This window comes from Streptomyces sp. NPDC051940, assembly GCF_040680895.1.
Classification (GTDB): domain Bacteria; phylum Actinomycetota; class Actinomycetes; order Streptomycetales; family Streptomycetaceae; genus Streptomyces.
This window is the reverse complement of the sequence record NZ_JBFAXR010000054.1, coordinates 1-54,296: the sequence shown is the minus strand read 5'-3', so window position 1 is coordinate 54,296 and position 54,296 is coordinate 1. Positions and strand designations below refer to the sequence as shown.

The window sequence follows — 54,296 nt, the reverse complement described above, 5'->3', positions numbered from 1 at the left end:
TACGCCGACGAGAGCGCGGCGGCCGAGGCGGCGCCCGGGCTGCTGCCGTACTCCCCGCTCACCGTCGAGGGGATGGCCGCCGACCTCGTACGCGGCGGCACCGCAGGCTGCGGGCAGTCGTGCCGCTGGGCGATGGGGGTGCCCCCTGCTCGAACGGAGCGAAGCGGAGCTGAGAGCTTGGGGGAGGGTGGGCGCAGCCGAACCGCAGCCTTCGGCTGGGTACGGGACCACAGGCGACGGCCGCCGCAGGCGTCGGACGGTGACCCGGCAGCCCTCGCGCCCGAGGCGGCACCGCAGGCTGCGGGCAGTCGTGCCGCTGGGCGGCACGGGTGGGCGCAGCCGAACCGCAGCCATCGGCTGGGAACGCAACCACAAGCGGCGCCCGCCGCAGGCGTCGGACGGTGACCCGGCAGCGCCCCGGCGCAGCCGGACCGCAGCCTTCGGACGGGAACGCAACCACAAGCGGTGCCCGCCGCAGGCGGACCGCATGGCGTCCCCTGAACGGCCCCCGCAGGGGAGGCGGATCTGGCCGCCCCGCAACCCCCGCCGGAGGCGACCGCCGAGCGCCCGCCGGGCAACACCAGGCCCGGAGGCCTGACCTGGTGTTATGAGCTGACGACTACTCACCTGGGGCGGCGGAAACCCACCGCCGCCCCCACGCATGGGGAGGCCGTTCGAGGGAAGGCGACACCCCGACACGTACGGAATTTGGCGGAGACACCCTCGCTGCCGAGCGCGCTCGGCAAGACTACGATGGTCCCCACCGCACGAGTCCCGCCGCCACACAACCGCCGGGGGGCCGCTGAGCCGCCCTGCCCCGTCCCCCCTCGCACACGCTCGGAAGGCTAGACGTATCCCATGAGCAACATGTCGTTCATCGGCCGTGACATGGCAGTCGACCTCGGGACGGCCAACACGCTGGTGTACGTCAGAGGCCGGGGGATCGTGCTCAACGAGCCGTCGGTGGTGGCGATCAACACCAACACCGGCGGCATTCTGGCCGTGGGCGCCGAGGCGAAGAAGATGATCGGCCGGACCCCCGGCAACATCGTCGCCGTACGCCCGCTGAAGGACGGCGTCATCGCCGACTTCGAGATCACCGAGCGCATGCTGCGCTACTTCATCCTGAAGATCCACAAGCGGCGCTACCTCGCCCGCCCCCGTGTGGTCGTCTGCGTCCCCTCCGGCATCACCGGCGTTGAACGCCGCGCCGTCATCGAGGCGTCGACGCAGGCCGGCGCCCGCCAGGTGCACATCATCGAGGAGCCCATGGCCGCGGCGATCGGCTCGGGCCTGCCCGTCCACGAGGCGACCGGCAACATGGTCGTCGACATCGGCGGCGGCACGACCGAGGTCGCCGTGATCTCGCTCGGCGGAATCGTCACGGCACAGTCCATCCGGGTCGCCGGCGACGAGCTCGACAACGCGATCATCCAGCACATCAAGAAGGAGTACAGCCTCCTGCTGGGCGAGCGCACCGCCGAGAACATCAAGATCACCATCGGTTCGGCGTACGAGACGGACAAGGAGGAGCACACCGAGATCCGCGGCCGCGATCTCGTCAGCGGTCTGCCGAAGACCGTCGTGATCTCCTCCGCCGAGGTCCGCAAGGCCATGGAGGAGCCCGTCAACGCGATCGTGGACGCCGTGAAGACCACCCTCGACAAGTGCCCGCCGGAGCTGTCAGGCGACATCATGGACCGCGGCATCGTCCTCACCGGCGGCGGCGCGATGCTGCGCGGCCTGGACGAGCGGCTGCGGCACGAGACCGGCATGCCCATCCACATCGCGGAGGACCCCCTGGACTCCGTGGCGCTCGGCTCCGGCAAGTGCGTCGAGGAGTTCGAGGCGCTGCAGCAGGTGCTGGACGCCCAGCCGCGTCGTTAGGCAGGCCGGGGGTACCGGGGCTCAGGCGGGAACAAGGGACGGACTGAGGACGGCTCGTGAGGGACACACGGGAGAGCCGGCTGCTGCTGCTACTGCTGGTCACCATCGCGTTCGTACTGATCACGGTGGACATCAGGGGTGGGGAGCAGTCGCCGCTCGACAACGCGAAGCGCGGCGCCGCCGCGGCCTTCGGGCCGGTCGAGAACGGGGTGGCGACGGTGGTCGACCCGGTCGGCAACGCCATAGAGGCGGTGCGGGACTCGGGCGACCGGCACAGCAGGATCAGCGAACTGGAGCGGGAGAACGCCGAGCTGCGCCAGCGCCTCGGCAGCGACGACCGCAACCGCGCCCGCGCCGCCGAGCTGGACAAGCTGCTGAAGACGGCCGGCGCCGGCCAGTACGGCATCAAGGGCGCCCAGGTCATCGCCATAGGAGCGGCCCAGGGCCTGAACTGGACGGTGACCATCGACGCCGGTTCGCGCGACGGCATCAGGCGCGACATGACCGTCCTCAACGGCGACGGCCTGGTCGGGCGGGTCACCACCGTCGGACCGACGACCGCGACCGTACTGCTGGCCAACGACCCCGACTTCACCGTCGGCACCCGGCTGGAGAAGACCAGCGAGCTGGGCTTCGCCACCGGCCAGGGCGACCGCCCGCTGCAGGTGCAGCTGCTCAACGGCAAGGCCAAGGTGAAGAAGGGCGACCGGATGGTCACCTTCGGCTCCGAGGCGGGCCGGCCGTTCGTGGCCGGCGTGCCGATCGGCAAGGTGGTCCGCGTCGAGGCCAACCGCGGCGATCTGACCCGTACGGTCTACGTCGAGCCGTTCGCGTCCTTCACCCGGCTCGACATCGTCGGTGTCGTCGTCGAACCCCCGCGCAAGGACCCGCGCGACACGGTGCTGCCGCCCAAGCCCCAGCCCACCCCGATCCCCACGGTGACCGTCACGGTCACGCCGAAGCCCGAGGGCCAGGAGGGCGTCGAGGGCCAGGTGGCCGAGGGCGACCAGGCGGCCGGCACCGATCCGAACGCCGCGGGCGCGGACCCGAACGCGGTTGCCAACCCCGACGAAGCAGCGGCCCAGCAAGACGACGGGAACTGACCATGCGCCTGAACCGAGTGCTGCTGTCCAGCGCCCTGATCGTCGTCGCCCTGGTCGTCCAGGTCAGCGTGCTGGCCCGGCTCCATCTGCCGGGCGCCGTCCCGGACCTGATGCTGCTGGTCGTACTCGGCCTGGCCCTGGTCTACGGGCATGTGGGCGGCGCCCTCGTCGGTTTCGGCGCGGGGCTGCTCGCCGATATCGCGCCGCCCGCCGACCACGCCGTCGGCCGGTACGCCATGGTGCTCGCCGTCATCGGCTACTTCGCCGGCCTCATCAAGCCCGAGAAGGGCCAGGTCAAGTCCGCCACCGGCCCGCTGTTCGTGGTGGCCGGGGCCGCGGTCAGCTCCACGGTGCTGTACGCGGGCGTCGGCGCCCTGGTCAGCGACGGCGCCGCGCGCGGCGTGGGCCTGGGCAGCCTCATCTTCACGGCGACGCTGTACGACCTGCTGCTCGCCCCGTTCACCATCCCGCTGGTGATGGCCCTGGCCCGGCGCGGCGAACGCGAGGTCACCGGGGAGAGCGCCGACCCGGCGGTCGGCACGGCGTCCCGGGAGGCGGCGTACCGCTGGCTGGCCTCGGGCAGCGCCTCGCGCGGCGGACTGCTGCGCACCCGCCGCGGCAGCGGCCTCATCGGCCGCCAGCGCTCCGGCCTGCTGAGCGGCAGACGCTCGTCGTCGAACGTCAAGGTGGGCCGGATCAAGGGGGTCAAACGGCTGTGAGGCCGACGGACACGAACAACCCCGGGGGAGGGGCCCGCCGATGACCAACATTCCCGCCACCGGCCGCAGCCAGCGCGTGACCATCCGCCTGATGGCCATCCAGGTCCTCGTGCTGTCGCTGCTCCTCACCCTCGGCGGCCGCCTGTGGTACCTGCAGATCCGCAACGGCGAGGAGTACGAGGACCAGGCCAACGGCAACCACGTGCAGCAGGTCATCGAGCCCGCCGTACGCGGCGCGATCCTCGACGCCCGCGGCGTACCCCTGGCCGACAACGAGACCCGTCTCGTCGTCTCCGCCTCCCGTACCGCGCTGATGAAGATGGACGACGACGGCGCGGCCGTCCTCACCCGGCTCGCGGGCGTGCTCGGCATGGATCCGAAGGAGGTGCGGAACCGCGTCCGGCTCTGCGACTCCGAGACGCCCAAGCCCTGCTGGAACGGCTCCCCGTACCAGCCCATCCCGATCACCGACGAGGCCACCGCCCGCCAGGCGCTGCAGATCCGCGAGCGCCAGGAGGACTTCCCCGGCATCTCCGCCGAGCCCACCGCCGTACGCCGCTACGCCGCCCCCGGCGGGGCGACGACCTCGCAGGTCCTCGGCTATCTCTCGCCCGTCACGGACGAGGAGATCCAGCAGGCCGAGGACAGCAAGAGCCCCTTCCTGCGCACCGACCAGATCGGCCGCTCCGGCATCGAGCGGACGTACGACAAGGAGCTGCGCGGCCAGGCCGGCGTGCGCCGGTACCAGGTCGACAAGCTCGGGCGGGTGATAGGAGAGGCCGAGGGGCAGCCCGGCATCTCCGGCTCCACCCTCGTCACCAGCATCGACTCCCGGGTCCAGGCCATCGCCGAGCGCGAGCTGCAGAAGGCCATGGTGGAGGCCCGCAAGCAGTGGGACCGCAACACCGAGCGGCAGTACGAGGCCGACGCCGGCGCCATCGTCGTGATGGAGGCCAAGACCGGCCGGGTCGTGGCCATGGCCTCCAACCCGGACTACGACCCGAACGTCTGGGTCGGCGGCATCAACGAGAAGCAGTACAAGAAGCTCACCGGCAAGAGCGCCAACTACCCGCTGCTCAACCGGGCCATCCAGGGCCAGGCGGCGCCCGGCTCCATCTTCAAGGTCATCCCGACCGCCGCCGCGGTGAACGCCGGCTACTCCTTCAAGGGCCCGTACAACTGCTCCAGCTCGTACGCCATCGGCGGCCAGGTCTTCAAGAACTTCGAGTCGCAGAGCCACGGCGGCATCTCCCTCGGCCAGGCCCTGGAGGTCTCCTGCGACACCGTCTTCTACCGGCTCGCGCACGAGCAGTGGCTGCGGGACGGCGGCAACAACCCGAAGAAGAACGCCAAGGACTGGTTCTACAAGACCGCCCACCAGTTCGGCCTCGGCGAGGAGACCGGCATCGACCTCCCCAACGAGGTCTCCGGCCGCGTCCCCGACCGCCAGTGGAAGCGGGACTTCTGGCGCGCCAACAAGGACGCCTGGTGCAAGTACGGCAAGAAGGACGGCGACTACGTCCAGCGGCTCAGCTACGAGAACTGCCTCGAGGGCATGAAGATGCGCGCCGGTGACTCCGTCAACTTCTCCATCGGACAGGGCGACACCCTCGTCACGCCGATCCAGATGGCCGTCATCTACGGGGCGATCGCCAACGGCGGCACCCTGTACGACCCGCTCATCGGCAAGGCCGTCATCAGCCCCGACGGCAAGACGGTCACGCCGATCAAGCCGAAGTCGCACGGCAAGCTGCCCATCGACAAGAAGACGTTCAAGGAGATGGACGAGGCCCTCGCCGGCGTCGCCACCCGCGGTACGGCCGCCTGGCGGTTCGTGGGCTGGCCGCAGGACAAGATCCCGATGCACGCGAAGACCGGTACGGCCGAGGTCTACGGCAAGCAGACGACGTCCTGGTTCGCGACGTACACCAAGGACTACACGATCGTCATGACGATCTCCCAGGGCGGCACCGGCTCCGGCGCCTCCGCGCCCGCGGTGCGCGCGGTGTACAACGCGCTGTACGGCGTGGCCGAGGACGGCACCATCAACCCGAAGAAGGCGCTGCTGGCCAAGCCCCAGAAGGCACTGCCGAAGATCTCCGCGGACGGGACGGTGCTCGGCCCATGACGGTCTCCTCCTCCTCGGACTCCTTCTACGTACGCCGCTACCGGCCCGAACAGGGCACGTGGTCGCGGCTGACGGCGCCCGACTCGCTGGTGCGGCGGATGGACTGGACGCTGATGTCCGCCGCGCTGGCGCTGGTGGTGATCGGCTCGGCGCTGGTGTGGTCGGCGACGCGCAACCGTGAGGAACTCGTCGGGGACGACCCGTACGCCTTCGTCACCAAGCACATCCTGGTCACCCTCGTCGGGATCGCGCTGATGGCCGCCACGATGTGGCTCGGCCACCGCACCCTGCGCGGCGCGGTCCCGGTCCTGTACGCCGTGTCGCTGGTGCTCGCGCTGATGGTGCTCACCCCGCTCGGCGCGACCATCAACGGCCAGCGGGCGTGGCTGCACCTCGGCGGGGGCTTCAGCCTGCAGCCCGCGGAGTTCTGCAAGATCACCGTCATCCTGGGGATGGCGATGATCCTCTCCGCCCGGGTGGACGCGGGCGACCGCCCGCACCCCGACCACCGCACGGTGCTGCAGGCGCTGCTGCTGGCGGCCGTGCCGATCGGCATCATCATGCTGATGCCGGACCTCGGCTCGGTCATGGTCATCACGGTCATCATCCTCGGCGTGCTGATGGCCTCCGGCGCCTCCAACCGCTGGGTGCTCGGCCTCATCGGCGCGGGCGTCGGCGGCGCGGTCCTCGTCGTCTCCCTCGGCATGCTCGACGAGTACCAGGTCAACCGCTTCGCGGCCTTCGCCAACCCGGCCCTCGACCCGGCGGGCGTCGGCTACAACACCAACCAGGCCCGCATCGCCATCGGCGGCGGCGGCCTCCTCGGCACGGGCCTCGGCCAGGGCAGCCAGACGACGGGCCAGTTCGTCCCCGAACAGCAGACGGACTTCATCTTCACGGTCGCGGGCGAGGAACTCGGCTTCGTGGGCGCGGGCCTCATCCTGGTCCTGCTGGGCCTGATCCTGTGGCGCGCGTGCCGGATCGCGCTCGACGCGAGCGACCTCTACGGCACGGTCGTGGCCGCGGGCATCGTCGCGTGGCTGGCCTTCCAGGCCTTCGAGAACATCGGCATGACCCTGGGCATCATGCCGGTGGCGGGCCTGCCCCTCCCGTTCGTGTCGTACGGCGGCTCCTCGATGTTCGCGGTGTGGATCGCGGTGGGCCTGCTGCAGTCGATCACGGTGCAACGGCCGATGTCGGCGTAACACCGCCACATCAGCGGTGGCGGCGTGTCGCGTCCTGCCGGGCGGCACCCGTGCCGGGCGACCGCGGCGCGGTCAGGTCGAGCAGGAGCATCGCGTCGTGGTCGGGGGTCCCGGGTTCGGCGGTGTAGACGCCGATGCGCTGGCCGGGGGTGCCCTCCACCTGCAGTGACTGCGAGGTGAGGGTGATCGGGCCGACCTGCGGGTGCTGGAACGTCTTCTGTGCGGGCTTGCGCCCGGTCACTTCGTAGCGCTCCCAGAGCCCGGCGAAGTCGGGGCTCTTGAGCAGCAGTTCGCCGACCAGGCCGGTGAGGTCGGGGGCGTCCGGGGCGGTTCCGGCGGTGGCGCGCAGGCGGGCGACGCAGGCGGTGATCTGCCGGTCCCAGTCGGTGAACAGATCCCGGGCCGCGGGGTGGAGGAAGAGGTAGCGGGCGAGGTTGCGGTGCTTGGCGGGCCAGTCGTCCAGCCCGGCGTAGAGGGCGAGACCGCCGGGGTTCCACGCCAGCATGTCCATGCTGCGGCTGATGACGTAGGCCGGGTTCGGGCGCAGTGACTCCAGCAGCAGCTTCAGATGGGGGCGCACCACCCGGCTCGGGGCGGGCGGCGGTTCCGGGGTGTAGCGGGCGGCGCGGGCGGCGAGCTCGCGCAGGTGCTGGTGCTCCTGGTCGTCCATGTGCAGGGCGCGGGCGAGCGCGTCGAGGACGGAGGGGCTGGGGCGGGTCTCCTTGCCGCGCTCCAGGCGCACGTAGTAGTCGATGCTGATGCCGGCGAGGGTGGCCAGCTCCTCGCGGCGCAGCCCAGGGGTGCGGCGGAGGCCGGTGCCGACGGCGAGGCCGACGCGGTCGGGGCTGGTCTGGGTACGGCGGGCGCGCAGGTAGCGGCCCAGCTCGGCGCCCTCGCTGTGCGCGCTGTCGGATGCCATGCATCCAGTCTCACCCGCCGGTGCCCTGGCGTGCAGGTGGGAGGGGAGCCCTGTCACTACCCCCGAAGAGCCCGCCCTGCCACAGGGCTGCGATCTGGGCGAAGGTGGGGGAGAAGGGCGTCGGTACCCGGGCCGCCACAGGCACGACCCGGCTGGTCGGGCGAGCGTGGGAGTACCGGGTGACGCCATGGACCGGAGAGGGCGAAATGCGCTACATCAAGCTGCGTGACCTGGAGGTTTCCCGGATCGGCCTGGGTGCGATGGGTATGTCCCACGGCTACACCGGTTCCGGCACCGACGACGCGGAGTCGATCAGGACGGTGCACCGGGCGCTGGAGCTCGGTGTCACGCTCGTCGACACCGCCGAGATCTACGGCCCGTACACCAACGAGGAGCTGCTCGGGCAGGCGCTGAAGGGCCGCCGGGACAAGGTGGTGCTGGCCACGAAGTTCGGCCTGGTCTCGCACGGCGGTGCCGGTGCCTGGAATCCGGACTCCGGCCGGGCCAACATCCGCACGGCCGTCGAGGGCTCCCTGAAGCGGCTGGACACCGACCACATCGACCTGTACTACCAGCACCGGGTGGATCCGAACACGCCCATCGAGGAGACCGCCGGCGCCGTCGGCGAGCTGATCGCCGAGGGCAAGGTCCGCGCCTTCGGCCTCTCGGAGGCCGGCCCGGACACGATCCGCCGTGCGCACGCCGTCCAGCCGGTCACCGCGGTGCAGTCGGAGTACTCGCTGTGGACGCGCGGCATCGAGGACCGCGTCCTGCCGGTGCTGCGCGAGCTGAACATCGGCCTGGTGCCGTTCTCCCCGCTCGGACGCGGCTTCCTGACGGGGACCGTCCGCTCCACCGACCAGTTCGACGACTCCGACTTCCGGCGTGGCAATCCGCGCTTCACCGGTGAGAACTTCCGGCGCAATCTGGAGATCGCCGACGAGGTGCAGGCCCTGGCCGCCGAGGTCGGCGCCACTCCCGCGCAGGTGGCGCTGGCCTGGCTGCTCGCCCAGGGCGACGACATCGCCCCGATCCCCGGCACCAAGCGGGTCACCCGGGTGGAGGAGAACACCACCGCCGACGCCCTCACGCTGACGAGCGAGCAGCTCGACCGGCTCTCCAGCCTGCCGCCCGCCGCAGGCGACACCCACACCGAAGCCCAGGCGCAGATGCTCGAACGCTGATCGCCGTCCGGCCCCACCCCCGTTTGGAGCAGTGACCCCCATGCGTGCAGCAGTGATGTACGGAGCCGGAGACGTCCGCGTCGAAGCCCGGCCCGACCCGAAGATCGTGCAGCCCACCGACGCCGTCGTCCGGACGCTCGCCTCCTGCGTGTGCGGCAGCGACCTGTGGCCCTACGGGGCGATGCCCGCCACTGACACCGGCCGCCCCATGGGACACGAGTTCCTCGGGGTCGTCGAGGAGACCGGTGCGGACGTGACCGGCCTGACGGCGGGCGACCTGGTCGTCGCCCCGTTCACCTACAGCGACAACAGCTGCGACTACTGCGCCAAGGGCCTGCACATCTCGTGCCGCAACGGCGGCCGGTACGGCTTTGACGGCGTCGACGGCGGTCAGGGCGAGGCGGTACGCGTCCCCTGTGCGGACGGCACCCTGGTGAAGCTGCCGGTGGCCGCCGACTCCGCGCTGCTGCCCTCCCTGCTGGCCCTGTCGGACGTGATGACCACCGGTCACCACGGTGCTGTCACCGCCGGCGTCGGCCGCGGGGACGCGGTCCTGGTCGTCGGAGACGGCGCGGTCGGCCTGTGCGCGGTGATCGCGGCAAAGCGGCTGGGCGCCGAGCGGATCGCCCTCGCGGGCCGCCACGAAGCACGTACCGACCTGGGCCGTGAATTCGGCGCCACCGACATCGTCGCCGAGCGCGGGGAAGAGGGCATCGCCCGCATTCGGGAACTGACCGGCGGCGTGGACAAGGTGATCGAGGCTGTCGGCACCCGCCAGGCCCTCGACACCGCGCTGGGCGCGGTCCTGGACGGCGGCACCATCAGCCGCCTGGGCGTCCCGCAGTACGAGCAGGTGCCGATCGGCCCGGCCGAGTTCATGCGCAACATCACTCTGACCGGCGGCGCCAGCCCCGCCCGTGCCTACATCGAGCAGCTGCTGCCCGACGTCCTCGGCGGCACGATCGCCCCGGGCCGCGTCTTCGATCAGACGTTCACCCTCGACCAGACGCCGGACGCCTACCGGGCCATGGCCGACCGCCGGGTCCTCAAGGCCCTCATCCGCCCCTGACACCGACCCGCACACGAAGACACGAAGGACACCCGCTCATGCAGTTCACCACCCTCAACAACGGCGTCGCGATGCCGCTGCTCGGCTTCGGCGTCTACCAGATCCCCGCCGAGGACACCGAACGCGCCGTGTCCGACGCGCTCGCAGCCGGCTACCGCCTGCTGGACACCGCCGCCGCCTACGGCAACGAGGAGGCCGTGGGCCGCGCGATCAAGTCCAGCGGTATCGCCCGCGAGGACCTGTTCGTCACCACCAAGCTGTGGGTTCAGGACGCCCCGGCCGAGGACAACACCAGGCGGGCCTTCGAGACCTCGCTCAACAAGCTGGGCCTGGACCACCTCGACCTGTACCTGATGCACCAGCCCTTCGGAGACGTCTACGGTCAGTGGCGCGCCATGGAGGCGCTGAACCGCGAGGGCGGGACCAGGGCGATCGGCGTCGCCAACTTCTATCCCGACCGGCTGATCGACCTGATCGTCAACAACGAGATCACCCCGGCGGTCAACCAGATCGAGACCCACCCCTTCTTCCAGCGCGCCGGCTACCAGGACCTGATGCACGCGCACGGCGTGCGGATCCAGTCCTGGGGCGGCTTCGCCGAAGGCAGGAACGGCCTGTTCACCCATCCGGTGCTGGCTGAGATCGGCGAGGAGTGCGACAGGTCGGTCGCGCAGATCGTGCTGCGCTGGCTGACCCAGCGCGGCGTCATCGCGATCCCCAAGTCGGTGCGGCCCGAGCGCATGGCGGAGAACATCGACGTCTTCGGCTTTGAGCTCACCGACGAGCAGATGGCCCGGATCGCCACCCTCGACACCGGTGGCTCGCTGTTCTTCGACCACCACGACCCCGAGGTCGTCTCCTGGCTCGCCAAGCGACGCCTCGACGTGTGAGTCCTCCGATGAACCAGCAGGAACCCGCCACCGCCAGGCGCCGAACCCTCCTGCGTGCCACGCTGCTGACAGGCATCACCGCCATGAGCACACCGCACCTCACCAGCTGCTCGCCCGGGAAGGACGAAGAGAACCCTCAGGAGCGCCAGACCTCATCGAGTGCGAAGACGCCCGGGAAGCCGCGCGGCAAGGTGCTGCTCGCCTACTTCTCGCGCGCCGGGGAGAACTACCACTACGGCGGGCGCACCACCCTGAAAGTCGGCAACACCGAGATCGTGGCGCGAAAGATCCGCGACCTCATCGACTGCGACCTCCACCGCATCACACCCGCCGACCCCTACCCGGCCGGCTACGACGCGACCGTGAGGCGCAACGTCCGCGAACAGGACGCCGACGCCCGTCCCGCCATCGAAGGTTCCCTGCCCGACCTGGACGGCTACGACACCGTGCTGCTGGGCAGCCCCATCTGGAACGTCCGCGCGCCCATGATCATGACGACCTTCACCGAACAGCTCGACTTCACCGGCAAGACCGTGGTCCCCTTCACCACCCACGCCATGAGCGGCCTCGGCACCACCGCACGCGACTACGCAGCCTCCTGCCGCGGCGCCGTCTTCGCCGAAGGACTGGCGGTTCAGGGCGAAGAGGCCGGCCAAGCCGACAGGGACATCAGCACCTGGCTGCGGCGGACCGGTCTCACGCGGCCCGGCGCGACCCCTCGCCGGCGCTGAGTGTTCAGACGGCCGGAGGCGGTGCCGTCGTACGCCGGGTGATGAGCGTCGGTGAGAGCTTGACGTGGGTGGAGGCCCGCTCGGGGTCCGCGATACGGCTGAGCAGGAGCCGGGCCGCTTCGGCGCCGATCTGCCGGCCCGCCTGGTCGACGCTGGTGAGCGAGATGGGCCGCAATGCGGCGATGGTGGTGTTGTCGTAGCCGGCGACGGAGATGTCGCCGGGAACGGAGAGTCCCGCCTCGTCGAGTGCCTCGAGTACGCCGAGGGCGACGACGTCCGCGCCGGCGAAGACGGCGGTGGGGCGCCGCGGCCCGGCCAGCAGCTGCCGCGCGCCGAGAAGGCCGCCTTCCTGGGTGTACGTGGTGGACGCGATGGTGATCTCGTCGCCGAGACCGTGGGCCCGCATCGCCCGCCGGTAGCCCCGTGCGCGTATCGCGTTGGGCATGTCGGCCAGCCTGGTCGGGTCGGTCTCGGCGTGTTCGATGTGGGCGATACGGCGGTGCCCGAGGCCGACGAGGTGGTCGACGACCAGCGCGGCGCCGTGGGTGTCGTCGTCGGAGACCGTGTCGTAGACGGCCGAGTTCCCGTGCGGACCGACGACGACCGTCGGCACGGTACGGGCGATCTGTTCGAGGCGGGGCCGGGCGGAGACCGGCGCGACCAGGATCATGCCGTCCATGCCGCGGTCGACCATCGCCTCGGTGACCCGCGCCTCCGCGGGTTCGTCGTTGCAGCCGCCGGGGCCGAGCAGCACCTGGTAGTCGGTGTCGTGCAGGGCTTCGGTCAGCCCGTCGAGGATGTCGGGGAAGAACGGATTGCGGATGTCCGGGAGCATCACGCCGATCGTGTACGTCCGGCCCCGCATGCCGCGGGCACCCGCGGACGGCCGGTAGCCCAGTTCCGCGATCGAGCGCTGGACCTTCTCGCGCGTGGCCGCGCTGGTGCCGTAGGCGTGGCGCAGCACCTTGGACACCGTGGTGGTGGAGACCTGGGCGTGGGCCGCGACATCCACGATGGTGACGCGCCGCGCCTGGGTGTGCGGCTGCATACGCGCTCCTCCGTCTCTGGCGGCCGTACCCCGCTGATCTGGGAAACGTTATCGAACGTGACAGGTCACTGTCTCGTCTCGCGTAAGCAGGAATCTTGCGGCCGACATATTGACGCCCCACAAGCTCACTTCTAGAGTCTGGCGCACTCGATGGGGAACGTTACCCATAATTCTGAAACGTTTCATCCGAGAGGTGTGTCCGTGACCATGACCCGGAGCGACCGACACGCGGCCCCGGCCGCCGTCGCCGCTCGTCGAACCGACCGGAGGAGCGGCGACCGCCGCGGCCGGATCACGCCCTCCTGGTGGTTCGCCGCGCCCGCCCTGCTGCTCTTCGCGTTCGTCGTGCTGGTGCCCAGCGGGCGCGGCGTGTACTACGCGTTCACCGACTGGGACGGCCTGGACCCCTCGTACTCGATGGTCGGCCTGGACAACTTCACCGCCATGCTCAGCGACGACGACGCCGTCCAAGCCCTCGGGAACACGCTGCTGATCGCCGTGGCGATCACCGTGGTCCAGAACGGGGTGGGGCTGCTGCTCGCGCTCGGGGTGAACAGCGCGATCAGGTCGCGCAACGTGCTGCGGGTGCTGCTGTTCGCGCCCGCCGTGGTCACCCCGGTCGTGACCGCGTACCTGTGGCGCAACCTGCTGGGTCCCGACGGAGCGGTCAACAGCCTGCTGGGCCTGGTCGGCCCCGACTCCTGGAAGCAGGACTGGCTGGGCGATCCGGACCTCGCCCTGTGGTGCGTGGTGGGCGTGATCGTGTGGCAGTTCGCCGGCTACTCGATGGTCATCTTCCTCGCCGGGCTGCAGTCGATACCGAAGGAGATCCACGAGGCGGCGGACATCGACGGTGCCGGACCGGTCCGCCGCTTCTGGTCGGTGACACGGCCCCTGCTGGCGCCGGCGCTCACCATCAACCTGATGCTGTCGGTCATCGGCGGGCTCAAGCTCTTCGACCAGGTGTACGCGCTCACCGGCGGCGGCCCCGGGCATGCCACCGACACCCTCTCGACCCTGATCTACAAGGACGCCTTCACACTCGGCGAGTTCGGCTACAGCATCGCGCTCGCCGTGGTGCTCACGATCATCGTGGCGGTCGCCTCCACCGGGCAGTACCTCGGGCTCGCCCGTCACGAGAGGAGCGCGTCGTGACCCGCTACCGTCCGCGCACACTCGCCCTGGAACTCGTCATGGCCGCCGTCGCGCTGGCCGTCGCCTTCCCGTTGTACGTCCTGGTCAACCTGGCCGTACGACCGCCGTCGGACACCTCCTCGCCGATCCGTCCGACCGCGTCCCCCACCCTGGAGAACTTCACGGCGGCCTGGCGGCAGGGCGGACTGGGCGGGGCGCTGGCCAACAGCGTGCTGGTGACCGTGTGCAGTGTCGTGGTCGTGCTGGCCGTCTCCTCGTTCGCCGCGTATCCGCTCGCGCGGGTGACCGCCCGGTGGTCGCGCTCCGTGTTCCTGCTGATCATGCTGGGGCTGGTGCTGCCGTTCCAGCTCGGGGCCCTGCCGCTGTACCAGACGATGCGGGATCTCGGACTGCTCGGCAGCCCATGGGCGCTGGTGCTGTTCTACAGCGGTCTGCAGGTGCCGTTCACCACCTTCCTGTACACCGGTTTCCTGCGCACCCTGCCCCGGGACTTCGAGGACGCCGCGCTCATCGACGGCTGCACGCCCGCACAGGGCTTCCGCCATGTGGTGCTGCCGATGCTGCGGCCTGTCACCGTCACCGCGCTGGTCCTCAACACCGTCGCGGTGTGGAACGACTTCTTCACCCCGCTGCTCTACCTCAGCGGCAGCGCGCAGCAGACCATGCCCGTCGCGATCGCGGGCTTCGTCGGCCAGTACGTCACCGACTGGCCCCTGGTCTTCGCCGCCCTGGTGATCAGCATCGTGCCGGTCCTGGCCGTCTACTTCGCCCTCCAACGCAGCATCATCAGCGGCTTCGCCGGGGGCCTGAAGGGCTGAGAGACCGGTATCCGCCACTGCCCAGCCCGCACCTCCACCTGCCGGGCACCCATCCGAACCGGCGGTGAACGCCGCCCTTCTCCACGCGGGAGAGACCATGAGAGAACGCAGACCGTCCGCCCTGGCCGCGGCCACGACCGCCGGCGCCCTGCTGGCCGTACTCGCCGCGTGCAGCGGCGGCACCAACGCCGGCAGCGATGCCGGAGGCGGTACGAAGACGCTGACGCTGGCCTCGTTCGACCAGGGCTCGCTGGAGGATGTCGTCAAGGCGTTCGAGAAGGACAACCCCGGCGTCAAGGTGCGCTACACGCTCAGCGGCGCCGACCAGTACCAGCAGCAGATCCGCACCAAGCTGGCCTCCGGCACCGCGCCCGACGTGATGTCGGTGTGGCCGGGCAACGGCAACCCCGGCGCCACCCATGTCCTGGCCGAGCCGGGCTACCTGATGGACCTGTCCGACCGCCCGTGGGCCGCGAAGTACCCGCCGGCCCTCAAGAGCCTCGCCCAGTACGAGGGCAAGACGTACAACGCCATCTTCGGGCAGAACGGCATCGGCGCGGTCTACAACCAGGACGCCCTGGACAGGTCCGGCCTGACCGCGCCCGGTACCTGGAGCGAGCTGCTGGCCTTCTGCAAGGACGCCGCCGCCAAGGGCACTCCGGCCTTCGCCCTGGGCAACCAGGACAACTGGGTGACCCAGATCGCCCTGTACGCGCTGGTCGCCACCACGGTCTACGGGCCCGACCGGGACTTCGACCAGAAGATGCAGGCCGGTCAGGCCACCTTCAGCGATTCGGCGTGGACCACCGCCATGGCCAAGTACCAGCAGATGGAGGAGACCGGCTGCTTCCAGAAGAACCCGCTCGGCACCAGCTACGAGGCCAGCCAGGACCTCGCCGCCGGCGGCAAGACCCTCGGCATCATCCAGGGCAACTGGGTGATCGCCCTGCTCAAGGGCAAGAACCCGGCCGGGAGGTTCACCCTCGGGGTGCTGCCCGCCACGGACGACCCGGCCTCGTTCCTGATGCCCGCCGCGGCGGGCGGCGGCTACGGGGTCAACGCCAAGACCAAGAACAAGGAACTGGCGCTGAAGTTCGTCGACTTCGTGATGTCGCCGAAGGGCATGAACCTCTTCGTCACCAAGCAGGGCAGCCTGCCCGCGCTCCCGGACACCGGCTTCACGGTCGACCCGTCGCTGACCGAACTGTCCACGTTCATCGGGGACGACCGGACGGTTCCGTTCATGGACCAGCTGTGGCCGAACCCCAAGGTGCAGCAGACCATGCTCAGCGGCCTCCAGGAGATCTTCAGCGGACAGTCGACCGCGGACCAGGTGCTCGCCGCCATGGACAAGGACTACCGGGCCGGATCCTGACCGACCCCGTCAACAGCCCGCACCCGCAGCACGACCGACGCCAAGGAGTCACGCATGCCCGTGCCCAACGATCCGCCCGCGGCCCTGAGCCGCAGACACGTCATCGGCATCTTCGTCGCCGGAGCAGCCGGGGGCACGCTGCCCGTCTGGGCGGCCGGACCGGCGACCGCATCGGTACCACCAGCCGAGGTCACGGACCTCGCCGTCAACGGCCGCGGTGACGAGCCGCTCGGTGTCGACGACCCCACCCCCCGCCTCAGCTGGCGCGTCACCGGCGCCGCGGCCGGCTGGCGGCAGACCGCCTACCAGGTACGTGCCGCACACGGCGTTCAGGACCTGGCCCGCGGCCGCTACCTGTGGAACTCCGGCAAGGTCGCCTCGGAAGCGCAGACCGACATCCCCTGGGGCGGCACGGCGCTGGGCTCCCGTGCGGAGGTGGTGTGGCAGGTCAGGGTCTGGGACACGGACGGCGGTGTCACGGACTGGAGCCGTCCGGCCCGGTGGGAGATGGGGCTGCTGCAGCGCGCCGACTGGGGCACAGCCCGCTGGATCGAACACCCCGGCCGCACCCTCGCCGACCCGTTGCCCGTCTTCGCCCGCGCGTTCACCGTCGACGCGCGGCCCGGGGCGCAGGTCGACAAGGCGCGCCTGTATCTGTCGGGCGTCGGCCTGCACCACGCCACCCTCAACGGTCAGGAGGTGACCGACGAGGTGCTCGCCCCCGGCAACTCCAACTACCAGCTCTCCACGGAGTACCGCGCCTACGACGTCACCCGTCTGATCCGCGACGGCGCCAACACCCTGGGGGTCGAGCTGGGGCACGGCACCGCCCTGGTCACCCGATCCGTCACCAACCCGGCGACCGGCCGCACCGCCCCGTACAGCTGGTGGCAGAGCCAGTTCAAGGGGAGCGGGACACTCGTCCGGACCGCCGTCGCCGGGGACACTGCCGTCAACGTGAGCAGCGTGACCGGATACCACGTCGCGGGCACGATCAACATCGACACCGGCGACGGCGGGGCCCGGCTGGAGTCCCGGACGATCACCGCGATCGGCACCGAGGGACCGGACGGCACCGGGATCGCCTTCGAACCCGCACTGGCCGCCGCCCATCCGGCCGACGCCGCGGTCACGGGCTCCGGGAACTCCCTCGCGAGCACCGATCCGAGCGCCGGAGCGGCGGTGACGCCGCGGCTGATCGCCCGCCTCGAGCTCACCAGGGCGGACGGCTCGGTCCAGACCGTCGTGAGCGACCCGTCCTGGCGCACCGCCACGGGACCGTCGACGACCGCCAACTGGTACTCGGGCAGCGACTACGACGCCCGCCGCGAGCAGCCCGGCTGGCACGCACCCGGCGCTGATCTCGGGGCCTCGGCGACCCGGCGCGACGGCTCGCCCACCGGGTGGGTGCCCGCCGGTGTCGCGCCGCCGCCCAACCTGACGACCGAGCTGGTGTGGCGCGCGGCCGAACCGGTGCGGGTGATGGACCGGATCCGGCCGGTCAGCGTGACGCAACCGCAGCCGGGAGTGTGGGTGTTCGACTTCGGCCAGGCGTTCTCGGGCTGGCCGGAGCTGGCCATCGACGGCACCGTGCCGGCCGGCACGGTGATCAGGATGCTGCCCGCCGAGTCCCTGGCCGCCGACGGCACGGTCGACCAGGCGTCCATCCGGGGCGGCGGGGCCGGCCGCGGCACCGACATCTTCGCCTCCTACACCACCCACGGCGACCGCCGCGGTGAGCGCTGGCACCCGCGGTTCCACTACTTCGGCATGCAGTGGGTCCAGGTCACCGGCCTGCCCGCGGACTACCGGCCGACCGAGCAGACGCTCACCGGCCTGCAGCTGCACGCGGACACACCGGTGGCCGGGCGGATACGGACATCGAACGAGCGGATCAACCGCATCCACCGGATGTCCCGTTACTCGATCATGAGCAACACGATGTCGACGTTCACCGACTGCCCCGGCCGCGAGAAGCTCGCGTACCCCGCGGACTACCTGCAGCCCTTCGGCTCACTGCACCGCAACTTCGGCTACGCCGCCTACCTGCGCACCATGCAGCGCCATCTTGTGGAGGGACAGTCCAGGGCGGGCGACAACATCGGCAATGTCGCCCTGAAAGCGCCCGTCTACGACTGGGGCTACACCGGCCGCTTCGGCGACGAGATCAACTGGGGCAACGGCATCATCCTCGTACCGTGGTTCCTGTACGAGACCTACGGCGACACCCGGACGATGGCCCGCCATTACCCGCAGATGCAGGCGTTCCTGCAGTACATCAGGACGCGGAAGGCCGGCACCGGCGCCGACGCCCATATCGTCGACGCCGCGCTGGCCGACTGGATCGCCGCCGACCCCACCTCGGGCCGCATCACCGGCACCTGGGGCTACCACCAGATCGCCGACCGGATGGCGCGCATGGCCGCCCTGCTGGGGAACGACGCCGACGCCCGCGAGTACGGCGACCTCGCGACCGCCGTCAAGGCGGCGTTCAACGCCGCCTTCTACAACACCTCGCTGGGCCGCTACACCAGCCAGGGCGACGCGGGCACCGCAGGGGCCACCCAGGCCGCGCAGGCGCTCGCGCTCGACGAGGGACTGGTACCGGAGGGCGAGCGCGGGCGGGTACTGGACGCGCTGGTCGAACTCGTCCGCGGCTACCAGCCCTTCGGCGGCGGCCCGCACCTCAGCGGCGGCACCATCGGCCTCGCCCCGATCGTGCGGGCCCTCACCGACGGCGGCCGCGACGATGTGCTGTGGGACGTCCTGCAGGAGGACACCCGGCCGAGCTACGGCTTCTTCCTGGCGTCGACCACCGCCAACCCGCAGGGCCTGACCACCATCCCCGAACACTGGAACTTCACCCAGTCGAAGAACCACATGATCCTGCTGCAGATCGAGGAGTGGTTCCACAGCGGCCTGGCCGGCATCCGACAGGCGCCCGGCTCGGCCGGCTACCGCGACCTGGTGATCGACCCCCGGCCCGTCGGCGACCTCACCCACGCCGAAGGGGCCTATCGCACCCCGTACGGCACGGTCGCCAGCCAGTGGACGCTGGACGACGGCGTCTTCCGTCTGACGGTGGAGATACCGCCCAACACCACCGCCCAGATCCGCGTCCCGACCGCAGGCGGCACACCTCCCGCGCCCCCAGCAGGCGCCGTGTTCCAGCACCTGGACGGCGACCGCGCCGTCTACCGCGCGGGTTCGGGGAGGTACGCCTTCACCAGCCGCCCGGGCCGGGCCGGGTCGTAGGGCCCGGGCGACGAGTTCCGGTGTGCCCGGGGGCGACGCCGACGAGGTTGCCGCGCTCGAGCGTGGGGCGGTACTCCACGCTCATGCCGACGAGTGCGGCGACCTCGCCACGGCACAGGCCGTGGACGCGACGCCGGGGGCCGGACCCCGCCGCTCGCCATGTCGTGCCCGACGAATGATCCGGGTGGGACAGGCGGAGCCGGATGACCCGCCCGGAATGGCCGCCAGGCAAGAGGGCGCAGGGCCAACACCAGCCCGGCCGGCGTTTGAGGCCGAGCGCCGTCCAGGCGCGAAACGCGGGCGCAGCCCGCGAAGGGGGCCCGGGGGCGAAGCCCCCGCAGCGCAACGCAAGCCGCATGGGTGCCGACGTACACCGTCAGCCGACTGCGCCGCCAAAGCCGACGTACACCGTCAGCCGACTGCGCCGCCAGAGCCGACGCGCAGCGTCAGCCGTACGCGCGCCAGAAGAGGACGCCGACCCCCGAGAGCACCCCCACCGCCACGCCCGCCAGGGCAAACGCGAACGAGTTGCGCTTCAACCCCGGGACGAACGCGTCCACCGACAACCGCCCAGGCCCCGCAAGGGCAACGCCCACCGCCCCCGCGGCAAGCAGCAGCTCGAGCTCGATCCCCCCACCCGCCTCGAACCACGGCCCCCGCCACCCGAACCCCCAGCTCAACGCCGACGCGTTGATCATCACCCCGAGGACCGCCGCCCCCGCCAGCGGCGTGAGCACCCCGAGCACCAGCCCGACGCCCCCGGCGACCTCCGCACACGACAGCACCCAGGCCATGATCTTCGCCTGCGGATACCCCGCCGCGGCGACCAGCTGCTCCGTACCGTCCCGCCCCGGCCCGGACCACCAGCCGAACAGCTTCTGCGCCCCGTGCATCGCGACGGCGACACCGACCGCGAGCCGCGCGACCAGCAGCGCCGCATCCGCCCGCAGCGAGCCGTCCGGGCCCGCGGCGGTCTCGTCGGGGGTGGTCGTCAGGGAGGGCAGTGTCTCGGCTTCGGCAGACATGTGTTCACTCCAAGGTTGGCGTGCCCGCGACACTATTGGATGGGAACCAGGGGAGCGCAACCCTCTCGCCCCCTGCCCATCGGGCTCCTGCCCAGCTAGATTCGGTTCATGGCGGACATCGTGCGGGAGATCGAGCAGAAGTACGAGGCAGCCGACGACCAGAAGCTCCCCGGCCTCCGCAAGGTGCCGGGTGTGGCGACCGTGGTGGACAAGGGCTCCGTCGCCCTGGACGCCACCTACTACGACACCGAGGACCGCCGGCTGGCCGCCGACGGCATCACCCTGCGCCGCCGCACCGGCGGCAGCGACGCGGGCTGGCACCTGAAGTTCCCCGTGTCCCCCGGCGTACGCGACGAGATCCACGCCCCCCTGACCGACGACCTGCCCCGCCGCCTCACCGCGCTGCTGCGCTCCCGCATCCGCGACGCCGCGCTGCTGCCCCAGGTCCGCATCGCCTCCGACCGCGCCGCCCACCAGCTCCTCGACGCGGACGGCACCCTCCTCGCCGAGGTCAGCGTCGACCACGTGTCCGCCCACCGCCTCGGCTCCTCCGGCGGCGCGGAGGCCGCCTGGACGGAGGTCGAGGCCGAGCTCGGCGCCGACCAGGACCCGGCCGTCCTCAAGGCCATCGGCAAACGCCTGCGCAAGGCGGGCCTCACCCCGGCCCGTACCGCGTCCAAACTGGCCCGCGCCCTGACGGAGACCGCCCCGCCCGGCGGCGAGACCACCTGGCAGCCGCATCGGGCCGTCGGCGAGCACGGCACCGCGGGCGCCGCCGTGCTGGAGTACGTCACCACCCAGGCCGACGCGCTCGTCACCCTCGACCCCGCGGTACGCCGCGACCTGCCCGACTCCGTGCACCAGATGCGCGTAGCCACCCGCCGGATGCGCAGCGCGTTCAAGTCGTACCGGAAAGTCCTCGACCGCGCCGTCACCGACCCGATCGGCGCCGAACTCAAGTGGCTCGCCGCCGAACTCGGCATCGACCGCGACCGCGAGGTCCTCACCGACCGCATCCGCGCCGCCGTCGAGGAGCTGCCCCGGCCCCTGGTCGCCGGCCCGGTCCGCGGCCGCATCCGCACCTGGTCCAGCGCCCGCCGGCAGGGCTCGCGCCGGCACATCATCGCCGTACTCGACTCCCGGCGGTATCTGGAACTCCTCGCCGCGGTCGACGGCCTCCTCGCCGGCCCGCCGCTGCGCAAGGCCGCCGCCAGACCCGCCCCGGACGTGCTGACGAAGGCGATCCTCGACGACTTCGGCCGCGTCGCCGCCCTCATCGAGACCGCCCTCGCCGAACCCCCCGGCCCCGAACGCAGCACCGCCATGCACGAGGCCCGCAAATGCGCCAAGCGCGCCCGGTACGCCGCCGAACTGGCCCGCCCGGTCCTCGGCAAGGCCGCCAAGAACTTCGCCGGCGACATGACCACCCTGCAGGAACTCCTCGGCGACCACCAGGACAGCGTCGTCGTCCGCGAGGCCCTGCGCGACATCGCCGCCCAGGCGGCGGCAGCGGGCGAGAGCGCCTTCACGTACGGCGTCCTCTACGGCCGCGAGGAGGCCCGCGCCGCCGACCGCGAACGCGAGCTGCCGGGGCTGTGGGCCGAGGTGGGCACGCCCGAGGTGCGCCGGGGCTGAGCCCCTCCCGGCGGCCGTGATCGCCGGGAACAGCACGCTGACCTGCGTAAAGGGGGAGGACGACGCCGGTCGGGTTATTCTGGGTGGTCACCTTCACGTACCCACGAGGAAACCCCCATGCCTGTCGAAAGCGTCTTCCCGCAGCTGGAGGCCCTTCTCCCGCATGTGCAGAAGCCGATCCAGTACGTCGGCGGCGAGCTGAACTCGACCGTCAAGCCGTGGGACGAATGTGACGTGCGCTGGGCGCTCATGTACCCCGACGCGTACGAGGTCGGCCTGCCCAACCAGGGCGTCATGATCCTGTACGAGGTCCTCAACGAGCGCGCGGGCGTCCTCGCCGAGCGCACCTACAGCGTGTGGCCGGACCTCGAGGAGCTGATGCGCAAGCACGACGTGCCGCAGTTCACCGTGGACAGCCACCGCCCCGTGAAGGCGTTCGACGTCTTCGGCCTCAGCTTCTCCACCGAGCTGGGCTACACGAACATGCTCACCGCGCTCGACCTCGCCGGCATCCCGCTCGAGGCCAAGGACCGCGGCGACGACGACCCGGTCGTCCTCGCCGGCGGCCACGCCGCGTTCAACCCCGAGCCGATCGCCGACTTCATCGACTGCGCCGTGATCGGCGACGGCGAGCAGGCCGTACTGGAGATCACGGAGATCATCCGCGCCTGGAAGGCCGAGGGCCGCCCCGGAGGCCGCGAGGAGCTCCTCCTCCGCCTCGCGAAGACCGGCGGCGTGTACGTCCCGCGCTTCTACGACGTCGAGTACCTGCCCGACGGCCGCATCGGCCGCGTCGTCCCGAACCGCTCCGGCGTGCCGTGGCGCGTGTCCAAGCACACGGTCATGGACCTCGACGAGTGGCCGTACCCCAAGCAGCCCCTCGTCCCGCTCGCCGAGACCGTGCACGAGCGCATGTCGGTGGAGATCTTCCGCGGCTGCACCCGCGGCTGCCGCTTCTGCCAGGCCGGCATGATCACCCGCCCGGTGCGCGAGCGCTCCATCACCGGCATCGGCGAGATGGTCGACAAGGGCCTGAAGGCGACCGGCTTCGAGGAGGTCGGCCTGCTCTCCCTCTCCTCCGCGGACCACAGCGAGATCGGCGACATCGCCAAGGGCCTCGCCGACCGCTACGAGGAGGACAAGATCGGCCTGTCCCTCCCGTCCACCCGCGTCGACGCGTTCAACATCGACCTGGCCAACGAGCTGACCCGCAACGGCCGCCGCTCGGGCCTGACGTTCGCCCCCGAGGGCGGCTCGGAGCGCATCCGCAAGGTCATCAACAAGATGGTCTCGGAGGACGACCTGATCCGTACCGTCTCCACGGCGTACGGCAACGGCTGGCGCCAGGTGAAGCTGTACTTCATGTGCGGCCTGCCGACGGAGACGGACGACGACGTCCTGCAGATCGCCGACATGGCGACGAAGGTCATCGCCGAAGGCCGCAGGGCCTCCGGCCAGAACGACATCCGCTGCACGGTCTCCATCGGCGGCTTCGTCCCCAAGCCCCACACCCCGTTCCAGTGGGCCCCGCAGCTCTCCGCCGAGGAGACGGACGCCCGCCTGACCAAGCTCCGCGACAAGATCCGCGGCGACAAGAAGTACGGCCGCTCCATCGGCTTCCGCTACCACGACGGCAAGCCCGGCATCGTCGAGGGCCTACTCTCCCGCGGCGACCGCCGCATCGGCGCGGTCATCCGCGCGGTGTACGAGGACGGCGGCCGCTTCGACGGCTGGCGTGAGTACTTCTCGTACGACCGCTGGATGCGCTGCGCGCAGGCGACGCTCCCGTCGTACGGCGTGGACGTCGACTGGTACACGACCCGCGAGCGCACCTACGAGGAGGTCCTGCCCTGGGACCACCTCGACTCGGGCCTGGACAAGGACTGGCTCTGGGAGGACTGGCAGGACGCCCTCGACGAGACGGAGGTCGAGGACTGCCGGTGGACGCCCTGCTTCGATTGCGGGGTGTGCCCTCAGATGGACACGTCCATCCAGATCGGCCCGACGGGCAAGAAGGTGCTGCCGCTGACGGTCAAGAACGCCGTGCCGGCGGCGGGCGGTCACGCGCACTGAGGCGGGCGCGGATGCCCGTAGTCATCGCCTGAGTGGCCGCCCCCGGTTCGCGGGCGGCCCTCGGCCTTCCTAGCGTGGCGGTAACGGCTGCGGAGGAGTCAGGCGATGGCGGAGAGCGAGCCCGGGGCCGGCGGTGCGCGGTGGGGGCCGCGCCCGGGTGCCGGTCCCGCTCCGGCAGGGCAGTGGGGGCCTGCCGTACCGCCGCCACAGAGGCGACCGCGAGGGCGTGGTTGTCTTTGGGGCTGCCTCGGGGCTGCGGCCGCGGTGATCGCCGTCGTCGTGGTCGTGCTGGCGGTCGGGCTCGGGGAGTGGGCCGAGGATCCCGAGAAGAAGGAGCATCCACCGTCGGCCGACGTGAAGATCACGTCGTGCACCGTGGATCCGGCGACGCGGTGGCCGTCGGCCGGGCTGGAGATCCGCAACCACAGTTCGGAAGCGTCGACTTACTTCGTAACGGTCGAGTTCACGGTGCCGGACGGGACACGCCTCTCTGAGGGTGTGACAGGTTCCCTGACCGTCGCTCCGGGCCAGACGGTGAGGACGTCGGTGATCGGCCCTGACGAGGTCCCGGAGAACGTGGCGTGCAAGGTTGTGGACGTGGACCGGTACGCCGGCTGACCCATGCCGAGGGACGCCGACGGCGGTTCTCTCCTATTCTCCTGCCACGGAGCGTGAACGGTCCGCCTCCGGTCTGGACGGACGCCGGGGGTGGGCGCGGTGGCAGGGAACGGTTTGCGGCTTGTTGCGAGGGCCCATATCGCCGTGGCGGCGGTGGCCTTGCTGGGTTCTCCGGCAATGGCCGGTTGCGCGGCCCCGCCTGACTGCCCGGAGGCCGGTGAGGTGTCGGTTCTCGATCTGCCGCCGGGCCTCAACGTGTACGAGTGCGACGTCGAAGGCGTCGTCGTCACTTACGAGGGGACGGGGTCCGAGTTCCCGGAGCCCGGAACGGCCGTGGTCGTCACCGCGGATGGGGCGGACGGCGGGCGGGGATTCACCCTGGAGGTCGCCCCCGACGGCACTGTCTCCTACCGCCTGATCGACGGGTGACCCCACGGTGTGCGTGCTCACGGCGTGACCTGCGGAACCCGTGGAGCTGGGACGGCTGGAGGTGTCCGAGGGGCGGCCGGGGGAGACGGCGCTGGTGCTGGGTTCGTTCCGGCGGCGGAACAGGGACTGGGACTTCGTGGCAGGCGGAAAGGGCTGTCGCGGCGGCCCGGACGAACTGGTTCCCGAGCCCGGCATCGAGGTCGACCGACGTCGCGGCTCCGGTGCGCATCACGGACCGGTCTCGCCCGGAACGCGCGGCGTGGTGCGCCGCGTCTTACGGGACGGGTCGTGTTCGGAACGGGGGGAGGGCGGCATGTCGGCGCAGGAGATGGGCGGGTCGGCACCGGCGGGCGGTTGCCTGACCGCCGCGGTGCGGGTGCCGGTGCGGATCTTCGTGCTGGTGCTTGTCGTGCCTGTGCGGGTGGTGTGGGACGCGGTGGTGCTGGCGGCGAAGGCCGTGCGGCGGAGTGTGCTGCGGCCTGTGGGGCGGGGGTTGGCCTGGTTGGGGCGCGTCTTCGTCGTCGTGCCGGTGTCGTGGGTGGTGGCCGGCCTCGGATGGGTGTGGCGGGTGCTTGTCGTCGCGCCTGCGGTGTGGTGCTGGCGGTGGCTCGTGGTGGCTCCGGTCCGGTGGGTGTGGGCCTCCTTGCTCGTGCCCCTCGGGCGTGGGGTGTGGTGGGTTCTGGCCGGGGTCGGGCGGCTCGTCGCCGCTGCCGCGCGTGCCGTGTGGGCCGGGATCGTCCTCGTCGCGCGCGGGGCCGGGTGGTGTTGGCGGACGTTCGTCGTGGCGCCCCTCGGTTGGCTTTACGGCGCTCTGCTCACCCCCCTCGGGCACGGCGTGCTGTGGGCGCTGCGCGCCGTGGGGGGCGCGATCGCGTGGCTGGTGCGGTGGCTCGTCGTGGTGCCGGCCGGATGGCTGTGGGCTGGGGTGGTTCTCGTCGCGAGAGGGATCGGGGCCGTCGGCGCGTGGTGTTGGCGGACGCTCGTCGTGGCGCCCCTCGGGTGGCTCTACCGGGTCGTCCTGACGCCCATCGGGCACGGCGTCGTCGCGGCGCTGCGGTTCCTGGGGCGGGTTCTCGTCTGGCCCCTCCTCGCGCTGTGGCGGTGGGTGCTGCTGCCCCTCGGGCGGGGGATCGTCATCGTCGGGCGGGAGGTCTGGGACGCCCTCGGCGTCGCCTGGCGGGTGGCCGGGTACCTGTCGCGGGCCCTTGGGCGGGGGCTGAAGTGGCTGGGGCGCATGGCCGTCACGCCCTTCCGGTGGGCATGGGTGTACGTCGTACGGCCCGCCGGCCGCGCCGCTCGGGCGGCCGCCCGAGCTGCCGGGCGGGTCGCGGCCCGGGCGCTCGCCCCCGTACGGCGGGTGCTGCGCGAGGCCGGGCACGCCGTACGCGACGCCTGGGCGACCGCGCGGCAGACCGTCCGGCAGACCCGGCGGGACCTGCGTGTCGCGCTCTTCGGCGCACCCCGCGACAAGGCGGTGGCACCGGCGGCCGACCTGCCCGGGCTCAGCGCCGCCGACGCCGCTGGGCTCACCGCCGCCGACACCGGCCCGCTCACCGCCGCCGACATCGGCCGGCTCACCGCCGTACCCCCGCAGGCCGTGGACCTGGGCAAGGCCGGGCGGCCGGGGGCGGTGCGGGAACCGGGACGTCACCGCTGAGCGTCCCCGTGCAGGGTGCGACGGCCGGACAGCCGCGGCCGGGCCGGGCGCGTACCCTGTACGAAGGACCGGGTGCACGGTCCCCCGCCGACGCGGAGGACGACGCCCCGGACCCGACCGCCGTACACAAGGAGTAGTTCCCCTGGGCAAGCGACAGCCCGAAGGCCCCCCGCCCGCACCCACGGTGCAGCGGGTCAGACTGCGCTACACCAAGCGCGGCCGCCTCCGGTTCACCAGCCATCGTGACTTCCAGCGCGCGTTCGAACGCGCACTGCGCCGGGCCGAGGTGCCCATGGCGTACTCCGCGGGCTTCACCCCGCACCCGAAGGTCTCGTACGCCAACGCCGCCCCGACCGGCACCGGCAGCGAGGCCGAGTACCTCGAGATCGGGCTCGCCGAACAGCGCGACCCGGCGAAGCTCCTCGCGCTGCTCGACGAGTCCCTCCCCGAGGGCCTCGACATCACCGACGCCGTCGAGGCGCACACGTCCGGCCTCGCCGAGCGGCTGGAGGCTTCCGTATGGGAGCTCCGGCTGGACGGTGTCGAGCCGGAGGCCGCCGAGCGGGCCGTCGCGGCCTTCCTCGCGGCGGAGTCCGTCGAGGTCGAGCGGCAGACCAAGAAGGGGATGCGCGCCTTCGACGCACGCGGCGCCGTGGTCTCCCTGGAGGCCGTCCGTCCACAGGCCGATATGCCCGCGACGGGTGCCTGTGCGATACTGCGGCTGGTAGTGCGGCACGTGACACCTGCCGTACGACCCGACGACGTCCTGTCCGGCCTTCGCGCCGTGGCCGACCTGGCGCCGCCGGTCCCCGCAGCGGTGACCAGGCTGGCGCAGGGGCCGCTCGATGAGGAGACCGGCGCGGTGACCGACCCGCTCGCGCCCGACCGCGACGCCGCTCAGGCCTGAACCACGGCACTCGAGCGGCCGCCGCGAAGGCGCCGGGCCGGACCTGCGTGGCAGGACGGAGTCGACGCCCAGCCGCAGACCAGGAGCCACCCGGGACCGGCGGGCGCGATGGACCAGCAGACTTTCGCCGGTCCGCAGCCGTCACGGACGGCGGCGGGCCCGGCGAGCGAGACAACAGCTCCCGTGTGGCGCACATGCCGCGGGCGGCGGACCGTGACTCATCACCACGGTCTCGCCGACCTCGTCGCGGCATGGCGCCCGGGAGCGTGACGGGAGTACCACCCGCATGCTCGAACCGATCGAGCCCACGGACCGTGATTCCGGGGCCAGCATCGACGACAACAACAGCCCGGGCGACAAGCTGCCGCCCCGCCGTCGGCGCCGCGCGGCGTCCCGGCCGGCCGGCCCGCCCGTGACGCCGGCGACCAAGGACGATCCGGTCGCCGCCATACCGCCTGCTCAGGAGGCCGCCGAGGCCGAGGAGACGCCCGCCGCCGAGGCGGCGGAGCCTGTGGCCGCGGCCGAGGCCGCCGTTCAGGCGGAGCCCATCGCAGAGCCCGCCGCGGAGGCCGCGCCCAAGCGCCGCAGCCGCCGCCGGGCCACCGCACCCGCCGGCACTCCGCAGACCGACCAGCCCGTGGACACAGCCGCAACCGACACCGGGGAGGGCGAGATCCGCGTGGCCGATTCCGCCGATCAGACCGACCAGACCGATACGACCGACCAGAGCGACCGCACGCAGGCCGACGCGCAGGCGGAGGCGGCCGAGGCCGCTCCGAAGCGCACCCGTCGCCGGGCGACCCGCCGTGCCAGCGCGCCGGCCGGTTCCCCGCAGTCCGCGGAGACCGCGGCCGCCGAGACCGTCGTCGCGGAGCCCGCTGCCGAGGCCCCGAGCGAGTCGCCCGCCGCCGAGCCGGAGCCCGCCGCCGAGGCGGAGGCGGCCGAGGCCGCCCCGAAGCGCACCCGTCGCCGGGCCACCCGTCGTGCCAGCGCGCCGGCCGGCTCCCCGCAGGGCGCCGAGGCCGCGGAGAGCGTGGTCCCCGAGACCCCCGCCGCCCAGCCCGAGCCGGCCGCCGCCGAGGCGCCGGAGAAGGCGGAGGCGCAGGAGACGCCGGAGGCCGAGCCCGTGGAGGCCGCCCCCAAGCGCACCCGCCGCCGCGCCACCCGTAAGACAGCCGCGGCGGAGCCCCAGGCCGTGGAGACCCCCGCCGCCGAGGCCGCCCAGCCGCAGCCGGCCGCCGCCGAGGCGCCCGAGGCCCCGCAGCCCGTCGCCGAGGCCGCCGCCGAGGTGGAGACCGAGGACGCCGCCCCCAAGCGCACCCGCCGCCGGGCCACCCGTAAGACCGCCGCCCCGGAGTTCAAGCAGGCCGCCGAGCCCGCCGAGGCGCCCAAGGAGGAGGAGACCCCCGCCGCGCGCCCTGTCGCGTCGATGTCCCTGTTCCAGGCGCCGGTCTTCACCGAGCCCCAGTTCCAGACCCCCCAGCGCGCCGCCGCCGAGGCCCTGCAGGAGGCCGAGGGGCGCGCCGCCGAGGAGGAGCCGGAGGAGGAGGCCGAGGAGGTTCTGGAGGCCGAGGAGGAGCAGTCCGCCGAAGCCGAAGCCGAGGCCGAGGCCCAGGACGAGGAGCGTCCCTCGCGCCGCCGCCGGCGCGGTGGCCGCCGCCGTCGCCGCGGCGAGTCCGCGGACGCCGAGGCCGAGGAGCGGGACGAGGAGGACACCGAGGGCGAGGCCGCCGCGGAGTCCGAGGAGGACCGGGCCGACGAGGAGGAGGCCGACGAGGACGAGGAGCACGCCGGGGGCTCCGGCTCCAGCAGCTCCAGCCGCCGCCGTCGGCGCCGCCGGCGCCGGGCCGCCGACTCCGAGGCCGAGCCGGGCTCGCCGGACGACCCGGAGCGTACGGTCGTCAAGATCCGCGAGCCGCGCTCCGCGAAGGAGGTCTCGGACGAGGTCCAGTCCATCAAGGGCTCGACCCGTCTGGAGGCGAAGAAGCAGCGCCGCCGTGAGGGCCGCGAGCAGGGCCGCCGCCGGGTGCCGATCATCACCGAGGCGGAGTTCCTGGCGCGCCGCGAGGCCGTCGAGCGGGTCATGGTGGTCCGCGAGAACGGCGAGCGCACCCAGATCGGCGTGCTGGAGGACAACGTCCTCGTCGAGCACTACGTCAACAAGGAGCAGGCCACCTCGTACGTCGGCAACGTCTATCTGGGCAAGGTCCAGAACGTGCTGCCGTCCATGGAGGCCGCCTTCGTCGACATCGGCAAGGGCCGCAACGCCGTGCTCTACGCCGGTGAGGTCAACTTCGAGGCCCTCGGCCTGTCCGGCGGCCCGCGCCGGATCGAGTCCGCCCTGAAGTCCGGCCAGTCCGTCCTGGTGCAGGTCACCAAGGACCCGATCGGCCACAAGGGCGCCCGGCTGACCAGCCAGGTCTCGCTGCCCGGCCGCTACCTCGTGTACGTGCCCGAGGGCTCGATGACGGGCATCAGCCGCAAGCTGCCCGACACCGAGCGGTCCCGCCTGAAGCAGATCCTCAAGAAGATCGTCCCCGAGGACGCGGGCGTCATCGTGCGCACCGCCGCCGAGGGCGCGAGCGAGGAGGAGCTGACCCGCGACGTCCACCGGCTGCAGTCGCAGTGGGAGGAGATCCAGAAGAAGGCGAAGAACGGCAACGCCCCGACGCTGCTGTACGGCGAGCCGGACATGACCGTCCGCGTCGTGCGCGACATCTTCAACGAGGACTTCAAGAAGGTCATCGTCAGCGGCGACAAGGCGTGGGAGACCATCCACGGTTACGTCTCCAACGTCGCCCCGGACCTCACCGGGCGGCTGGAGAAGTGGACGTCCGAGGTCGACGTGTTCGCCACGTACCGGATCGACGAGCAGCTGATGAAGGCGCTGGACCGCAAGGTCTGGCTGCCGTCCGGCGGCTCGCTGGTGATCGACAAGACCGAGGCGATGGTCGTGGTCGACGTCAACACCGGCAAGTTCACCGGTCAGGGCGGCAACCTCGAGGAGACCGTCACCCGCAACAACCTGGAGGCGGCCGAGGAGATCGTCCGCCAGCTGCGGCTGCGCGACCTCGGCGGCATCGTCGTCATCGACTTCATCGACATGGTGCTGGAGTCCAACCGCGATCTGGTGCTGCGCCGCCTGATCGAGTGCCTGGGCCGCGACCGTACGAAGCACCAGGTCGCGGAGGTCACCTCGCTGGGCCTGGTGCAGATGACCCGCAAGCGGGTCGGCCAGGGCCTGCTGGAGTCCTTCTCCGAGCCGTGCGTGCACTGCAACGGCCGGGGTGTCATCGTCCACATGGACCAGCCGACGGCCGCCGGCGGCGGCGGTGGCGGTGCCAAGAAGAAGGGCAAGGGCGGCAAGGACAAGAAGGACAGGTCCGGCCCGCAGCAGGTGCACGAGGCGTCGCAGGCCCCGGAGGAACTGGACCAGCACGACGGCCACCGGCACGAGACGGCCGCCGAGGTCCTCGCCGAGACGGCCGAGCCCCAGCGGCTCGCGGAGCCGGCGTTCGCGCCGGACGAGGAGCTGTACTCCAGCCCCGCGGAGGCGGAGGCAGCCGCCGCGGCGGGCCGCCGCGGCCGGCGCCGGGTGACGCGTAAGGCGTCGGCGCCCGCGGGTCCGCCGAAGGCGGCGGCCGCGGAGCCGGTGGAGATCACGGTTCCCGTGGCGGAGGCCGAGGCGCCCAAGGCCGAGGAGCCGCAGGTGCCCGCGGCAGTCGAGCCGGAGCCGGAGCCGGAGAAGCCGGCCCGCACCCGGCGCCGGGTGACGCGTAAGGCGTCGGCGCCCGCGGGTCCGCCGAAGGCGGCGGACGGCGAGCCGGTGGAGATCACCGTGCCCGTGGCGGAGCCGAAGGCCGAGGAGCCGGGGGCCGAGGAGGCCGAGCAGCCGAAGAAGCGCACCCGCAAGGCCGCCACCAAGGCCACCGCGGAGAAGAAGACCGCCGCGAAGAAGGCGACCGCGAAGAAGACGGCCGCCAAGCGCCCGGCGAAGAAGGCCGCCAAGAAGACGGCGGCCGCCGAGCAGGACCAGATCCCGACGGTCACGGCGACCACGGAGAGCTGACACCCGCGCAACGGGCCCGGGGACCGCGGTCCCCGGGCCCGTTCGCGCGCGGGGTGCGTCTCGTTCTGGTGGACCCCCGCCGGATGAAGGCTGTACGCACCCCTGCCGGGCCCGTGGGCCCGGTCCGTTCCCGGTACCGGGGCCGACCCGCGCGGCCGGAGGTACGCCAGTAGCATTAATGTAACGGGGTCGGGCCGGGCCATTAAACTCATGTAACATCCCGGGCCGTGGGCCCAGGAGCCCCACGGGGCGCAGATCCGCGCCGGACGTCCTCCCGGAGCGCGAGGCCCCAACGAGCCGCCGTACGCGCCCCTGGTGCCGAAGAAGGAGACGCACCCATGTCCACCCCTCACGACCACCCCATTCCGGCTGCCCGGCCGGTCATCGGGGAAGAGGAGATCGAGGCCGCTGTACGCGTACTGCGCAGCGGCCGTGTCGTGCAGGGGCCGGAGGTGGCCGCGTTCGAGGAGGAGTTCTCCGAACTGGTGGCCGGACGCCACTGCGTCGCCGTGAACTCCGGTACGTCCGCCCTGCAGCTGACCCTCATGGCGCTGGGCATCGGCCCCGGCGACGAGGTGATCGTCCCGTCGTTCTCCTTCGCCGCCTCCGCGAACTCCGTGCGGCTGGTCGGCGCCGAGGCCGTCTTCGTGGACATCGAGGACGGTTCGTTCTGCGTGGACCCCGCGGCCGTCGAGGCGGCCATCACGCCGCGCACCGCCGCGATCATGCCGGTGCACCTGTACGGCCACCCCGCCGCGATGGACCGGATCATGGAGATCGCCGGCCGGCACCAGCTGGCCGTCGTGGAGGACGCCGCCCAGGCGCACGGCGCGGCGCTGGGCGGCACCCCCGTCGGCGCCTTCGGTACGGCGGGCTGCTTCAGCTTCTACCCGACGAAGAACATGCACTCGCTCGAGGGCGGCATGATCACCACGGCCGACGCCGAGATCGCCCGCACCCTGCGGCTGCTGCGCAACCAGGGCATGGAGCAGCGGTACGCCAACGAGATCGTCGGCGCCAACATGCGGCTGACCGACGTCGCCGCCGCGATCGGCCGCGTCCAGCTGGGCCGGCTGCCCGCCTGGACCGAGCAGCGCCGCGCGAACGCCGCCTACCTCGACGAGCACATCACCGCCGGCGCGGTCACCCCGCCGGTGGCCGAGGGCGCCCGGCACGTCTACCACCAGTACACCGTCCGGATCACCGGCGACCGCGACACCGCCCAGGAGCGGCTGACCGCGGCCGGTGTCGGCAACGCCGTGTACTACCCGACGCCGATCCACCGCCTCAAGCCGTACTGGGAGCCGGACCAGAAGGCCGGGCGCACCTGGGACCTGCCGCGGACCGAGAGGGCCGCCGCGGAGGTCGTGTCCCTCCCGGTGCACCCGTCGCTGGAGGCCGCGGACCTGGAGCGCATCGCCGCCGCCGTGAACGCCCTGGGGGACGCGGAGTGAGCGCGAAGAACCTGCGGGCCGGACTGATCGGCCTGGGCGCGATGGGCCGCAACCACGCGCGCGTGCTCGCCGGACTGGACGGGGTCGACCTCGTCGGCGTCGCCGACCCGATGGGGGACCAGCACGGCGTCGCCCAGGGCGCGCCCGTCGTCCCCACGGTCGAGGAGCTCATCGCCCTCGGTCTGGACTACGCCGTGGTGGTCTGCCCCACCGCGCTGCACGAGGAGGTCGGGCTGAAGCTGGCGGAGGCCGGCGTCTGCGCGCTGATCGAGAAGCCGCTGGCGCACACCGCCGAGGCGGCCCGCAACCTCGTCGAGGCGTTCGACGCGCGCGGCCTGGTGGCCGGCGTCGGCCACATCGAGCGCTACAACCCCGCCCTGCAGAGCCTGCGCACCCGGCTGGAGCACGGCGACCTCGGCGAGGTCTACCAGGTGGTCACCCGCCGCCAGGGCCCGTTCCCGCACCGCATCGCCGACGTGGGCGTGGTCAAGGACCTGGCGACCCACGACATCGACCTCACGGGCTGGGTGACCGGCCGGACGTACGAGTCGATCGCGGCGCACACCGTCTCCAAGAGCGGCCGCCCGCACGAGGACATGGTCGCCGCGGTGGGCATGCTGACGGGTGGCGTCATGGCGAACCACCTCGTCAACTGGCTGAGCCCGCTCAAGGAGCGCTCCACCGTCGTCACCGGCGACAAGGGCTGCTTCGTGGCGGACACCCTCACGGCCGACCTCACGTTCTACGCCAACGGCGCGATCAACACCGAATGGGAGGCGCTGCGCGCCTTCCGCGGCGTCTCCGAGGGCGACATGATCCGCTACGCCATCCCCAAGCGCGAGCCGCTCCTCGTGGAGCACGAGCGCTTCCGGGACGCGGTGGAGGGCAAGGAGAGCGACATCGTCACGCTGAGCCAGGGCCTTCGCACGGTGGAGGTGGCGGAGGCTACGCTGCGGTCCGCGTCGACGGGCGAGACGATCCGGCTCTCGCAGGCCGCAGAGGCCGTCAGATGAACGCGGCCGCTCCCGATGTCACGGTCGTCATCCCGGTCTACAACACCATGCCGTATCTCACGGAGTGCCTGGACTCCCTGATCGGCCAGACGATCGGGCGGGACCGGCTGGAGATCGTCGCCGTGGACGACGGCTCCACCGACGACAGCGGCAAGGAACTCGACCGCTTCGCGGAGCGGTACCCGGACACCGTCAAGGTGATCCACCAGCCCAACTCCGGCGGCCCGGCAGCCCCGTGCAACGCGGGGCTGGAGGCGGCGACCGGCCGGTACGTGTACTTCATCGGCTCCGACGACTATCTGGGCGAGGACGCCCTGAAGCGGATGGTGGAGTACGCCGACACCCACGGCAGCGACGTCGTGATCGGCAAGATGGTCGGCACCAACGGCCGGTACGTCCACCAGGCGCTGTACAAGGAGCCGCAGGCGGACATCAGCCTGTACGACTCGGCGCTGCCGTTCACGCTGGCCAACACCAAGCTCTTCCGCCGCGAGCTGGTGGAGAACCACAAGCTGCGCTTCCCCGAGGACCTGCCGGTCGGCAGCGACCAGCCGTTCACGATCGAGGCGTGCGTCCGCGCCGCCAAGATCTCCGTGCTGGCCGACTACACGTACTACTACGCGGTCAAGCGCGGGGACGCCAGCAACATCACCTACCGCGCCGACCACCTCGCGCGCCTCGCCTGCACGGCGAAGATCATGCACCACACCGCCGGCCTGATCGAGCCCGGCGAGGAGCGCGACGCGGTCCTGCGCCGCCACTTCACGTGGGAGCTGGCGAAGCTGGTGCAGAAGGACTTCCCCGGGCTGGACGCGGAGCTGCAGCGCCGGCTCTGCGCGGGGATAGGGGAGCTGGCCGACGCGTACCTCACCCCCGGCATCCTGGAGCGGATGCCCGTCAAGGAGCGCGCCCGGGTGACGCTCGCGCGGCACGGTCTGATCGACGAGCTGGCCGAGGCCATCACCGAGGAGAGCCGCGAGGGCTCGCCGGTGTTCTTCGCCGACGGCGACCGCGCGTACGCCCGCTACCCCGGCTTCCGCGACGGCCGGCCCGGGCTGGGCGACGAGGTCTTCGCGCTGTCCGAGGCCGTCCCCGGCCGCCTCGCGAAGCGCACGCGGCTGCTGGCCGCGGGCTGGGAGCAGCGGGGCGAGGAGCTGGCCGCCACGTTCCGGGTGAGCGTCCCGGTCGTGGGCGACACCGGCTCCGCCGTGCTGGCCCTCGCCGGCAAGCCCATGCCCGGCTCCGCGGACAAGCCCGGCGCCCGCCGGCTCCCGGACCGGACCGAGATCCCCCAGGTGACCGGGGAGTTCGTCCGCACGGAACTCCCGGACCGCTCCGGGACCGTCGTCGAGGCCCGCATCCCGCTGCAGGCCCGGAGTGCGAAGCCCGGCGTACGGCTCTACCTTGAACTCGGCGGGAAGATCTACGAGATCCCCCTCCAGGTGCGTGACCTGCCGCTGCCGTCCGCCCGGCGCTGGCGTGACACGGACCCCTACCGGGCGGCCATGCACTGCAACGCCAAGGGCCGCCTCGTGGTCGACACCGGCCCGCTCAACCCGCCGTCGCTCTCGCCCGTCGCGGAGCTGCGGCACTACGCCCGCCGGCTCCTCCGGCGGAACAGCCCCAAGAGGAAGTAGTCCATGAACATCTGCGTCGTCGCCCTCGGCAAGATCGGTCTGCCGTTGGCCGTGCAGTTCGCCGCCAAGGGCCACCGAGTCATAGGCGCCGACGTCAACGAGAAGACCGTCGAGCTCGTGAACGCCGGAACGGAGCCGTTCCCGGGCGAGTACGAGCTCGACATCAAGCTCAAGACGGCGGTCGAGGCCGGCCTGCTCGCGGCCACCACCGACACCGCCGCCGCGGTGGCGCAGTCCGAGGCCGTGGTCGTCGTCGTGCCGCTGTTCGTGGACGCGGAGGGCGTGCCGGACTTCGGCTGGATGGACGCGGCCACCAAGGAGATCGCCAAGGGGCTCAAGCCCGGCACCCTGGTGTCGTACGAGACGACGCTGCCGGTCGGCACCACCCGCACCCGCTGGGCGCCGATGCTCGAGGAGGGCTCCGGCCTGACCGCGGGCGAGGACTTCCACCTGGTGTTCTCCCCGGAGCGGGTGCTCACCGGCCGGGTCTTCGCCGACCTGCGCAAGTACCCCAAGCTCGTCGGCGGCATCGACGCGGCGTCCACCGAGGCCGGTGTGCGCTTCTACGAGCAGGTGCTGGACTTCGACGAGCGCGCCGACCTGCCGCAGCCGAACGGCGTGTGGGACCTCGGCACCTCGGAGGCGTCCGAGATGGCCAAGCTCGCCGAGACGACGTACCGCGACGTCAACATCGGTCTGGCGAACCAGTTCGCACGCTTCGCCGACCAGCACGGCATCGACGTCAAGAAGGTCATCGAGGCCTGCAACAGCCAGCCGTACAGCCACATCCACCAGCCCGGCATAGCCGTCGGCGGCCACTGCATCCCGATCTACCCGCGGATGTACCTGTGGAACGACCCGGACGCGACCGTCGTACGCGCCGCCCGCGAGGCGAACGTCGCGATGCCGCAGTACGCCGTGGACCTGCTGGCCGCCGGCTACGGCGACCTCACCGACGTCTCCGTCCTGGTGCTGGGCGCCGCCTACCGCGGCGGCGTGAAGGAGACGGCGTTCTCCGGCGTCTTCCCGACCGTCGAGGCCCTCAAGGCCCGCGGCGCGGTGCCGTACGTCTCCGACCCGATGTACACCACCGACGAACTCACCGCGCTCGGCCTCACCCCGCACCGCGGCGAGACGGTCACCGCCGCGGTGCTGCAGGCGGACCACGCGGAGTACCGCGAGCTGTCCGCCGCGGACCTGCCGGACGTGAAGATCCTCGTCGACGGGCGGCGGACCACGGACCCCGCCCGGTGGCAGGGTGTCCGCCGTATCGTGATCGGGGGCTGAGCGTGACCGACCAGCAGGCGAAGGGCACCCGGCGGCGCGGCCGCGTGGTGATGCTCGTCGACAACACCATCGACGGTGACTCGCGCGTCCAGAAGTCGGCGCGCTCCATGGCGGAGGCGGGTTGGGAGGTGCACCTGATCGGTCGCGCCCCCTCCTCCGGGCCCGACAGCTACCGGCTCGGCGAGGCGCAGGTCCACAGGCTGACGCTGCTCCGGCTGCCGTCGAGGAAGTCGTTCCGCCAGCGGGTCTCCCGGCTGCGCTACCCCCTCGCCTATCAGACCCCGGACGTCGCGCTGCTGCGCACGCGACAGATCAAGGTCGGCTGGTCGGAGCTGGAGGCCTTCGCTGCGGGCGCTGCCGCCCGTACGGGCGTCGCGCAGTCGCCGCGGGTGCGCCACCTTCCCGCGAACGTCCGCCGGGTCACCGGCAAGGTGCACCGCACGGTCATCCGGGAACGCGCCCGGCAGACCAAGGCGGCGAAGGAGTTCTCCAAGGCCAACGACGGCCTGCTCGACGGTCTGGAGCTGCGCTGGTGGAGGGCGGCGATGGGGGAGCGGGCCTGGCGTCGCCTCGACCCGATGCCGCTGCGCTACGAGATCAGCTACCGGGAGAAGATCGACGAGCTGAAGCCGGACCTGATCCACGCGCACGACTTCCGGATGGTCGGCGTCGCCGCCCGGGCGGTCGCCCGCGCCCGGCACGCCGGGGCGAACGTCCGCATGATCTACGACGCCCATGAGTTCGTGCCCGGGCTGCTGCCGCGAACGACCCCCAACTGGGTGGCCTCGCAGGCGGCGTATGAGCGCGAGTACATCGGCTACGCGGACGCGATCGTGACCGTGTCCCCGGCACTGTCCGAGATGCTCAAGGAGCGTCACGGCCTCGCCGAGCTGCCGATCGTCACGCTCAACGCTCCGCCGAAGCTCCAGCCCGGCGGCTCACACGCCGACGAGTGGACGACGGACCGGGGCGCGCGGGACGTGCGTGAGGCCTGCGACCTCGGGCCCGACGTACCGCTGGTCGTCTACTGCGGTGTCGCAGCGCCTCAGCGGTGCGTGCACACGATCGTGGAGTCGCTGGAGTTCTCGCCGAACGTGCACGCGGCTCTGCTGATCAACAACCTGGACGGCGAGTACGTGCGCTCCCTTCGGGAGACGGCCGAGCGTCTCGGCGTCGCGGACCGGGTCCACATCATGGGGTACGTGCCCTACGACGTGCTGGTCGGGTTCCTGTCCACCGCGGACGTCGGGATCCACCCGCTGGTGAAGGGCCCCGTCAACCACGAGGTCGCGCTCAGCACGAAGTTCTTCGAGTTCATGCAGGCCCGCCTGCCCGTGGTGGTCAGCGATGTGAAGGCCATGTCCGACGAGGTCCGCCGTCTCGGCATCGGCGAGGTGTTCGCCTCGGCGGATGCCAAGGACCTCGCCCGGGCGGTGCAGGCGGTGCTGAGCGACCGTCCACGCTACGTCGCCCCCTTCGACGCCCCCGGCATGCTGGACGAGTGGAGCTGGGAGGCTCAGGCCGGCAAGTACGTGACCCTCTACGAGGAACTGCTCGGCGAGGCTCCCTGACCGAGGCGCGGATTCACGCCCTCGCCGGCAGCGGCCGGCGAGGGCGTTGCCGTACGCAGGGAGGGGCCCGCCTTGCGCAGCCAACGCTCGAGCGGACGCTCGACGTACTCGTAGGCGAGCCCGGCGGCCGTCAGGCTCACCGCGACGATCAGCAGCCAGTGCCCCGCGGTGGCATAGCCGGAGACCGGCTTGCCCGACACATGGACCACCGCGCGGATCACGACCTCGTGGATCAGGTACCAGGCGAACGACCAGTGCCCCAGCCGGATCATCCACGGCCCACCGAGAAGGGTCCGCCGTCGCTGCAGGTCGGCCGTGGCCGCGGTGCAGATCAGGGCCGCGAAGACGGGGGCCGAGAGCAGCTGCGACGCGCTGTACGGGCTGTACCACTCCGGCCCCGGTACGGCGTGGGACCAGGGTATGAGTACCAGATGCCAGCCGAGGACCAGCAGCGCGGCGGCGTACAGCGGCAGCCGGGGCCGCCAGCCGCGCTTGACCGCGAGTCCCGCGCACACGCCCAGCACGAACTGGAGCGTCCGGGTCAGCGGCAGGTAGTCCAGCGCCCAGCTCCTGGTGGTGGGCGAGGTGAACAGCGCGCCTGCCATCCAGACGCCCGCCGCGGCGACGCACACCGCGGCGGCGGTCCACGCCCAGGTCCGCGCCCGCCGCGGTGCCAACGAGGCCAGCAGTATCGGGAAGAGGAGGTAGAACCAGGCCTCGTCGCTCAGCGACCACGCGGCCGGGTTGCCGCCAGTGAAGACGACCGGGTCCGGCGACCAGGCGTGCACCATCAGCAGGGTCGCGGTGATCGCCGTGCCCGACACATCGCGGTCCATCCAGACCCAGACCGCCACCGACAGCACCACGCTGAGCGCGAGCAGCGGCCAGATACGGGCGAACCGCCGCCAGAAGAACACCCGGGCGGGGACCACTGCCCCGTCGTACGTCCAGGCGAGTACGAATCCCGACAGGACGAAGAAGAACGTGACCCCGCTGCGCCCGAACCAGGCCGCGTCACTGATCCACGGGAGCGTGCCCACCTGCCGGGACAGGTGATAGAGCACGACGAGCAGGGCGGCCCAGAACCGCAGGCCGGTCAGGGAGGGCAGCCGGTCCCGGCCGGCCGCACCCGCCCCGCTCACGCCCGGTCCAGACCGTGTTGTCCGACCCTGTCCGGCGGAAGAAGCAGCCGGTCGAAGCCCTCGGCGACCGTACGCCAGTCCCAGGACGCTATGGCGAGCTGGGCGGCCCCCTGCGCGGTCTTCTCCCAGATCTCCTGGGTCTCGGTCACCGCGAGGATGCGATCGGCAGCCTCCTGGGGCGTCGACACGATCCACTCATCGGGGAAGAGCGTGCGCGCCCCGTTGGGCTTGCCGGCGAAGAACGGCCAGTCGCGGCCGACCGGGACGGCACCGCTGGCCACGCCCTCGACGAAGCCGCAGTGGAAGCTCTCCCGTACGGAAGCGCTCAGGATGACGCCGATGGAGGTCAGCGCCTGCGGGACGTCGGACAGCTGCCCCAGCCGGACGACGCTCCCAGTGGGTTCGAGCTCCGCGACATCGGCGCGGTAGCCCGCCGCGTAGGCACGGGTCGCGGCGCTGGGACCGGAGTTGAGGTCCTCGCCGACGAGGAACAGCCGGTAGCGGTCGTCCCGGGCCCGGAGCCGGCGCAGCACCTCGATGGCCCAGCGGGGGTCCTTCGCGACGGCCGAGATGCCCACCAGGCCGAGGTTGAACCGGGCCTCCGGCACCTTGGGCAGCGCGAACCGTTCCAGGTCCATCGCGTTGGGGATGATGCTGAGCCGGGGTACGTCCGGGCCGCGCAGCTGGGGGAAGGCCGAGACCGTCAGATCGCGCAGATGGGCACCGACGAACACCAGGTCATCGACCCGCGAGAAGTCCACCAGGTACGGCCAGTGGCAGAACGCCTCGAAGCTGTGCAGCCGTATCACGATGCGCGTGGTGCCGGGATCGATCGCCGTGAACAGGGCGGCGGCACCCGTGCACCAGTCGATGAAGACGATGTCGGCCCAGTCGAGGTCCGGGCGCAGCTCCGCCTCGATGACCTCCCCGACCTTCTCGTTTCCGCCGAGCCGGTGTTCCGTGAGCGGGCCGAAGGTCCGTACGACCTTGTTGAGCTCCTTGTTCTCGATCAGGTCGGTGAACCGGAGCTCCACTCCCGGATGGTTCTCGTACCGCTCGGAGATCTCGCGGAGGAAGTTGCCGTTCCCCCGGGTTGTGATCAGTATCCGCAGCGGCCGGTCCGCGGGCGGATCCGCCGGGCTGTGCAGCCGGCCCCGGCCCTCGGAGAGCCGCCGGGTCACCGCGGCGTTGTTGAGCGGGGCCATGAACGATTCGGGTTCCTCGGCCAGCGGAGAGGAGGTCCGGTCGTAGTGCAGGACACGGTGGAAGGCCAACTCCCAGGCGGCCACGACGGACTCGGCGGCCGCCTTGTTCTTGCCCCGCTGGTGCAGGGCGTCCGCGCACGCCATCTCGGCGGCGATCGCGTCCCCGAGGAACGCGGGGACCTTGCCGCGGTCCAGCTCGATGCGCGCCGCTTCCCGCAGCAGGTCTGCCCGGGCCCGGTTGCTGAGGTCCGCGCGGGCGGCGGCTGTGAGGGTACGCGCGGCGTCGGTGGGCCTGTCCGCGCGGTCCATGCTGCTGCCCAGATGGCGGGCGAGCTTGTGACGCAGCCGCGGCGGGAGACCCGGCGCCGAGACGACAGCCCGGCCCGCACCCGCGCCGACGGCGTTCCCGACGACCTTCGGGCCGGTCAGCGTGCGCACGACACCCTTGGGCAGGGCCCGGACCTGACGCTTGGCCTCGCGGGCAGCGGAACGGGCAGTGGGAAGCGAGCCCTTGACGCGCTCGCGCGCGTAGTGGGCAGGCCGCTCGCGGCGGTCCGCAACGGCCTTGCCGGCCGGAGCCATACCGAAGATCGCGTCGGCGGAACGGTTGCGCTGGGCCAGCTGCCAGACGGTGTACACCGCCGCCGGGTCCAGCGCGACCAGCACGTCGGCCCGGCGGGCCCACTTCTTGACCTGCGGGTCGCGCTCGGCGCGCGCCCAGATCTGCTTGGCCAGCGCCGACTTCTTCGCCACGGGCGCGAACCGCTGCGCCGGCACGGTCCGATGGCCGGCCAGCGCCGGGTGGTCGGAGAGCTCCGCCGCGGGACTGAACTCCACCAGGCGGATGCGGACATCGGCCGCCGCGAGTCTGTCGAGGGAGGCACGCAGCACTTCGGCCTGCGGTGCGGCTCCGGCCACTACGAGAACGTTGATCATGCGGAAACCCGTCCACTCCCGGCGCGGTCGGAGAGGGCAGCCGCGGCCAGCCGGCGCACCGCCGGCTCCATGACTGCCGTACGGTCGAACTGCAGGGCGTGCGCGCGTGCGAGTGCCCGGTCCTCGTCTGTTCCCTCGACGGCCAGCCTGGCCGCCTTCGCGAACAGGTCCGCGAGTTCCTCCGGGTCCAGCCCGCGAGCCCCCGTCCACAGTGGATGACCGTCCAGCAGAACGGAAGCGTCGTGGTCCGGCTCGTGGGCGGAGAGCACCGGAATGCCCGAGGCCATGAACTCGTACACCTTGCCGGAGGTGACGAAGGCGCCACCCACCAGCATCAGCACCAGGGCATCCCAGCCGGCATACGTGGCCCCGACCTCGGCCTTGGGCACCGGTCCGCCGAAGCTGACGCCGTGTTTGCGGGCCTTCCTGATCAGATCCATGTGCGCGTTCGCCTCGCGCGCGTGGCCCGCGCCGATGTGCCCGCGGATCTCGAAGGTCGAACCCTTCGGCACGGTGCCCCGCTGGAGAGCCAGCCGCCATCCGTCGAGCACGGCCTTGAGGAAACGGGGGTGGAAGTTCACCGATCCCAGATAGCCGAACGCCAGGCCGCGCTCCGGATCGGGAGTCCGCGGGGCCGAGGGAACGCTGTCCGCGTCGAACCCGTTGCGAACGACCATGACGCGGTCGGCCAGTTCGGGGTAGCGCTGCCGGTAGAAGTCGGCGATCGGGTCGTTGACACACCAGACCTCAGCGGCCTCGGAGAGCACCCGGGCCTCCCACTCGCCGGGCTCGGAATCGCGGGTGAACGCCTCTTCTCCCTTGATGACGTCGACCGACCAGCCGTCCCGGAAGTCCACCGCGTATGGAACCCGGTCCGACTCCCACAGATGCCACGCCGCCGCGAGATTCACGTACGGCGCGCAACTCGCCAGGAGCAGGTCGGCCCGGTGCTCACGGTGGATGTCGAGGACGGCCTGCTCGAGGGCGCCGCGCCAGCCGCCGAAGACCTCCTCGGGGAAGTGCTGCAGATGGCTCTTGCGCTCGGCCTTGCCCCAGGCGACCGGATCGAGCGCCCTCTTCTTCGTGTAGTTCCGGATGTCGGTGTCCAGGTCCGTCCGCGCGAGCGGCAGCTGCACGACCCGCACACGCGGGTCGACCGCGTCCGACAGCGTCTGATCGAGGCCGAACTCGCGCTCCCACGACTCGTCCAGGATCGTCACCACGGTGACATCCCAGCCGAGTGCGCAGAACTGGTTCGCGGTCTCCCGCATGCGGTAGGCGCAGCTCTTGGCCGCGGGAGGGAAGCCGATCGCCAAATAGACCAGGTGCGGGCGGCCACTGCCCGCGGGGTGTGGAGGTCTGGATGCGCGATAGGACAGGGCCGCGTCGGCGGGGCTGACGGTGGCTTGAGACACGTGCGGACTCCGGAAGGCGAGAAATCAGTGCTCGGCGAGCACCTGGACAACAGTGCGGGCCGCGGTGCCCTCGCCGTACGGAGTGCCCTGGGGCACCTCGGGCGCGGGGCGCGTCGCGGTGGCAGCCCAGGCCTGGCGGCCGAGCTCCCCGGGCTCGGGTACGAGGATGTTCCAGCCGTCCCGCAGGGTCTCGACCCACTCGGTCTCGGGACGGATGGTGGTGCACGCCCGGCCGAGCAGGAAGGCTTCCTTCTGCAGGCCGCCGGAGTCGGTCACCACGCCCACGGAGCCGAGCACCGCGGCGACCAGCTGTGCGTAGGGGAGGGGACGTCCCGCCCGCAGAGCGCCGCGGTTCAGCTTGATCCCGTGGGCCTCGGCGCGGGCGGTGAGCCGGGGGTGAGCCAGCAGGGCCACCGGCACCGGGAGGTCGGCGAGGGCGTCGACCAGCGTCGCGAGGCGGTCCGGGTCATCGGTGTTGTCGGGTCGGTGCAGGGTGGCGACGAGATACGGCGCGGAGGGGTCGATGCCCTCCGGCAGTGCCGGGGCGGGCTGCCCGCCGGCGAGGACGGAGTCGCGCACCCGCATGCACACATCGACCATCACATCACCGACCAGCACGGAGCGCTCGGCCAGGCCCTCGTTCGCCAGATGCCGCATCGCTTCCTCGGTGGGGGCGAGCAGCAGGTCGGCGGCGTGGTCGGTGAGTACGCGGTTGTGCTCCTCCGGCATCCTGCGGTTGAAGGACCTGAGGCCCGCCTCCAGATGCGCCACGGGAAGATGCATCTTCACCGCGGAGAGCGCGCCGGCGACGGTGGAGTTGGTGTCGCCGTACACGAGCACCCAGTCCGGCTGCTCGGCCTCCAGCACCGGGTCGAGAGCGGAGAGCACGGCACCTGTCTGCACACCGTGGCTGCCGGAGCCCACGCCGAGGTGGACGTCGGGGTCCGGGATGCCGAGTCCGGTGAAGAAGACGTCCGACAGATCCGCGTCGTAGTGCTGCCCCGTGTGCACGATGACGTGCTGGTGCTCGGTACCGGCGAACGCCGCCGCGATGGGGGCGAGCTTCACCAGCTGCGGGCGGGCGCCGACGATACTGATGACCTTCATCGATGATCCTGCGTTTCTGTCGTGTCCAAAGGTGCCGCTGTGCGCAAGGAAGGGTTGCACACTACCGTGCAGGGCCGGACATCCGCTTTCCCGCTGTCACAGCCCATCGGCTCTTGAGTGGAAATGTCAGTGTTTGTCGTGTCTTGCGGTCTCCGCGGCGCGGGTCACGTGCGGCTCGTCCACTCCCTTGACCCCGGCGCGGACCTGAGTACCGTGTCTCCGATGTCTCAGCTCACCCACCAGTCTCAGCTCACTCACCAGTCCCAGCGCACCTCCCGGGGCGACGGCGTCGCGGTCTCCCCGCAGCCCGGGCGGGCCGAACGCGACCCCTTCTTCGACAACGCGAAATACCTGGCGATGGTTCTGGTGGTGGTGGGCCACTCCTGGGAGCCGATCCCGGGCAGCGGGCGGCTCGTCGAGACCGCCTACACCTTCGTCTACACGTTCCACATGCCCGTCTTCATCCTCATCGCGGGATACTTCTCGCGGAGCTTCAGCGCCCGGCCGGACCAGATCTGGCGGCTGTTCACCTCGACCGTCGTCCCGTACGCAGTGTTCGAGGTCGCCTACACGCTCTTCCAGCGGCTGACGACCGGCGATCCCGACTACCCCTTCACCCCGGTCGACCCGTACTGGCTGCTGTGGTTCCTGCCCGCGCTCTTCCTGTGGAGGCTCAGCGCGCCGCTCTGGCAGCAGCTGCGACACCCCGTCGTGATCACGCTCGCGGTCGCGACCCTGGCGAGCATGACCACCGGTATCGGCGGCGATCTGCAGCTGCAGCGCGTGGTGCAGTTCCTGCCCTACTTCGTGCTGGGGCTCATGATGCGGCCGGAGCACTTCGCGCGGCTGCGGACCCGGGGGGCGCGGCTGCTGGCCCTGCCTGTCGCCGCTCTCGCGCTCGGCACGGCGTACTGGGCGGTGCCGCTGATGTCGACCAGCTGGTTCTTCCGCAGCAAGAGCACCACCGAGATGACGGCGCCCCTCTGGTCGGGAGCCGTCCTGACCCCGGCCATCTTCCTGGCCTCGCTGGTGCTGGTGGCCTGTTTCCTGGCCTGGGTGCCGCGACGCCGGACCTGGATGACGGTCCTGGGCGCCGGAACGCTGTACGGCTATCTGCTGCACGGCTTCGTCATCCGCGGCGCCCGCAACCTGGGCTGGTACGAACTGCCCGGGGTGGCGACACCGGCCGGTGAGCTGCTGCTGACCCTGGGCGCAGTCGTACTGGCCACGGCGTTGTGCACACCGCCGGTGCGGCGTGTATTCCGCTTCGCCGTGGAGCCCCGGCTGGATCTGCTCCGCCGGGAGCGGCCGGCCTCCGCCGCCGGGTGAGGCCGGGCCGCCCGGCCTCACAGGCCGTCGGTGCGCACGTCGCCCTGCCAGACCCAGTAGCCGGTAAGCCGGCCGGCCGAGATCCGCAGCATGGCGCGGCCGTTGATGTACGCGCGCTGGTCGAAGGGTGCGTTCGAGTCGGCGACGAACTTCACCGTTTTCGTCGAGCCGCCCGAGCCGCCCGTGCCGTACAGGTAGACCGTCCTGGCGACGTTGGCCGGGAAGGTCAGCGTTCGGTGGGGGAGGTAGCTGCGCGTCAGCCACTGGCCGCGCAGGAACGCCTTCGGGTAGTACTCCCCGACCCACCAGCCCGCGTACGCCCCGGCGCTGATCCGGTAGTACACGCCGCAGCCCTTGATCCGGCGGCGCATCGACGCGGGCGCGGACGTGGCGCGGGTGAAGGTGACCTTCTTCGTCGCGAGCTGGGCGTCGTTCCTCGTCTGGGAGTAGCTGCCGTCGCTCCTCGTGTCGAACTTGTACAGCGTGTGCGTGCCTGCCGCGAAGGCGACCGTGCCGCCCGCCTCGGTGAGGAGCGAGCTCGAGTAGTCGTCGATGAGCCGGTCCATCTGCCGGGCGAAGCTGAAGCGGCCCGACAGCCAGGCCAGCTGCATGAACTGGTTGACGTGGTGATGGTGGTACGTGTACCCCAGCGCGGCCGGGGAGCGGTGGGTGTTGCAGTAGTACGAGATCCAGTTCGGGTTGCGCAGTCGTGAGAAGTAGTGGTCGATGGTCGTCAGACCGCCGTCCCACAGCTTCAGCGCGAGCTCGTTCTGCGTCTGCCGGTAGTAGTCCCACAGCCCGAACAGGGCGAAGATCATCCCGTTGAAGGTGAAGTCGGAGGTGCCCGGCGCGTCCACGGGGTACTCCTGGATCCAGGCGTAGCCCTCGGCGTCCACCAGCATGAACCAGGGCTGGGCGTCGTCGCCGACGAAGAACGAGGCGAAGACGTTGTCGGCGGCATCCAGATAGACGGCGCGCTCCTCCGCGGTGATCTCCGGCATCTGTGCGAGCTGGACGAACAGGCTCAGCGCCTCGCCCTGCGCCATGCCGGAGTACCAGGGCGCCTTGAAGTCGAGCCCCGTGTGGACGGTGTGTGACCAGTCGAACGGGTACGGGAACCACCAGGCGCCGCGCAGGACCACCCGCCGGTCGATCTGCCGCTGCGCGTGCAGCTTCGCCTTCGTCAGGTACCAGGGATCCTGGGAGGTCCGGTACGCGGCGAGCGCGCTCAGCCCGAACTGGATCTGCAGCACGGGGTGGTCCCAGAGCTTGCCCGACGCGTCCTTGAACATGGCGACGCCGGCCGAGTCGTAGTTGGCCGTCTTGGACACCAGCGGCCGGTTGCGCCACGGGCGCATGCTCTCGGGCACGTCGAAGGCCGGATGCCCGGAGGTCGCGAACTCGAACGGGAGCGTCGTCGGCAGTTCAGCGAGTTCCTGCCCGGTGAAGCCCTCCTCCGCGTACGGGATCACGGTGCCGGCACTCGGCGTCTTCGGCGAGCCGCCGCTCAGCTGCTCGGGTGTCGGCCCCAGCGTGAGCAGCGGCTGGTCCTTGTGCGGCAGGCTCAGTGCCATGGAGCGCGGCAGTCCGTCGACCGGGGCCGGTGCCGGCGTCGGGTCGGTGAACGGGTTGCCCATCGCGGTGACGGCTCCGCCCCCTATCGCGGCGACCCCCACCACCCCGCCACCCGCGAGCCGAATGAACCGCCGCCGCCCGACGGGCGCGCGTCGCTTACCCCCACGTGAAACCTCCGTCACATCGATCAAAACTGTGAGGATCCTATGGAGACATATGCCTTGACAGGAAGTGTCACGGATAAGCGGACTTTCTCTTCAAAAGCATCTGAATCACGGAGTAATCGACCACACCGCATGCGGCTGTCAACGGCACTGTGATGCGAGTCACATGGAACCCCGGGGCGGTCAAGCGGCAGAAAGAGGTGTGCAGTCGAGCATCCGCATACGCGTCCGGGCCGGTGACGAGGCTGCCTTCGGCGTGCTCTTCGCGGAGCACGGGCGGGCGGTCTACAACCACTGCTTCCGGTTGACCGGCGACTGGTCGACCGCCGAGGACTGCACGTCCGTCGTCTTCCTGGAGGCGTGGCGGCTGCGCGCCAAGGTGGCACCGGAGGGCGGTTCCCTGCTGCCCTGGCTGCTGGGCATCGCCCACCGCGTCGTGCACCGCCCCCGCCGGGCCGCCGCCCGGCACCGGGCGCTGCTGGAGCGGATACCGGAGCCCGGTCCGCTGCCCGACTTCGCGGACGAGGTGGTGGGACGGCTTGCGGACCAGGAGCGCATCGCGGCCGTACGGGCGGTGCTGCGCCGGCTGTCGCGTGCCGACCGCGAGGTGATCCAGCTGTGCGTGTGGGCGGGGCTCGACTATCCGGGGGCCGCAGAGGCGCTCGGGGTGCCCGTGGGCACGGTCCGCTCGCGGCTGTCCCGGGCCCGCCGGAGGCTGCAGCGGCTGGTGGAGGAAGCGGAGCCGGCGGACGGGCGGCGGGTGCCGCTGCCCGTGGCCCGGGCGGACGGAGGTGAACGGCGATGAGGACGGACGTCGACCGGCTGATCGAGGTCCCCGCCGAGCGGGACTTCCCGCCCGGACGCGAGCGGCTGCTGGCCGCCCGGCTGGAGGCGGGCTGGGCCGCGGCGGCCCGAGGGGAGAGGCGTGAGGGTCACCCCCGCCGCCGGGTGCTCGTGGCCGCCGCCGCGCTCACGCTCGCGGCCGGGGGCCTTCTGGCGTACGGGCAGCACACCGGCTCCGGGGAGGGCGGCCGCCCGCTGCATATCGTCACCGCCGGCTACCGGCTCGACCGGGACCCGGGCGGCCCCGTCACGCTCTCCGTACGGGCGCGGCCCGAGCCCGATGCCGGGCGGCTGGAGCGCGACCTCGGCCGGATGGGGCTGCGGGCCCGGGTGTACCCGCCGCGGCAGGGCTGCGGCCAGCCGATGGCGGTGCCGGTGCCGGGCCTTCGCGTCGAGCGGACGGCCGGCGGCTTCACGGCGAGGGTCGACCCCGCCCGTACCGGATCCGGCCGGACGCTGGTCGTGGCCCTGCCCGGCGGCGCGGCGGACCAGCCCGGGGGAGCGGGGCTGGTGCGCGGCACGCCGCCAGAGGCGTGCTGGCGGATGCCCCGGGTTCAGTCGGAGGACTTCCGCGGTGACGGCATGGGCGTCGATCCGGGCCCGAGCGCACCCGGTGGCCTGGTGACGCCGCCCTCCCCCTGAGGGCGCACGCTCACCACTGACGCGGAGGCCGAGGCGGCGCGCTTCAGCGCTCGCTCAGCACGCCGTCCTTCTCCTCATATACAGCGCCCGTCCGCGGGCACTCCCACACCCCCGGCTCGCCTTCCCGCTCCACCAGGCGGACGCCCTCCTTGCCGACCCAGCCGGCCTGGCGGGCCGGGACGCCCATCACCAGGGCGAAGTCCGGGACGTCCTTCGTGACCACCGAGCCCGCCGCCACCAGCGCCCAGCGGCCGATCGTGACCGGGGCCACGCAGACCGAGCGGGCGCCGATGGACGCGCCGTCGGCGATCCTGACGGCGACGGCATCCCAGTCGCCGCCGCGCTTCTGCTTGCCCTCGGGGTCGACGGAGCGCGGGTTGTGGTCGTTGGTGAGGACCACGGCGGGGCCGATGAAGACGCCGTTACCGAGCTCGGCGGGCTCGTATACGAGGGCGTAGTTCTGCAGCTTGCAGTTGTCGCCCATACGCACGCCGGGGCCGACGTAGGCGCCGCGGCCCACGACGCAGCCCTCGCCGAGCGCGGCGTTCTCACGGATCTGGGCGAGCTCCCAGATGCTGCTGCCCTCTCCGATCCGCGCGGTCTCGTCGACCTGCGCGGACGGCTGAACCCTGTACTTCACTGTGCTGTGCCTTTCGACGGGCTGTCGGAGCGCTCTGGGGGGTGTACGCGAGCGTGAGCATACGCGTGCGGCCCGCGGCGGCGGTCCGGGCGGGAAACGACTGGGTTACAGCGTGCGTCAGCCGGGCAACCGATCACCCCGAGTTGGTGTCTCGTTTGGTGAACCGCTACCTTCGACGGCACCTGGATCAGGGCAAGAGGGCTTGCCGCGCGGGGGACGCCGGGGGGCGGTGCGCACTGCCGGGAGTGTCCCCGACACGCTGAGTGAGGAACGTATGTGGTCTTGGCCATGCCGACGTCCCGACCTCGGCGGGTTGACCATGCCCTGGCCTGGAGAAACGCCCCGGCCGGGGGTGCCGTCTCCGGGCAGCACGAGATTGCGGCACGCGAACAGCAGGTGAGATCGTGGTTACATCCCCCAGACAACAAGGTAGGTCCCCCGTGTCCCAGCTGTCAGACAGGCCCCGTACCACCGCTGTCGTCCTCGCCGGCGGCACCGGGAGCCGGGTCGGGCTGGCCATCCCGAAGCAGCTGCTGAAGATCGCCGGGAAGCCGGTGATCGAGCACACCCTGTCGATCTTCCAGGAGTCGGAGGACATCGACGACGTCTTCGTGCTGATGGCACCGGGCTACGTCGACGAGATCGAGAAGATCGTCGCCAAGGCCGGCCTCACCAAGGTCACGAAGATCATCGAGGGCGGCGAGACCCGCAACGACACCACCGACCGCGCGATCGCGGCGCTGAGCGAGGGGCTCGCCGAGGGGGAGGACCGCAACGTCCTGTTCCACGACGCCGTGCGCCCGCTGCTCTCCCGCCGGGTGATCGCCGACTGCGTCACCGCCCTCGACCGCTACCAGGCGGTCGACGTGGCCATCCCCTCCGCGGACACGATCATCGTCACGCGTACGCACGGAGCCGACGGCGAGTTCATCACCGACGTCCCGGAGCGCTCGCGGCTGCGCCGCGGCCAGACCCCGCAGGCGTTCAAGCTCTCCACGATCCGCCGCGCCTACGAACTGGCGGGCCAGGACCCCAACTTCCAGGCCACGGACGACTGCACCGTCGTGCTGCGGTATCTCCCGGATGTCCCGATCTACGTGGTCCCGGGCGAAGAGTACAACATGAAGGTCACCCAGCCCGTCGACGTCTACATCGCCGACAAGCTGTTCCAGCTGGCCTCCACCGCCGCCCCCGCACCGTCCGACGACGCGTCCTACCGCGAGGCTCTGGCCGGCAAGTCCGTGGTGGTCTTCGGGGGTTCGTACGGCATCGGCGCCGACCTCGCCGCGATGGCGAAGGAGTACGGCGCGAACGTCTTCCCCTTCGGCCGCTCCACCACCGGCACCCATGTGGAGAACCCCGAGCACGTCGACGCCGCGCTCGCCCAGGTGTACGCCGAGACCGGCCGGATCGACTACGTCGTGAACACCGCCGGCGTGCTGCGCATCGGCAAGCTCGCGGAGACCGACAACTCGGTCATCGAGGAGGCGCTGCGGGTCAACTACCTCGCCCCGGTGCACATCGCGCGCGCCTCGCACAAGTATCTGACCGAGACCCAGGGCCAGTTGCTCTTCTACACCTCCAGCAGCTACACCCGCGGCCGCGCCGAGTACAGCCTGTACTCCTCCACCAAGGCCGCCATGGTCAACCTCACCCAGGCGCTCTCCGACGAGTGGGCCGCCGACGGCATCCGCGTCAACTGCGTCAACCCCGAGCGCACCGCCACCCCGATGCGCACCAAGGCGTTCGGCGAGGAGCCCGCCGGCACCCTGCTCTCCTCGGAGGCCGTCGCCCGGGCCTCCCTGGACGTGCTGCTCTCCGCCCTGACCGGCCACGTCATCGACGTACGACAGCAGGATCCGACCCGCAGCGCCGCCCAGGCCTCCGGCTTCGAGCAGGCGCTGGCCGCCGCGCTCGACGCCAGCGCCGAGACGACGGTCTGAGGCGGGGCGGGCAGATGCTGAAGAAGGTCATGGGGGTCGTCCGCCGCGAGTCCCCTCGCGAGCTCGGCGCCGTCCTGGGGATGGGTCTCAGCTTTCCCGTACTGCTGCTCGGGGCGATGATCCCGAGCATCCCGCTGTTCGCCGCGGCTGCCGCGGTGGGTTACGTCGCGGACGCGTATCTGTACCGGCGCGACACCAGCCTCGCCGGGCAGGCCGTCAAGTTCCGCACGGGCCTGTCGATGCGCTTCCTGGCCCGCGAGCTGCTGCTCGTCCTGCTGCTGGCGCGCCTCGAGCTCGCCGACTCGGGCCTGTTCTACGCGGCCGTGGCCTGCTTCCTGGGCTTCTTCGCCCTGCAGGGCCCGCTGGCCGCCGTGGTCTCGCTGATCGAGCGGCGGCGCAAGATGTCGATCGTCACCCGCAACATCCACCTGGGTGTGCCGCTGCCCGACGCCCCGCCGCACCGGCTGGTGGCGGAGGCGTCGCCGAAGTCCCTGCACCTGGACGTGATCGGCGTCGTCGGCGTGCTCGTCGCCGCCGCCACCGACCAGTCCGCGTGGGGGTACGCCGGACTCGCCGTGATGCTGGTGCTCGCGACCGTCTACCTGCTGGCGCTCGTGCCGTATCTGAGCCCCCGCCGCCGCGCGCCCGCGTCGCAGCCGCTGCTGGACGCGGTCAACCGCTGGCTCGGCGAGTACAAGCCGGGTGCCGTCCTCTACTACTCCGGCTCCAAGGAGTCGACGTACCAGGCCAACATGTGGCTGGAGACCATGTCCCGGCTGGACGTCCCGCCGCTGGTGATCCTGCGTGAGAAGCACGCGGTCGTGGACCTGGCCCCGACGGACGTCCCCGTCATCTGCGTGCCGAGCGCGGTGCAGCTGATGAACATGGACCTCTCGACCGTGCGGGTCGCGCTCTACCCCGGCAACGTGGGCAAGAACATCCACCTGCTGCGGCTGCCGACGATGAAGCACGTGTTCATCGGTCACGGCGACAGCGACAAGATCGCCAGCATCAACCCGTACTGCAAGGTCTACGACGAGGTGTGGACCGCCGGCCGCGCGGGACGCGACCGCTGGTCGCTGGCCGACGTCGGCGTGCGCGACGAGAGCGTCGTCGAGGTGGGCCGGCCGCAGCTGGCCCCCATCGAGACCGGGACCGGCGTCCCCGAGGGCCGCATTCCCACGGTGCTCTACGCGCCGACCTGGGAGGGCTGGACCGACGAGCCGGGCAACACCTCGCTCATCCTCGCCGGCGAGAACATCGTGCGGCGGCTGCTGAAGTCGGAGAACCCGGTGCGGGTGCTGTACAAGCCGCACCCGTTCACCGGCATCGTCAGCCCCAAGGCGAAGGCGGCGCACCAGCGGATAAGCGCGATGATCCGCAAGGCCGCCGTGGAGCGGGCCGGGGATCCGCGCTGGGCCGCGGACGCGGCCCGGCTGGCCGGGGAGCAGGCGGCGGCCAAGGCCGACCTCGTACGCATCGAGGAGCGGCTCGCCGAACTCCAGCCGCCCGCGCGGGCGGACGAGGCGGAGTCCGTACGCGAGTCGCTCGTCGACGAGGCGCGCTCCACGGAGGCGGCGCGGCTGCGGCGGGAGTGGAACGACGCGTACTGGAAGTCCTTCGGCTTCTGGGAGCACCGCATCATCGGCGGCTCGCAGCCGGCGCTCTTCGACTGCTTCAACGTGTCGGACGGCATGGTCTCCGACATCTCCAGCGTGGTCTCCGACTACATCGCGAGCGGCAAGCCGTACGCGGTGACGGACTCGGCGGGGCTGGGGGAGGAGGAGTTCAAGCGGCGCAACACCGCCGTGCGGGCGGCCGTCGTTCTCTCGAACTCGGCCGAGGGGGTGGCGGAGCTTGTCGACGCCGTGTCCGTGAAGGGGGCGGACGCGCTCGTCAAGGACCGGATGGAGCTGCGGCAGTATCTGCTCGGGCCGGTCGAGCCGCCGTCGATGGTCCAGTTCAACGACGCGGTGAACGCGTTGGCGGCGAAGTCCGCGGTGCGTAATGCGGGGCAGGTGGAGTTGGTTCGGGCGCTCGACGGCGCGTGACGGTGCGGTTCGCGCTGCGGGGGCTTCGCCCCGGGCCCCCTTCGCGGGCTGCGCCCGCGTCGCGCCTGGACGGCGCCCGGCCTCAGACGCCGGCCGGGCTTTGGGGTTGCGTTGCGCCGGCTGACGCGGTCGGCGCTGCGCGCCTCGGCCTCAGACGCCGGCCGGGCTTCGAGGTGCGTTGCGCCGGCTGACGCCGTTCGGCGCTGCGCGCCTCAGTCCTCGAACGGCGGACGGGCTGGGGGTGCCTTGCGGCGGCTGACGCGGGTTGGCGCTTTGCGTGTCGGCCTCGGGGGACGGGCGGGCTGGGTTTGGGTTCTTCGCCCTGTTCCCCGGGCGTTGGTGGCTCCGGGCGGGTGAGGGCCGGACGCGGTGGCTCCCGAGAAGGCTGAACGGCCCCCTGGTTGCGGAACGTTCCGCCACCAGGGGGCCGGTCAGCCGTGTCG

At 71.7% G+C, this 54,296-nt stretch carries 39 protein-coding genes and 1 pseudogene; 30 read left to right on the top strand and 10 right to left on the bottom strand.

What is annotated here, in order from left to right:
- The first annotated feature begins 867 nt into the window (after window positions 1–867).
- From AB0M28_RS21555 to rodA, 5 genes are read left to right on the top strand one after another with little or no spacing between them, the layout of a single operon-like run.
- Complete coding sequence (locus AB0M28_RS21555; protein WP_365407128.1) at window positions 868–1,887, top strand: rod shape-determining protein; 1,020 nt, start codon at window positions 868–870, stop codon at window positions 1,885–1,887.
- 56 nt (window positions 1,888–1,943) lie between these two features.
- The gene (mreC, locus tag AB0M28_RS21550) at window positions 1,944–2,990 is read left to right on the top strand and encodes a rod shape-determining protein MreC (protein ID WP_365407119.1); all 1,047 of its coding nucleotides are present in this window, start codon (window positions 1,944–1,946) and stop codon (window positions 2,988–2,990) included.
- A gap of 2 nt (window positions 2,991–2,992) precedes the next feature.
- The gene (gene mreD, locus AB0M28_RS21545) at window positions 2,993–3,709 is read left to right on the top strand and encodes a rod shape-determining protein MreD (RefSeq protein WP_365407117.1); all 717 of its coding nucleotides are present in this window, start codon (window positions 2,993–2,995) and stop codon (window positions 3,707–3,709) included.
- A gap of 40 nt (window positions 3,710–3,749) precedes the next feature.
- The gene (mrdA, locus tag AB0M28_RS21540) at window positions 3,750–5,837 is read left to right on the top strand and encodes a penicillin-binding protein 2 (RefSeq protein WP_365407115.1); all 2,088 of its coding nucleotides are present in this window, start codon (window positions 3,750–3,752) and stop codon (window positions 5,835–5,837) included.
- On the top strand, window positions 5,834–7,042 hold the full coding sequence (gene rodA / locus AB0M28_RS21535; RefSeq protein WP_365407112.1) for a rod shape-determining protein RodA: 1,209 nt from the start codon (window positions 5,834–5,836) through the stop codon (window positions 7,040–7,042). The genes mrdA and rodA overlap by 4 nt, the downstream gene beginning before the upstream one ends.
- Window positions 7,043–7,052: 10 nt before the next feature.
- Here the strand turns inward: rodA and AB0M28_RS21530 are convergent, their stop codons facing one another.
- Window positions 7,053–7,961 (bottom strand): helix-turn-helix transcriptional regulator, encoded by a 909-nt coding sequence (locus tag AB0M28_RS21530; RefSeq protein WP_365407109.1) that lies wholly within the window; start codon window positions 7,959–7,961, stop codon window positions 7,053–7,055.
- A gap of 206 nt (window positions 7,962–8,167) precedes the next feature.
- Between AB0M28_RS21530 and AB0M28_RS21525 the strand changes: the two genes are divergently transcribed.
- The 4 genes from AB0M28_RS21525 to AB0M28_RS21510 are packed head-to-tail and all read left to right on the top strand — an operon-like array spanning window position 8,168 to window position 11,835.
- Window positions 8,168–9,145, top strand: a complete 978-nt coding sequence (locus AB0M28_RS21525; protein WP_365407106.1) for an aldo/keto reductase — start codon at window positions 8,168–8,170, stop codon at window positions 9,143–9,145.
- A 40-nt stretch (window positions 9,146–9,185) separates the two neighbouring features.
- Window positions 9,186–10,214 carry an alcohol dehydrogenase catalytic domain-containing protein gene (locus tag AB0M28_RS21520; protein WP_365407103.1) on the top strand — a complete coding sequence of 343 codons (1,029 nt, stop codon included), beginning with the start codon at window positions 9,186–9,188 and terminating at the stop codon, window positions 10,212–10,214.
- A 38-nt stretch (window positions 10,215–10,252) separates the two neighbouring features.
- Window positions 10,253–11,104 carry an aldo/keto reductase gene (locus tag AB0M28_RS21515; RefSeq protein ID WP_365407100.1) on the top strand — a complete coding sequence of 284 codons (852 nt, stop codon included), beginning with the start codon at window positions 10,253–10,255 and terminating at the stop codon, window positions 11,102–11,104.
- Window positions 11,105–11,112: 8 nt separating this feature from the next.
- The gene (locus tag AB0M28_RS21510; protein ID WP_365407097.1) at window positions 11,113–11,835 is read left to right on the top strand and encodes a flavodoxin; all 723 of its coding nucleotides are present in this window, start codon (window positions 11,113–11,115) and stop codon (window positions 11,833–11,835) included.
- 4 nt (window positions 11,836–11,839) lie between these two features.
- Here the strand turns inward: AB0M28_RS21510 and AB0M28_RS21505 are convergent, their stop codons facing one another.
- Window positions 11,840–12,883: a LacI family DNA-binding transcriptional regulator gene (locus tag AB0M28_RS21505; RefSeq protein ID WP_365407094.1), complete on the bottom strand. Its 1,044-nt coding sequence runs from the start codon at window positions 12,881–12,883 to the stop codon at window positions 11,840–11,842.
- Between the two features lie 207 nt (window positions 12,884–13,090).
- Here AB0M28_RS21505 and AB0M28_RS21500 point away from each other — a divergent pair, with 207 nt between their 5' ends.
- The 4 genes from AB0M28_RS21500 (at window position 13,091) to AB0M28_RS21485 (ending at window position 19,486) form a co-directional block, all read left to right on the top strand.
- Window positions 13,091–14,038, top strand: a complete 948-nt coding sequence (locus AB0M28_RS21500; protein WP_365407125.1) for a sugar ABC transporter permease — start codon at window positions 13,091–13,093, stop codon at window positions 14,036–14,038.
- Window positions 14,035–14,856 carry a carbohydrate ABC transporter permease gene (locus AB0M28_RS21495; protein WP_365407091.1) on the top strand — a complete coding sequence of 274 codons (822 nt, stop codon included), beginning with the start codon at window positions 14,035–14,037 and terminating at the stop codon, window positions 14,854–14,856. The genes AB0M28_RS21500 and AB0M28_RS21495 overlap by 4 nt, the downstream gene beginning before the upstream one ends.
- A gap of 97 nt (window positions 14,857–14,953) precedes the next feature.
- Window positions 14,954–16,231, top strand: coding sequence for an extracellular solute-binding protein (locus AB0M28_RS21490; RefSeq protein WP_365407088.1), 1,278 nt, complete (start codon window positions 14,954–14,956; stop codon window positions 16,229–16,231).
- 54 nt (window positions 16,232–16,285) lie between these two features.
- Window positions 16,286–19,486 carry a family 78 glycoside hydrolase catalytic domain gene (locus AB0M28_RS21485; protein WP_365407086.1) on the top strand — a complete coding sequence of 1,067 codons (3,201 nt, stop codon included), beginning with the start codon at window positions 16,286–16,288 and terminating at the stop codon, window positions 19,484–19,486.
- Here the strand turns inward: AB0M28_RS21485 and AB0M28_RS21480 are convergent.
- Window positions 19,481–19,679 (bottom strand): annotated as a pseudogene (locus AB0M28_RS21480) (hypothetical protein); the annotation flags it as partial. The gene AB0M28_RS21485 and the pseudogene AB0M28_RS21480 overlap by 6 nt on opposite strands.
- Before the next feature lie 253 nt (window positions 19,680–19,932).
- Window positions 19,933–20,511: a DoxX family protein gene (locus AB0M28_RS21475; protein ID WP_365407083.1), complete on the bottom strand. Its 579-nt coding sequence runs from the start codon at window positions 20,509–20,511 to the stop codon at window positions 19,933–19,935.
- A gap of 108 nt (window positions 20,512–20,619) precedes the next feature.
- Between AB0M28_RS21475 and AB0M28_RS21470 the strand changes: the two genes are divergently transcribed.
- The 12 genes from AB0M28_RS21470 (at window position 20,620) to AB0M28_RS21415 (ending at window position 38,861) form a co-directional block, all read left to right on the top strand.
- Window positions 20,620–22,146, top strand: coding sequence for a CYTH and CHAD domain-containing protein (locus tag AB0M28_RS21470; RefSeq protein WP_365407080.1), 1,527 nt, complete (start codon window positions 20,620–20,622; stop codon window positions 22,144–22,146).
- Between the two features lie 117 nt (window positions 22,147–22,263).
- Window positions 22,264–24,219 (top strand): TIGR03960 family B12-binding radical SAM protein, encoded by a 1,956-nt coding sequence (locus AB0M28_RS21465; RefSeq protein ID WP_365407077.1) that lies wholly within the window; start codon window positions 22,264–22,266, stop codon window positions 24,217–24,219.
- Between the two features lie 264 nt (window positions 24,220–24,483).
- Entirely contained in the window at window positions 24,484–24,837 is a 354-nt protein-coding gene (locus AB0M28_RS21460; RefSeq protein ID WP_365407074.1) for a hypothetical protein, read from the top strand.
- A gap of 222 nt (window positions 24,838–25,059) precedes the next feature.
- A complete protein-coding gene (locus AB0M28_RS21455; protein ID WP_365407071.1) occupies window positions 25,060–25,266 on the top strand; it encodes a hypothetical protein in 207 nt (68 codons plus the stop codon).
- A gap of 313 nt (window positions 25,267–25,579) precedes the next feature.
- Complete coding sequence (locus AB0M28_RS21450; protein ID WP_365407068.1) at window positions 25,580–26,923, top strand: hypothetical protein; 1,344 nt, start codon at window positions 25,580–25,582, stop codon at window positions 26,921–26,923.
- Window positions 26,924–27,107: 184 nt separating this feature from the next.
- A complete protein-coding gene (locus tag AB0M28_RS21445; RefSeq protein ID WP_365407065.1) occupies window positions 27,108–27,830 on the top strand; it encodes a TIGR03936 family radical SAM-associated protein in 723 nt (240 codons plus the stop codon).
- 286 nt (window positions 27,831–28,116) lie between these two features.
- Window positions 28,117–31,899, top strand: a complete 3,783-nt coding sequence (locus AB0M28_RS21440) for an Rne/Rng family ribonuclease (RefSeq protein ID WP_365407062.1) — start codon at window positions 28,117–28,119, stop codon at window positions 31,897–31,899.
- Between the two features lie 338 nt (window positions 31,900–32,237).
- Window positions 32,238–33,353: a DegT/DnrJ/EryC1/StrS family aminotransferase gene (locus AB0M28_RS21435; RefSeq protein ID WP_365407059.1), complete on the top strand. Its 1,116-nt coding sequence runs from the start codon at window positions 32,238–32,240 to the stop codon at window positions 33,351–33,353.
- A complete protein-coding gene (locus AB0M28_RS21430) occupies window positions 33,350–34,366 on the top strand; it encodes a Gfo/Idh/MocA family oxidoreductase (protein WP_365407056.1) in 1,017 nt (338 codons plus the stop codon). The genes AB0M28_RS21435 and AB0M28_RS21430 overlap by 4 nt, the downstream gene beginning before the upstream one ends.
- Window positions 34,363–36,003, top strand: a complete 1,641-nt coding sequence (locus tag AB0M28_RS21425; RefSeq protein ID WP_365407053.1) for a glycosyltransferase family 2 protein — start codon at window positions 34,363–34,365, stop codon at window positions 36,001–36,003. Before AB0M28_RS21430 ends, AB0M28_RS21425 begins: the two co-directional genes overlap by 4 nt.
- Window positions 36,004–36,006: 3 nt before the next feature.
- Complete coding sequence (locus tag AB0M28_RS21420) at window positions 36,007–37,290, top strand: nucleotide sugar dehydrogenase (protein ID WP_365407050.1); 1,284 nt, start codon at window positions 36,007–36,009, stop codon at window positions 37,288–37,290.
- Between the two features lie 2 nt (window positions 37,291–37,292).
- Window positions 37,293–38,861, top strand: coding sequence for a glycosyltransferase family 4 protein (locus AB0M28_RS21415; protein WP_365407047.1), 1,569 nt, complete (start codon window positions 37,293–37,295; stop codon window positions 38,859–38,861).
- On the opposite strand, the gene AB0M28_RS21410 is transcribed toward AB0M28_RS21415, so the two are convergent.
- The 4 genes from AB0M28_RS21410 to wecB all read right to left on the bottom strand — a co-directional run bounded on the left by AB0M28_RS21410 (window position 38,831) and on the right by wecB (window position 44,666).
- Window positions 38,831–40,003: an acyltransferase gene (locus AB0M28_RS21410; RefSeq protein WP_365407044.1), complete on the bottom strand. Its 1,173-nt coding sequence runs from the start codon at window positions 40,001–40,003 to the stop codon at window positions 38,831–38,833. The genes AB0M28_RS21415 and AB0M28_RS21410 overlap by 31 nt on opposite strands.
- The gene (locus AB0M28_RS21405) at window positions 40,000–42,144 is read right to left on the bottom strand and encodes a hypothetical protein (protein ID WP_365407041.1); all 2,145 of its coding nucleotides are present in this window, start codon (window positions 42,142–42,144) and stop codon (window positions 40,000–40,002) included. Before AB0M28_RS21405 ends, AB0M28_RS21410 begins: the two co-directional genes overlap by 4 nt.
- Window positions 42,141–43,415 (bottom strand): glycosyltransferase, encoded by a 1,275-nt coding sequence (locus tag AB0M28_RS21400; RefSeq protein ID WP_365407122.1) that lies wholly within the window; start codon window positions 43,413–43,415, stop codon window positions 42,141–42,143. Before AB0M28_RS21400 ends, AB0M28_RS21405 begins: the two co-directional genes overlap by 4 nt.
- Before the next feature lie 168 nt (window positions 43,416–43,583).
- Entirely contained in the window at window positions 43,584–44,666 is a 1,083-nt protein-coding gene (gene wecB, locus AB0M28_RS21395; RefSeq protein ID WP_365407038.1) for a UDP-N-acetylglucosamine 2-epimerase (non-hydrolyzing), read from the bottom strand.
- A 222-nt stretch (window positions 44,667–44,888) separates the two neighbouring features.
- On the opposite strand from wecB, the gene AB0M28_RS21390 reads away from it, so the two are divergent.
- Window positions 44,889–45,995 (top strand): acyltransferase family protein, encoded by a 1,107-nt coding sequence (locus AB0M28_RS21390; RefSeq protein ID WP_365407035.1) that lies wholly within the window; start codon window positions 44,889–44,891, stop codon window positions 45,993–45,995.
- Window positions 45,996–46,012: 17 nt separating this feature from the next.
- Here AB0M28_RS21390 and AB0M28_RS21385 read toward each other — a convergent pair whose 3' ends face one another.
- Window positions 46,013–47,632 carry a D-glucuronyl C5-epimerase family protein gene (locus tag AB0M28_RS21385; RefSeq protein WP_365407032.1) on the bottom strand — a complete coding sequence of 540 codons (1,620 nt, stop codon included), beginning with the start codon at window positions 47,630–47,632 and terminating at the stop codon, window positions 46,013–46,015.
- 304 nt (window positions 47,633–47,936) lie between these two features.
- On the opposite strand from AB0M28_RS21385, the gene AB0M28_RS21380 reads away from it, so the two are divergent.
- Both AB0M28_RS21380 and AB0M28_RS21375 read left to right on the top strand, forming a co-directional pair.
- The gene (locus tag AB0M28_RS21380; protein ID WP_365407029.1) at window positions 47,937–48,539 is read left to right on the top strand and encodes a sigma-70 family RNA polymerase sigma factor; all 603 of its coding nucleotides are present in this window, start codon (window positions 47,937–47,939) and stop codon (window positions 48,537–48,539) included.
- Window positions 48,536–49,219, top strand: coding sequence for a hypothetical protein (locus tag AB0M28_RS21375; RefSeq protein ID WP_365407026.1), 684 nt, complete (start codon window positions 48,536–48,538; stop codon window positions 49,217–49,219). The genes AB0M28_RS21380 and AB0M28_RS21375 overlap by 4 nt, the downstream gene beginning before the upstream one ends.
- 43 nt (window positions 49,220–49,262) lie before the next feature.
- On the opposite strand, the gene AB0M28_RS21370 is transcribed toward AB0M28_RS21375, so the two are convergent.
- Window positions 49,263–49,859, bottom strand: a complete 597-nt coding sequence (locus tag AB0M28_RS21370) for an acyltransferase (protein WP_365407025.1) — start codon at window positions 49,857–49,859, stop codon at window positions 49,263–49,265.
- 440 nt (window positions 49,860–50,299) lie between these two features.
- Between AB0M28_RS21370 and AB0M28_RS21365 the strand changes: the two genes are divergently transcribed.
- A complete protein-coding gene (locus AB0M28_RS21365) occupies window positions 50,300–51,802 on the top strand; it encodes a bifunctional cytidylyltransferase/SDR family oxidoreductase (protein ID WP_365407022.1) in 1,503 nt (500 codons plus the stop codon).
- Between the two features lie 14 nt (window positions 51,803–51,816).
- Window positions 51,817–53,853, top strand: a complete 2,037-nt coding sequence (locus tag AB0M28_RS21360; RefSeq protein WP_365407020.1) for a hypothetical protein — start codon at window positions 51,817–51,819, stop codon at window positions 53,851–53,853.
- The last annotated feature ends 443 nt before the right edge of the window (window positions 53,854–54,296 follow it).

Coding starts and splice junctions, on each gene's coding strand:
- AB0M28_RS21555 (WP_365407128.1), top strand. CDS start 868: ATGTCGTTCATCGGCCGTGACATGGCAGTCGACCTCGGGACGGCCAAC.
- mreD (WP_365407117.1), top strand. CDS start 2,993: ATGCGCCTGAACCGAGTGCTGCTGTCCAGCGCCCTGATCGTCGTCGCC.
- mrdA (WP_365407115.1), top strand. CDS start 3,750: ATGACCAACATTCCCGCCACCGGCCGCAGCCAGCGCGTGACCATCCGC.
- rodA (WP_365407112.1), top strand. CDS start 5,834: ATGACGGTCTCCTCCTCCTCGGACTCCTTCTACGTACGCCGCTACCGG.
- AB0M28_RS21530 (WP_365407109.1), bottom strand. CDS start 7,961: ATGGCATCCGACAGCGCGCACAGCGAGGGCGCCGAGCTGGGCCGCTAC.
- AB0M28_RS21525 (WP_365407106.1), top strand. CDS start 8,168: ATGCGCTACATCAAGCTGCGTGACCTGGAGGTTTCCCGGATCGGCCTG.
- AB0M28_RS21520 (WP_365407103.1), top strand. CDS start 9,186: ATGCGTGCAGCAGTGATGTACGGAGCCGGAGACGTCCGCGTCGAAGCC.
- AB0M28_RS21515 (WP_365407100.1), top strand. CDS start 10,253: ATGCAGTTCACCACCCTCAACAACGGCGTCGCGATGCCGCTGCTCGGC.
- AB0M28_RS21510 (WP_365407097.1), top strand. CDS start 11,113: ATGAACCAGCAGGAACCCGCCACCGCCAGGCGCCGAACCCTCCTGCGT.
- AB0M28_RS21505 (WP_365407094.1), bottom strand. CDS start 12,883: ATGCAGCCGCACACCCAGGCGCGGCGCGTCACCATCGTGGATGTCGCG.
- AB0M28_RS21500 (WP_365407125.1), top strand. CDS start 13,091: ATGACCCGGAGCGACCGACACGCGGCCCCGGCCGCCGTCGCCGCTCGT.
- AB0M28_RS21490 (WP_365407088.1), top strand. CDS start 14,954: ATGAGAGAACGCAGACCGTCCGCCCTGGCCGCGGCCACGACCGCCGGC.
- AB0M28_RS21485 (WP_365407086.1), top strand. CDS start 16,286: ATGCCCGTGCCCAACGATCCGCCCGCGGCCCTGAGCCGCAGACACGTC.
- AB0M28_RS21475 (WP_365407083.1), bottom strand. CDS start 20,511: ATGTCTGCCGAAGCCGAGACACTGCCCTCCCTGACGACCACCCCCGAC.
- AB0M28_RS21470 (WP_365407080.1), top strand. CDS start 20,620: ATGGCGGACATCGTGCGGGAGATCGAGCAGAAGTACGAGGCAGCCGAC.
- AB0M28_RS21465 (WP_365407077.1), top strand. CDS start 22,264: ATGCCTGTCGAAAGCGTCTTCCCGCAGCTGGAGGCCCTTCTCCCGCAT.
- AB0M28_RS21450 (WP_365407068.1), top strand. CDS start 25,580: ATGTCGGCGCAGGAGATGGGCGGGTCGGCACCGGCGGGCGGTTGCCTG.
- AB0M28_RS21440 (WP_365407062.1), top strand. CDS start 28,117: ATGCTCGAACCGATCGAGCCCACGGACCGTGATTCCGGGGCCAGCATC.
- AB0M28_RS21435 (WP_365407059.1), top strand. CDS start 32,238: ATGTCCACCCCTCACGACCACCCCATTCCGGCTGCCCGGCCGGTCATC.
- AB0M28_RS21425 (WP_365407053.1), top strand. CDS start 34,363: ATGAACGCGGCCGCTCCCGATGTCACGGTCGTCATCCCGGTCTACAAC.
- AB0M28_RS21420 (WP_365407050.1), top strand. CDS start 36,007: ATGAACATCTGCGTCGTCGCCCTCGGCAAGATCGGTCTGCCGTTGGCC.
- AB0M28_RS21405 (WP_365407041.1), bottom strand. CDS start 42,144: ATGATCAACGTTCTCGTAGTGGCCGGAGCCGCACCGCAGGCCGAAGTG.
- AB0M28_RS21400 (WP_365407122.1), bottom strand. CDS start 43,415: ATGCGGGAGACCGCGAACCAGTTCTGCGCACTCGGCTGGGATGTCACC.
- wecB (WP_365407038.1), bottom strand. CDS start 44,666: ATGAAGGTCATCAGTATCGTCGGCGCCCGCCCGCAGCTGGTGAAGCTC.
- AB0M28_RS21390 (WP_365407035.1), top strand. CDS start 44,889: ATGTCTCAGCTCACCCACCAGTCTCAGCTCACTCACCAGTCCCAGCGC.
- AB0M28_RS21385 (WP_365407032.1), bottom strand. CDS start 47,632: ATGGGCAACCCGTTCACCGACCCGACGCCGGCACCGGCCCCGGTCGAC.
- AB0M28_RS21375 (WP_365407026.1), top strand. CDS start 48,536: ATGAGGACGGACGTCGACCGGCTGATCGAGGTCCCCGCCGAGCGGGAC.
- AB0M28_RS21360 (WP_365407020.1), top strand. CDS start 51,817: ATGCTGAAGAAGGTCATGGGGGTCGTCCGCCGCGAGTCCCCTCGCGAG.